The organism is Actinocorallia longicatena (assembly GCF_039534125.1).
GTDB classification, from domain to species: domain Bacteria; phylum Actinomycetota; class Actinomycetes; order Streptosporangiales; family Streptosporangiaceae; genus Actinocorallia; species Actinocorallia longicatena.
Map to the genome: position 1 here is coordinate 55,050 of NZ_BAAAUV010000003.1, position 56,372 is coordinate 111,421.

The 56,372-nt window shown below is 71.0% G+C and carries 53 protein-coding genes and 1 riboswitch (1 of these 54 only partly in view); of the genes, 28 read left to right on the forward strand and 25 right to left on the reverse strand.

Annotated elements, in window-relative coordinates; genetic code table 11:
• The first annotated feature begins 26 nt into the window (after positions 1 to 26).
• Complete coding sequence (locus tag ABD785_RS05945) at positions 27 to 485, forward strand: Lrp/AsnC family transcriptional regulator (protein WP_344823017.1); 459 nt, start codon at positions 27 to 29, stop codon at positions 483 to 485.
• Here the strand turns inward: ABD785_RS05945 and ABD785_RS05950 are convergent, their stop codons facing one another.
• The 4 genes from ABD785_RS05950 to mshB are packed head-to-tail and all read right to left on the reverse strand — an operon-like array spanning position 486 to position 2,991.
• Complete coding sequence (locus ABD785_RS05950; RefSeq protein WP_344823019.1) at positions 486 to 1,220, reverse strand: hypothetical protein; 735 nt, start codon at positions 1,218 to 1,220, stop codon at positions 486 to 488.
• A gap of 11 nt (positions 1,221 to 1,231) precedes the next feature.
• Positions 1,232 to 1,759, reverse strand: coding sequence for a flavin reductase family protein (locus ABD785_RS05955; RefSeq protein WP_344823021.1), 528 nt, complete (start codon positions 1,757 to 1,759; stop codon positions 1,232 to 1,234).
• Positions 1,734 to 2,132 (reverse strand): DUF6113 family protein, encoded by a 399-nt coding sequence (locus tag ABD785_RS05960; protein WP_344823023.1) that lies wholly within the window; start codon positions 2,130 to 2,132, stop codon positions 1,734 to 1,736. The genes ABD785_RS05955 and ABD785_RS05960 overlap by 26 nt, the downstream gene beginning before the upstream one ends.
• A gap of 10 nt (positions 2,133 to 2,142) precedes the next feature.
• Complete coding sequence (mshB, locus tag ABD785_RS05965; RefSeq protein WP_344823025.1) at positions 2,143 to 2,991, reverse strand: N-acetyl-1-D-myo-inositol-2-amino-2-deoxy-alpha-D-glucopyranoside deacetylase; 849 nt, start codon at positions 2,989 to 2,991, stop codon at positions 2,143 to 2,145.
• A 97-nt stretch (positions 2,992 to 3,088) separates the two neighbouring features.
• On the opposite strand from mshB, the gene ABD785_RS05970 reads away from it, so the two are divergent.
• Positions 3,089 to 4,762: an ABC transporter transmembrane domain-containing protein gene (locus ABD785_RS05970; RefSeq protein WP_344823027.1), complete on the forward strand. Its 1,674-nt coding sequence runs from the start codon at positions 3,089 to 3,091 to the stop codon at positions 4,760 to 4,762.
• A gap of 5 nt (positions 4,763 to 4,767) precedes the next feature.
• A complete protein-coding gene (locus tag ABD785_RS05975; protein ID WP_344823029.1) occupies positions 4,768 to 6,468 on the forward strand; it encodes an ABC transporter ATP-binding protein in 1,701 nt (566 codons plus the stop codon).
• 29 nt (positions 6,469 to 6,497) lie between these two features.
• On the opposite strand, the gene ABD785_RS05980 is transcribed toward ABD785_RS05975, so the two are convergent.
• Positions 6,498 to 7,481: a LysR family transcriptional regulator gene (locus tag ABD785_RS05980; RefSeq protein WP_344823031.1), complete on the reverse strand. Its 984-nt coding sequence runs from the start codon at positions 7,479 to 7,481 to the stop codon at positions 6,498 to 6,500.
• 70 nt (positions 7,482 to 7,551) lie between these two features.
• On the opposite strand from ABD785_RS05980, the gene ABD785_RS05985 reads away from it, so the two are divergent.
• Positions 7,552 to 7,947, forward strand: a complete 396-nt coding sequence (locus ABD785_RS05985; protein ID WP_344823033.1) for a Rieske (2Fe-2S) protein — start codon at positions 7,552 to 7,554, stop codon at positions 7,945 to 7,947.
• Between the two features lie 68 nt (positions 7,948 to 8,015).
• On the forward strand, positions 8,016 to 10,085 hold the full coding sequence (locus tag ABD785_RS05990; protein ID WP_344823035.1) for a S9 family peptidase: 2,070 nt from the start codon (positions 8,016 to 8,018) through the stop codon (positions 10,083 to 10,085).
• Here ABD785_RS05990 and ABD785_RS05995 read toward each other — a convergent pair.
• Positions 10,063 to 10,680 carry a TetR/AcrR family transcriptional regulator gene (locus ABD785_RS05995; RefSeq protein WP_344823037.1) on the reverse strand — a complete coding sequence of 206 codons (618 nt, stop codon included), beginning with the start codon at positions 10,678 to 10,680 and terminating at the stop codon, positions 10,063 to 10,065. The two genes, ABD785_RS05990 and ABD785_RS05995, sit on opposite strands and share 23 nt — an antisense overlap.
• Before the next feature lie 68 nt (positions 10,681 to 10,748).
• Here ABD785_RS05995 and ABD785_RS06000 point away from each other — a divergent pair, with 68 nt between their 5' ends.
• Entirely contained in the window at positions 10,749 to 11,324 is a 576-nt protein-coding gene (locus ABD785_RS06000; protein WP_344823039.1) for a peroxiredoxin-like family protein, read from the forward strand.
• 42 nt (positions 11,325 to 11,366) lie between these two features.
• On the opposite strand, the gene ABD785_RS06005 is transcribed toward ABD785_RS06000, so the two are convergent.
• From ABD785_RS06005 to ABD785_RS06015, 3 genes are all read right to left on the reverse strand, one after another.
• Positions 11,367 to 12,005: a DUF4232 domain-containing protein gene (locus ABD785_RS06005; protein ID WP_344823041.1), complete on the reverse strand. Its 639-nt coding sequence runs from the start codon at positions 12,003 to 12,005 to the stop codon at positions 11,367 to 11,369.
• Positions 12,006 to 12,029: 24 nt separating this feature from the next.
• A complete protein-coding gene (locus ABD785_RS06010; protein WP_344823043.1) occupies positions 12,030 to 12,602 on the reverse strand; it encodes a DUF6529 family protein in 573 nt (190 codons plus the stop codon).
• 64 nt (positions 12,603 to 12,666) lie between these two features.
• Positions 12,667 to 13,383: a hypothetical protein gene (locus ABD785_RS06015; protein ID WP_344823045.1), complete on the reverse strand. Its 717-nt coding sequence runs from the start codon at positions 13,381 to 13,383 to the stop codon at positions 12,667 to 12,669.
• A gap of 187 nt (positions 13,384 to 13,570) precedes the next feature.
• Between ABD785_RS06015 and ABD785_RS06020 the strand changes: the two genes are divergently transcribed.
• The 5 genes from ABD785_RS06020 to ABD785_RS06040 all read left to right on the forward strand — a co-directional run bounded on the left by ABD785_RS06020 (position 13,571) and on the right by ABD785_RS06040 (position 18,350).
• Positions 13,571 to 14,260, forward strand: coding sequence for a succinate dehydrogenase cytochrome b subunit (locus tag ABD785_RS06020; protein WP_344823046.1), 690 nt, complete (start codon positions 13,571 to 13,573; stop codon positions 14,258 to 14,260).
• Positions 14,260 to 16,191, forward strand: coding sequence for a fumarate reductase/succinate dehydrogenase flavoprotein subunit (locus ABD785_RS06025; protein WP_344823048.1), 1,932 nt, complete (start codon positions 14,260 to 14,262; stop codon positions 16,189 to 16,191). Before ABD785_RS06020 ends, ABD785_RS06025 begins: the two co-directional genes overlap by 1 nt.
• Before the next feature lie 14 nt (positions 16,192 to 16,205).
• The gene (locus ABD785_RS06030) at positions 16,206 to 16,949 is read left to right on the forward strand and encodes a succinate dehydrogenase/fumarate reductase iron-sulfur subunit (protein WP_344823050.1); all 744 of its coding nucleotides are present in this window, start codon (positions 16,206 to 16,208) and stop codon (positions 16,947 to 16,949) included.
• A 181-nt stretch (positions 16,950 to 17,130) separates the two neighbouring features.
• Positions 17,131 to 17,598 carry a hypothetical protein gene (locus ABD785_RS06035; protein ID WP_344823052.1) on the forward strand — a complete coding sequence of 156 codons (468 nt, stop codon included), beginning with the start codon at positions 17,131 to 17,133 and terminating at the stop codon, positions 17,596 to 17,598.
• 134 nt (positions 17,599 to 17,732) lie between these two features.
• Entirely contained in the window at positions 17,733 to 18,350 is a 618-nt protein-coding gene (locus ABD785_RS06040) for a DUF1707 SHOCT-like domain-containing protein (RefSeq protein ID WP_344823054.1), read from the forward strand.
• 91 nt (positions 18,351 to 18,441) lie between these two features.
• Here ABD785_RS06040 and ABD785_RS06045 read toward each other — a convergent pair whose 3' ends face one another.
• The 3 genes from ABD785_RS06045 to ABD785_RS06055 are packed head-to-tail and all read right to left on the reverse strand — an operon-like array spanning position 18,442 to position 21,910.
• Positions 18,442 to 19,212, reverse strand: a complete 771-nt coding sequence (locus ABD785_RS06045) for a succinate dehydrogenase/fumarate reductase iron-sulfur subunit (protein WP_344823056.1) — start codon at positions 19,210 to 19,212, stop codon at positions 18,442 to 18,444.
• A complete protein-coding gene (locus tag ABD785_RS06050; RefSeq protein WP_344823058.1) occupies positions 19,209 to 21,095 on the reverse strand; it encodes a fumarate reductase/succinate dehydrogenase flavoprotein subunit in 1,887 nt (628 codons plus the stop codon). Before ABD785_RS06050 ends, ABD785_RS06045 begins: the two co-directional genes overlap by 4 nt.
• Before the next feature lie 11 nt (positions 21,096 to 21,106).
• The gene (locus tag ABD785_RS06055) at positions 21,107 to 21,910 is read right to left on the reverse strand and encodes a hypothetical protein (RefSeq protein WP_344823060.1); all 804 of its coding nucleotides are present in this window, start codon (positions 21,908 to 21,910) and stop codon (positions 21,107 to 21,109) included.
• Between the two features lie 414 nt (positions 21,911 to 22,324).
• Here ABD785_RS06055 and ABD785_RS06060 point away from each other — a divergent pair, with 414 nt between their 5' ends.
• The 12 genes from ABD785_RS06060 to ABD785_RS06115 all read left to right on the forward strand — a co-directional run bounded on the left by ABD785_RS06060 (position 22,325) and on the right by ABD785_RS06115 (position 34,957).
• Positions 22,325 to 22,567 (forward strand): hypothetical protein, encoded by a 243-nt coding sequence (locus ABD785_RS06060; protein WP_344823062.1) that lies wholly within the window; start codon positions 22,325 to 22,327, stop codon positions 22,565 to 22,567.
• Positions 22,564 to 24,549, forward strand: coding sequence for a hypothetical protein (locus tag ABD785_RS06065; RefSeq protein WP_344823064.1), 1,986 nt, complete (start codon positions 22,564 to 22,566; stop codon positions 24,547 to 24,549). The genes ABD785_RS06060 and ABD785_RS06065 overlap by 4 nt, the downstream gene beginning before the upstream one ends.
• Positions 24,550 to 24,788: 239 nt before the next feature.
• On the forward strand, positions 24,789 to 25,163 hold the full coding sequence (locus ABD785_RS06070; RefSeq protein WP_344823066.1) for a hypothetical protein: 375 nt from the start codon (positions 24,789 to 24,791) through the stop codon (positions 25,161 to 25,163).
• A 65-nt stretch (positions 25,164 to 25,228) separates the two neighbouring features.
• Positions 25,229 to 25,708, forward strand: coding sequence for a DUF4282 domain-containing protein (locus ABD785_RS06075; RefSeq protein ID WP_344823068.1), 480 nt, complete (start codon positions 25,229 to 25,231; stop codon positions 25,706 to 25,708).
• 3 nt (positions 25,709 to 25,711) lie between these two features.
• Positions 25,712 to 26,485, forward strand: a complete 774-nt coding sequence (locus tag ABD785_RS06080) for a hypothetical protein (protein ID WP_344823070.1) — start codon at positions 25,712 to 25,714, stop codon at positions 26,483 to 26,485.
• Positions 26,486 to 26,507: 22 nt separating this feature from the next.
• A complete protein-coding gene (locus ABD785_RS06085) occupies positions 26,508 to 28,109 on the forward strand; it encodes a serine/threonine-protein kinase (protein WP_344823072.1) in 1,602 nt (533 codons plus the stop codon).
• 40 nt (positions 28,110 to 28,149) lie between these two features.
• Complete coding sequence (locus ABD785_RS06090) at positions 28,150 to 29,310, forward strand: response regulator receiver protein (RefSeq protein ID WP_344823074.1); 1,161 nt, start codon at positions 28,150 to 28,152, stop codon at positions 29,308 to 29,310.
• 25 nt (positions 29,311 to 29,335) lie between these two features.
• Entirely contained in the window at positions 29,336 to 31,123 is a 1,788-nt protein-coding gene (locus tag ABD785_RS06095) for an AAA family ATPase (protein WP_344823076.1), read from the forward strand.
• A gap of 5 nt (positions 31,124 to 31,128) precedes the next feature.
• Positions 31,129 to 31,770, forward strand: a complete 642-nt coding sequence (locus ABD785_RS06100; protein WP_344823078.1) for a 4Fe-4S single cluster domain-containing protein — start codon at positions 31,129 to 31,131, stop codon at positions 31,768 to 31,770.
• A complete protein-coding gene (locus ABD785_RS06105) occupies positions 31,758 to 33,047 on the forward strand; it encodes an FHA domain-containing protein (protein ID WP_344823080.1) in 1,290 nt (429 codons plus the stop codon). Before ABD785_RS06100 ends, ABD785_RS06105 begins: the two co-directional genes overlap by 13 nt.
• Before the next feature lie 178 nt (positions 33,048 to 33,225).
• Positions 33,226 to 34,539, forward strand: a complete 1,314-nt coding sequence (locus ABD785_RS06110; RefSeq protein ID WP_344823082.1) for a hypothetical protein — start codon at positions 33,226 to 33,228, stop codon at positions 34,537 to 34,539.
• Between the two features lie 169 nt (positions 34,540 to 34,708).
• Positions 34,709 to 34,957, forward strand: coding sequence for a DUF397 domain-containing protein (locus tag ABD785_RS06115; protein WP_344823084.1), 249 nt, complete (start codon positions 34,709 to 34,711; stop codon positions 34,955 to 34,957).
• Here ABD785_RS06115 and ABD785_RS06120 read toward each other — a convergent pair.
• Positions 34,902 to 35,876: a helix-turn-helix domain-containing protein gene (locus ABD785_RS06120; protein WP_344823085.1), complete on the reverse strand. Its 975-nt coding sequence runs from the start codon at positions 35,874 to 35,876 to the stop codon at positions 34,902 to 34,904. The two genes, ABD785_RS06115 and ABD785_RS06120, sit on opposite strands and share 56 nt — an antisense overlap.
• Before the next feature lie 452 nt (positions 35,877 to 36,328).
• Here ABD785_RS06120 and ABD785_RS06125 point away from each other — a divergent pair, with 452 nt between their 5' ends.
• Positions 36,329 to 37,219 carry a hypothetical protein gene (locus ABD785_RS06125; protein ID WP_344823087.1) on the forward strand — a complete coding sequence of 297 codons (891 nt, stop codon included), beginning with the start codon at positions 36,329 to 36,331 and terminating at the stop codon, positions 37,217 to 37,219.
• Positions 37,220 to 37,278: 59 nt separating this feature from the next.
• Here the strand turns inward: ABD785_RS06125 and typA are convergent, their stop codons facing one another.
• Entirely contained in the window at positions 37,279 to 39,129 is a 1,851-nt protein-coding gene (typA, locus tag ABD785_RS06130) for a translational GTPase TypA (RefSeq protein WP_344823089.1), read from the reverse strand.
• Between the two features lie 193 nt (positions 39,130 to 39,322).
• Positions 39,323 to 39,466, forward strand: a riboswitch (cyclic di-AMP (ydaO/yuaA leader).
• 2 nt (positions 39,467 to 39,468) lie between these two features.
• Here typA and ABD785_RS06135 point away from each other — a divergent pair.
• The gene (locus tag ABD785_RS06135) at positions 39,469 to 40,374 is read left to right on the forward strand and encodes an NlpC/P60 family protein (RefSeq protein ID WP_344823091.1); all 906 of its coding nucleotides are present in this window, start codon (positions 39,469 to 39,471) and stop codon (positions 40,372 to 40,374) included.
• A gap of 95 nt (positions 40,375 to 40,469) precedes the next feature.
• Here ABD785_RS06135 and ABD785_RS06140 read toward each other — a convergent pair whose 3' ends face one another.
• The 3 genes from ABD785_RS06140 to ABD785_RS06150 form a co-directional block, all read right to left on the reverse strand.
• A complete protein-coding gene (locus ABD785_RS06140; protein ID WP_344823093.1) occupies positions 40,470 to 40,652 on the reverse strand; it encodes a hypothetical protein in 183 nt (60 codons plus the stop codon).
• Positions 40,653 to 40,777: 125 nt separating this feature from the next.
• Positions 40,778 to 41,170 carry a (deoxy)nucleoside triphosphate pyrophosphohydrolase gene (locus ABD785_RS06145; RefSeq protein WP_344823095.1) on the reverse strand — a complete coding sequence of 131 codons (393 nt, stop codon included), beginning with the start codon at positions 41,168 to 41,170 and terminating at the stop codon, positions 40,778 to 40,780.
• A 22-nt stretch (positions 41,171 to 41,192) separates the two neighbouring features.
• Positions 41,193 to 41,963: an SEC-C metal-binding domain-containing protein gene (locus ABD785_RS06150; protein ID WP_344823097.1), complete on the reverse strand. Its 771-nt coding sequence runs from the start codon at positions 41,961 to 41,963 to the stop codon at positions 41,193 to 41,195.
• 86 nt (positions 41,964 to 42,049) lie between these two features.
• Between ABD785_RS06150 and ABD785_RS06155 the strand changes: the two genes are divergently transcribed.
• Positions 42,050 to 42,811 (forward strand): GNAT family N-acetyltransferase, encoded by a 762-nt coding sequence (locus ABD785_RS06155; protein WP_344823099.1) that lies wholly within the window; start codon positions 42,050 to 42,052, stop codon positions 42,809 to 42,811.
• Positions 42,808 to 43,434: a DUF1345 domain-containing protein gene (locus tag ABD785_RS06160; protein ID WP_344823101.1), complete on the forward strand. Its 627-nt coding sequence runs from the start codon at positions 42,808 to 42,810 to the stop codon at positions 43,432 to 43,434. Before ABD785_RS06155 ends, ABD785_RS06160 begins: the two co-directional genes overlap by 4 nt.
• A 24-nt stretch (positions 43,435 to 43,458) precedes the next feature.
• Here ABD785_RS06160 and ABD785_RS06165 read toward each other — a convergent pair whose 3' ends face one another.
• From ABD785_RS06165 to ABD785_RS06195, 7 genes are all read right to left on the reverse strand, one after another.
• Complete coding sequence (locus ABD785_RS06165; protein ID WP_344823103.1) at positions 43,459 to 44,511, reverse strand: C40 family peptidase; 1,053 nt, start codon at positions 44,509 to 44,511, stop codon at positions 43,459 to 43,461.
• On the reverse strand, positions 44,508 to 45,146 hold the full coding sequence (locus tag ABD785_RS06170; RefSeq protein ID WP_344823105.1) for a hypothetical protein: 639 nt from the start codon (positions 45,144 to 45,146) through the stop codon (positions 44,508 to 44,510). The genes ABD785_RS06165 and ABD785_RS06170 overlap by 4 nt, the downstream gene beginning before the upstream one ends.
• Before the next feature lie 3 nt (positions 45,147 to 45,149).
• Complete coding sequence (locus tag ABD785_RS06175) at positions 45,150 to 47,546, reverse strand: type IV secretion system protein (RefSeq protein ID WP_344823107.1); 2,397 nt, start codon at positions 47,544 to 47,546, stop codon at positions 45,150 to 45,152.
• Positions 47,543 to 49,993, reverse strand: coding sequence for an ATP-binding protein (locus ABD785_RS06180; protein WP_344823109.1), 2,451 nt, complete (start codon positions 49,991 to 49,993; stop codon positions 47,543 to 47,545). Before ABD785_RS06180 ends, ABD785_RS06175 begins: the two co-directional genes overlap by 4 nt.
• Positions 49,990 to 53,586: a TcpE family conjugal transfer membrane protein gene (locus ABD785_RS06185; protein ID WP_344823111.1), complete on the reverse strand. Its 3,597-nt coding sequence runs from the start codon at positions 53,584 to 53,586 to the stop codon at positions 49,990 to 49,992. Before ABD785_RS06185 ends, ABD785_RS06180 begins: the two co-directional genes overlap by 4 nt.
• Positions 53,587 to 53,653: 67 nt before the next feature.
• The gene (locus ABD785_RS06190) at positions 53,654 to 53,935 is read right to left on the reverse strand and encodes a hypothetical protein (RefSeq protein WP_344823113.1); all 282 of its coding nucleotides are present in this window, start codon (positions 53,933 to 53,935) and stop codon (positions 53,654 to 53,656) included.
• Positions 53,936 to 53,948: 13 nt separating this feature from the next.
• Positions 53,949 to 54,899: a conjugal transfer protein gene (locus ABD785_RS06195; protein WP_344823115.1), complete on the reverse strand. Its 951-nt coding sequence runs from the start codon at positions 54,897 to 54,899 to the stop codon at positions 53,949 to 53,951.
• Between the two features lie 238 nt (positions 54,900 to 55,137).
• Here ABD785_RS06195 and ABD785_RS06200 point away from each other — a divergent pair, with 238 nt between their 5' ends.
• Entirely contained in the window at positions 55,138 to 56,004 is an 867-nt protein-coding gene (locus ABD785_RS06200; protein WP_344823117.1) for a DMT family transporter, read from the forward strand.
• Here the strand turns inward: ABD785_RS06200 and ABD785_RS06205 are convergent.
• Positions 55,986 to 56,372, reverse strand: partial view of an aminotransferase-like domain-containing protein gene (locus ABD785_RS06205; protein ID WP_344823119.1) — the 3' end only. It continues 975 nt past the right edge of the window; the window shows 387 of its 1,362 coding nt (coding positions 976-1,362); its start codon lies beyond the right edge, outside the window; the stop codon is at positions 55,986 to 55,988. The two genes, ABD785_RS06200 and ABD785_RS06205, sit on opposite strands and share 19 nt — an antisense overlap.

The window sequence follows — 56,372 nt, forward strand, 5'->3', positions numbered from 1 at the left end:
CGTGCATAACGCGAATCCAAACTGAAATGCGCAGCGAGAGGCCCGGTTCATTGCAAATTGACGCCATAGACCAGCAGATCATTGCGTGTCTGCTGGAGAACGCGCGTGCCTCTTTCAGCCAGATCGGCGACAGCGTCGGGCTTTCGGCCCCGGCGGTGAAGCGCCGCGTCGACCGCCTCCGCGCGGACAAGATCATCACCGGTTACCGCGCGGTCGTCTCCCAGGACGCCCTCGGCTGGACGACCGAGGCGTTCATCGAGATCTTCTGCACCGGCGGCACGAGCGCGTCCCAGATCAAGGCCTCGGTCCGCCGCCATCCCGAGGTCGTCGCCTGCTACACCGTCTCCGGCGAGCCGGACGCCCTCGTCCACATGCGGGCCCGCGACATCCACCATCTCGAGGAGGCCCTGGAACGGCTGCGCGGCGACCGGATGATCGTCCAGACCAAGACCTCGATCGTGCTGTCCCGCCTGCTCGAAGCCTAGCTAGCGATAAATGATCTTGAATTGGCCGGCCTCGGAGAGTTCGGGCGGCGACTCCAGGCGGGGCAGCGGGGCGCCGTCCGCGCCGACCAGGGATCTGCCGCCGACCGGCTTCTGGAGCGCGATCCGGTAGAGCACGGGGAGGCGGCTCGCCGGGCAGGGCTCGGTGCGGCCGGTGCGCTTCAGGGCGATCTTCAGGGTCTTCGGCCACTGGAAGACGCGGACGGTGACCGTCCCGCCGCAGGGCGCCCCGGGCTCCACCAGGGACACGACCGTCCCCGACGGGTCCACCCAGACGCTCTCGCGCTCCGGGAGCACCGGCGGCCGGGACGGGCCCGGCACGTAGGGATGCGGCGCCGAGAACACCTTCACGGGGATCGCGTTGGTCCGCTCGTCCGGGCGCTGGTCGAGCCGGACGAGGTCCAGATCGTTGAAGCCCGCGACCCGCCGGGTGCCGAGCGGCCCGCGCAGCGTGATCTTGAAGGTGCGGACGAAGCCGACCGCCTGGCAGTCCTGCTCCGTGCCGTGCCTGGTGATCTCGATCCGGACGGCCACCGCCGTCTCGGTCAGCCGCAGGTCGGCGTCGGTGTCGCAGGCGCTGCCCGTCCCGGAGACCAGGAGGGTGCGCTGGTCGGCGTCCACCCAGACGCGGGCGTCGCGCATCGGGGCCGACCACTCGCCGCTCGCCGAGACCGCGTAGGCGCCGCCGATCAGGATCAGCCCGGAGGCGATCGGCACGGCCGCGCGCCTCACGCGGGCTCGCGCAGGGTCCGGTACGTGCCGTTGAAGTAGATCAGGGGCCCGGCCTCGGCCGGGGTGGTGGCCGCCAGGACCTCGCCGACCACGATCGTGTGGTCGCCCGCGTCGTGGACGGCGTGGGTGCGGCACTCGAGGGCGCCGATGGCCTCGTCGAGGATGGGCGCCCCGGTGCGCGGTCCGCGGTGGATCTTCCAGCCGTCCAGCCCGGCCTCCAGGGGACGGCCGCGGGTCGCGAACCACGAGGAGGCCGCCTCGGAGTGCTCGCCGAGGATGCTGACGGCCCAGGTCGGCTGGGCCAGGACCGTGTCGTGGAAGCGGGCGATCTTCTCGACGCAGAACAGCACGAGCAGGGGGTCGAGCGAGACCGAGGTGAAGGCGTTCATGGTCATCGCGTGGTCCCGGCCGTCGGCGACGGTGGTCACGACGGTGATCCCCGTGGCGAAGCGGCCCGCCACCCGGCGGAACGCGGCGACCGTGAGGTCAGGCCGGGGGTCAGCGGGCTCGGGAGCTGGGGTCATGCGGAAGGCCTGTCAGGAAGGAGCGGGTGGCGGGGGTCAGGTAGATCGCGAGGCCGCCGGCGGCGGCGCCGCCGAGCAGGAACAGGTAGACCTGCCCGGAGATCGTGCTCGGGAAGATGACGTCGCCCTCGCTCTTGGGGAGAGAGAAGATCATGACGGTCGTCAGCCAGGCCAGGGTGGGCACCACGGCGGCGGCCCGGGTGCCGGCGCCCCAGCCCGCCAGGCGGAACAGGACCAGGTTGCCCACGCTCAGCGCGAAGGTCACGGCCAGGGAGTGGCTGTAGGTGAACGAGCCGATCAGGCCCCAGAGCACGCCGAAGAGGCCCAGTGCGAGGTACAGGGCAGCGTTGAGAGGTGAGTCCAACCTGTTCACGCCGATCAGATTACAGACCGCCGAAGAGATCGGACTCGCGTCCGTCCGGGCCGACGGGGCCCTTCGGCCCGGCCAGGAGCGTGTAGTACTCGACGCCGAAGGCCTGCTGGCCGACGTTGTCCGAGAGCGCGAAGTGCGCCCCGTCCACGGTGACCTGGGTGCGGTGGGCGGCCAGCGCCGCGAGCTTCTGCGGCAGGTAGGGACGGGCGTCGACGGCCGTCGTGACCTGGTCGTCGGGGACGCCGTAGGCCACCTCGTCGACGCTGCCGGGAGCCCGGAACGGCCCGCCCGCCTGCAGGACGGCCACCGAACGCGCGATCACCGAGCGCGGCATCGCGGTCGCGTAGAACTTGGCGACCTCGTGGCCGGTGCCCTGGGTCCGCTCGAACGCCCGCCACGCCACCCGGTGCGCCTGGATGTGGTCGGGATGGCCGTAGTAGCCGTTGTCGTCGTAGGTGACGATCACCTGGGGCCCGACGTCCTTGATGATCTCTTCGAGCCGGGCGGCGGCGTCCTCGACGTCGGCCTGCCAGAAGGCCTCGGTCCGCTCGTTGGAGGCCACCCCGGCCATCCCGGAGTCCCGCCAGTGGCCGGGTCCGCCGAGGAACCGCTGGTCGGTGACGCCCAGAGCCGCGCAGGCGGCGTCCAGCTCGTCGATCCGGAACGAGCCCAGCTCGTCCTTCTGGTCGGCGGCGAGCTCGGCCAGGTCGGCCGGGATGATCTCGCCTTCCTCGCCCAGCGTGCAGGTGACGAGCGTGACGTGCGCGCCCTCCGCCGCGTACCGCGCCATCGTCGCCCCGGTCCCGATCGACTCGTCGTCGGGGTGGGCGTGGACGAACAGAATGCGGCGGTCACTCATGACCAGCAGGGTAACCAGTGACCGGAGCGGCCGGGCGGGCGGGGACCCGCTGGAAAATGATTGGCGCTGTTACCTGCGTGTTTCCTACCTTGATGTGATGCGCTCGCTGCCCGTCTCGGATCCCGGGACTCCCGACAACCGTGGGCCGTGGCGGTACCTGGGGTGGATCGCGCGGTGCCAGCTGCACGCGATCATCCCCGGGACCCTGCTGGGCGTCGCGTGGATGGGCTCGCAGGCCCTCATGCCCTATGTCCTCGGCCAGGCCATCGACCACGGGATCAAGGCCAAGGACGCCACCTCCCTGACCGAGTGGTCACTGGTGCTGCTCGGCCTGGGCCTCCTCCAGGCGCTGAGCGGCGTGTTCCGGCACCGGTTCGCCGTCTTCAACTGGCTCGCCGCCGCCTACCGGACCATCCAGGTGATCGTCCGGCAGGCCACCCGGCTGGGCCCGACCCTGCCGAAGCGGCTGACGACCGGAGAGGTCGTCTCGGTCGGCATCGCGGACGTCTCCAGGATCGGCGACGCCATGGACATCACCGCCCGCGGCGCCGGCTCGGTCGTCTCGATCATCGTGGTGACGGTCATCCTGCTCGGCTCGATGTGGCAGATGGGCCTGGTCGTGCTGATCGGCATCCCGCTGATCCTGGCCCTGACCGCGCCGATCATGAGGCCGCTGCACCGCAGGCAGACCCGGCAGCGGGAGCTGACCGGCGACCTGACGACCCGGGCGGCCGACATCGTCGGCGGGCTGCGGGTGCTGCGCGGGATCGGCGGGGAGCAGCTGTTCTCCCGGCGGTTCAAGGACGAGTCGCAGTCCGTCCGGGCGGCGGGGGTGCGGACGGCCTCGGTCGAGTCGGTCCTGGACGGCATCGGCCTGCTGCTGCCGGGACTGCTCCTGGTCGTGGTCACCTGGATGGGCGCGCACTACGCCGCCGCGGGGGAGATCACCGTCGGCCAGCTCGTCGCCTTCTACGGCTACGCGGCCTTCCTGGTCGACCCGCTGTGGACCATCGCCGAGGCCGCCGACCGGATCACCAAGGCCCATGTGGCGTCCAAGCGGATCGTCCGGATCCTCCAGCTCGACCCGGAACACCCCGATCTGGGCACCCGCGAACCCGAGGGAACCCGGCTCACCGACTCCCGGCTCACCGACTCCGTGACCGGCCTGACGGTCCGGGGCGGCGGGCTGACGGCCGTCGTCGCGGGGACGGCCGCGCCCGAACTGGCCGACCGGCTCGGCGGCTACGCCGACGGCGGCTCCTACGGCGGGATCCCCCTGGCGGAGCTGAAGGAGCTGCGCCGCCGGATCCTGGTCTCGATCAACGAGGACCGCCTGTTCACCGGGACGGTCCGCGGCGAGCTCGCGGCCCCCGACGACGATCTGGCGCGCGAGGCCGTCTGGGCGGCCTGCGCCGAGGACGTCGTCGACGCCGTCGGGCTGGACGGTCCCGTGGCCGAAGGTGGCCGGGAGTTCTCCGGCGGCCAGCAGCAGCGGCTGCGGCTGGCCAGGGCCCTCGCCGCCGAGCCCGACGTCATGATCCTCGTCGAGCCGACCAGCGCCGTCGACGCCCACACCGAGGCGCGGATCGCCGACCGGCTCGGCAAGCACCGCGGCGGGCGGACCACGGTCCTGTTCACCGGCAGCCCGCTGATGCTGGACCGCGCCGACCATGTGATCTTCGTCGAGAACGGCGCCGTGGCCGCCGAGGGCGAGCACGCCGACCTTGTGAAGAGCTGTCCCGCCTACCGCGCGGCAGTCGTACGGGAGTAGGGGAAATGAGCGAGCGACTGCCCGTCGCGTCCCGCGAGGACGTGCGGAGCTATGCGCGGCGGCTGGTCCTGCGGCATCCGCGGGAACTGGCACTCGCGCTGGGCCTGCACGGCCTCGCCGCGATCACCGGCCTGGTGACGCCGTGGCTGTTCGGCCGCCTGGTGGAGAACCCGGGCGAGCACATCGATCTGATCGCGGGCGGTATCGCCCTGTTCGTCGTCATCCAGGCGGCGCTGACCCGGCAGGCGTTCTTCGCCTCCGCCCGGCTCGGCGAGAAGGCCCTGGCCGAGCTCCGCGAGGAGTTCATCGACCAGGTCCTGCGGCTGCCCCTGTCGACCGTCGAGCGGGCCGGGACCGGCGACCTGCTGGCCCGCACCACCCGCGACGTCGACCAGCTCAGCGGCTCGGTCAGGCACGCCGCCCCGCAGGTCCTGATCGCCCTGGTCACCGGGCTGTTCACGGTGGTCGCGCTGGGGCTGACCAGCCCGCTCCTGCTGCTGCCGGTGCTGCTGGTCGTCCCGCTGCTGTTCCTGTCGACCCGCTGGTACCTCCAGCGCGCCCGCGACGCCTACCTGCGCGAGCACGCCGCCTGGGCCGAGATGACCGACGGCCTGGCCGAGACCGTCACCGGGGCGCGGACCGTCACGGCGCTGCGCCGGGAGACCGGGCGGCACGAGCGGACCGACGCCGACATCACCGAGAGCTGGGCGGCCGAGCGGTACTCGCTGAAGCTGCGGATGATCTGGTACCCGTCGCTGGAGATCGGTTACGTGGTCCCGGTGGTCGCCACGCTGCTGTTCGGCGGCCTGTTCTACATCCACGGGCACCTCTCGCTCGCCCAGGTCACGGCCGCGACCCTGTACGTCCAGCAGCTCTCCAGGCCGCTGGACATGCTCCTCACACAGCTCGACGAGCTCCAGCTGGGCGGCGCCTCGCTGGCCCGGCTGCTGGGCGTCTCCGCCGTGCCGTCCGACCGGGAGCCGTCCGGGGAGCGTCCGGCGGGGACCGAGATCTCGGCGAAGGACGTCCGGTACGCCTACGCCGAGCGCGACGTCCTGCACGGCGTCTCCCTCGACCTGGCCCCCGGTGAGCGCCTGGCGATCGTCGGGCCGTCCGGCGCGGGCAAGTCGACCCTCGGCCGCCTCCTCGCGGGCATCCACGCCCCGCGCGAGGGCGCCGTGACCCTGGGCGAGGTCCCCCTGACCGATCTGCCTTTGGACGACCTCCGCCACCAGGTCGCCCTGGTCACCCAGGAGCACCATGTCTTCCGCGGCACGCTGCGCGACAACCTGGCCCTGGTCAGGCCGTCCTCCGACGACGACCTGCGCGCCGCGCTGGAGGCCGTCGCCTGGACGGGCCCCGGCCTGGACGAGGTCGTCGGCTCCGGCGGCACCACCCTGACCCCCGCCCAGGCCCAGCAGCTCGCCCTGGCCCGCCTGGTCCTCGCCGACCCGCACACCCTGGTCCTCGACGAGGCCACCTCCCTCATCGACCCGAGGGCCGCCCGCGACCTGGAGCGCTCCCTCGGCGCCGTCCTGGAGGGCCGCACCGTCATCGCCATCGCCCACCGCCTCCACACCGCCCACGACGCCGACCGCGTGGCCGTCGTCGAGGACGGCCTCATCTCCGAACTCGGCACCCACGACGAACTGGTGGCCCGCTCCGGCTCCTACGCCGCCCTGTGGACCACCTGGCACTCCACCTGACCCGGGCACTCCACCCGGCAGGCTGAGGCTCAGCCCGCGGAGCCGCCCCGGAGGTGGTGGACGCCCGTGGGAAGGGCGCCGTCGGCGGCGGCTTCGGTGAGGTAGGTCTCGAGGGTGGTGTGGAAGGCCTTGGCCGCGTGGGTGAGGGAGACGTCCTTGCGGTGGGCGATCGCGATGGTGCGCTGGAGGCCGGGGGGCGGGGGGAGGTCGCGGCGGACCGGGAAGGGCAGGGGGTCGGAGGCCGTCAGGGCGATGCCGCGCAGGCCCGGACGGCCCGCCAGGACCATGGACGGCACGACCGCGAGGCCGAGACCCGCCTCGACGAAGCGCAGGACGGCGTCCATCTCGCCGCCCTCCACCGCGAAGCGGGGTTCGAAGCCGGCGGTGCGGCAGGCGGTGATCGTGGCCTCGCGCAGGTCGTAGCCGGAGCGGAACATGACCAGGTCGCGGCCCTGGAGGTCCTCGATGGTCATGGGGCTGCGCCGGGGACGGTGGTCGGCGGGCATCGCCACGACCAGGTTCTCGCGCAGGATCGGGGTCGTGACCAGGGGCGTGTCGTCGGCCAGGGGCAGGATCACCAGGGCCAGGTCGAGATGGCCGCGGGTCAGGTCGCGGACCAGGTCGCGGGAGCCGCCCTCCTCGACGATCAGCCGGATGCCGGGGTAGGCGTCGTGGAAGCGGCGCAGCGCGTCGGCCAGCAGCCCCGCGCAGAGCGAGGGGGTCGCGCCCAGCCGGACCCGGCCCCTGACCAGGCCCGCCAGCTCCTGGACCTCGACCCTCGCGGTGTCCACGTCGGCGAGGATGCGCTTGGCCAGGGGAAGGAGGGCCTCCCCCGCGGGAGTGAGGGTGATGTTGCCGCGGGCGCGGGAGAAGAGGGCGGCGCCCAGCTCGGATTCGAGCGTGCGGATCTGCTTCGAGAGCGAGGGCTGGGCGATGCCCAGGGACTCGGCGGCCTGGGTGAAGTGGCGGATCTCGGCGACCGCCACGAAATAGGCCAGCTGCTGCAGTTGCACGCCGTCATTGTTTCGCATCCGGTATCTGGGATCGGGGACGGGCCTGCCGGGCGGGTGAGAACCTCGTCGCATGGAGACCGAGAGGCGGGCCGTGCTCGCGGCCGGAGTGGTCGGTGCCGTCGGCGCGGCGAGCGGGTGCGCCGTCTACGGCAAGAAGACGGCGGCCACGGCCGAGACCGTCCTGGGCAAGGTCGCCGACGTGCCGGTGGGCGGGTCGAAGATCTTCACCAAGGAGAAGGTGATCGTCTCCCAGCCGACGGCGGGGACCTTCACGGCGTTGTCGGCGATCTGCACCCATCAGGGCTGCCCGGTCGACAAGATCGAGGGCACCAAGGTGACGTGCCCGTGCCACGGCAGCGCGTTCAACCTCGCCGACGGCTCGGTCGCCCGGTCCCCCGCGACGGCGCCCCTGGCCCCCGCGAAGGTGAAGGTCTCGGGCGAGGATCTGATCCTTCTGCCGGACTGAACGTCCTTTCGCCGGGCCGGACGGCCTGTTCCCGGAGCTGGGGCCGTGGTCGCCTACCCTTGAGGACCATGACCCTTAGCTTTCCCCGGCAGAGCGCCCGCACCCGACGCTTCACCCTCGGTGCCCCCCGCGGCGTGACGATCTCCCCGGACGGCGCCTACGCGCTGTTCCTGCGCAGCCGGGGCGGCACGGACCCGGTCACCTGCCTGTGGAAGCTCGACCTCTCCTCGGGCGAGGAGTCGCTGCTCGCCGACCCGCTCGCCCTGGGCGTCGACGAGGCGAACCTGCCCGCCGAGGAGCGGGCCCGCCGCGAACGCGCCCGCGAGGCCGCCGGCGGCGTCGTCACCTACGCCACCGACTCCGCCGTCTCCCGCGCGGTGTTCGCCCTGGCCGGGCAGCTGTTCACCGTCAAGATCGACGACGGCTCGGTGCAGCGGCTCGACTCCGCGACCCCGGCCTTCGACCCGCGCCTCGACCCGCGCGGACGCCGCGTCGCCTATGTCGCCGACCGGGCGTTGCACGTGATCGACCTGGCCTCGGGCGAGGACCGGATCGCCGCCCGTCCCGAGACCGAGCAGATCTCCTACGGGCTGGCCGAGTTCATCGCCGCCGAGGAGATGGACCGGATGCGCGGCTACTGGTGGTCCCCCGACGGCCAGTCGCTGCTGGTCGCCCGCGTCGACGAGACGCCCGTCCAGCGCTGGCACATCGCCGACCCGGCCAACCCCGACCGTCCGGCCCAGGAGATCGCCTACCCGGCCGCCGGGACGCCCAACGCGATCGTCTCGCTGATCATCATCTCGGCGGAGCAGGGCGACAAGCGCGCGGCCGTCGCCTGGGACCGCGGCATGTACCCCTACCTGGCCACGGCCTCCTGGGACGACCGCGGCCCCGTGATCGTCATCCAGACCCGCGACCAGCGCACCCAGCGCGTCCTGCGCGTCGACGCCCTCAACGGCGAGACCACCGTGGAGAAGGCCGACCACGACCCGATCTGGCTCGAGATCGTCCCCGGGCTGCCCGCCAGGACCTCCTCCGGCGCCCTCGTCTGGACCACCGACGCCGACGACACCCGGCGCCTGACCGTCGGCGACGTCCCCGTGACCCCGCCCGGCCTCCAGGTCCGCTCGGTGCTGGGCGTCAAGGGCGACTCCGTGCTGTTCACGGCCTCGGAGGAGCCCACCGAGACGCACGTCTGGTCCTTCTCCCCCGACGGCCTCGTCCGGCTCACCGAGGGGCGCGGCGTCTACACCGGCACCCGCGACGGCGGTGTCACGGTCCTGGCCGGGAGCGATCTGGAGTCGGCCCGCTCGCGCACCTGGGTGCACGGCACGTCGATCGAGATCGAGAACCTCGCCGAGACCCCGGTGATCACCCCGGTGGTGACCTTCTTCGGCGCGGGCGAGCGCGAGATCCGCACGGCCGTGGTCCTGCCGACCGGCTTCGACCCGGCCTCCGGCGAGAAGCTGCCCGTCCTCATGGACCCCTACGGCGGCCCGCACGCCCAGCGCGTCGTGGCGGCGCTGCGCGCCTACTGCGAGCCGCAGTGGCTCGCCGACCAGGGCTTCGCCGTCGTCATCGCCGACGGCCGCGGCACCCCCGCCCGGGGCCCGAAGTTCGAGCGCGCCATCTCCGGCGACTTCTGCGACGTGGTCCTGGAGGACCAGGTGGCCGCGCTGGAGGCCGCCGCCGAGCGTCATCCCCTCGACCTGACCAGGGTCGCGATCCGCGGCTGGTCGTTCGGCGGGTTCCTGTCGGCGCTGGCCGTCCTGCGCCGCCCCGACGTCTTCCACGCCGGGATCGCGGGCGCGCCCGTCACCGACTGGCGCCTGTACGACACCCACTACACCGAGCGCTACCTGGGCGACCCCGAGGAGGACCCGGACGTCTACGAGGCCAACTCCCTCATCGCGGACGCCCCGAAGCTCACCCGCCCGCTGATGATCATCCATGGTCTCGCCGACGACAACGTCGTGGCCGCCCACACCCTGCGCCTGTCCTCGGCCCTGCTGGCCGCCGGACGCCCGCACACGGTCCTGCCGCTGTCGGGCGTCACCCACATGACCCCGCAGGAGATCGTCGCCGAGAACCTCCTCCACCTCCAGGTCTCCTTCCTCAAGGAGTCGCTGGCCCGTTGAGGCCCAGGCCGTCCAGGAGGGCGGCCAGGCCGTGGGCGAACTCCCGCTCGTCCGGGGTGCTCCTGACCGCGCGGGCCGTCTCGGCGAGCAGGGGCGAGTCGCGGAGCGCGGCGAGGGCGTCGGTGCCGGGGCCGGACAGCGACGCCTGGTCCTCCAGGTGCAGGCCGCCGATCAGGTAGGCGATGATCGCGCGGAAGGCCAGGCCGCGCTCGGCGCCCGTCAGGCCCGCCTCGGTGAGGGCGCCGAGGACGGCCTCGCCCCAGCGCTGGGTGGCGGCGGACCGCTGACGGTGCCTGACCGTCAGCGGGATGGTCGCCGGATGGGCCGCGACGGCCGCCCGCTGCCGCTCGACCAGCGCGAGCACCCGGGCCCGCGGGCTCCCCTCGGCCGCCAGCGGCACCGAGCCGAGGACCAGATCGACGGCGAGCGCCTCCAGCTCGTCCCGGTCGGCGACATAGCGGTACAGGGACATCGTCCCCATCCCGAGCTCGGTCGCGACGGCTCGCATCGAGAACGACGGGAGGCCGTCCCGGTCGAGGACGGCCAGCGCCGCGGCGGCGATCTGGCCCTGGGTGAGGGAACGTGGTCTCGGCATGACCCTTGACAGGGTACGGCATACGCTTATGGTTGTTAGCGTATGCCGTACGCCTACAGGAGGCCGTCATGTCCCGTCTCGTCCCCGGCACGCCCGTCACGACCCGCACGCTCACCGACGTCACCGGCCGGGAGGTCGCGCTGACCGGCGACGGCCTGGTCCACCTCCAGTTCCGCCGGTTCGCCGGCTGCCCGGTCTGCAACCTGCACCTGCGCTCGATCGTGGTCAGGCACGAGGAGATCCGGGCGGCCGGCATCCGCGAGGTCGTCGTGTTCCACTCCCCCGGCTCCGAGCTCCGCGAGTACGCCGACGGCCTGCCGTTCCCGCTGGTCGGCGACCCCGCCAGGCGGCTCTACCGGGAGTTCGGCGTCGAGCGCGGCCGCCGTGCCCTGCTGAACCCCCGCGCCTGGCCGGTCATCGCCCGCGCCATCGGCCGCAGCGTCGTGGCGGTCGCGCGCCGCCGCGAGAACCTTCCCGCGTCCCGCCAGGAGAACGGCCGTCTCGGCCTGCCCGCCGACTTCCTCATCGCCCCGGACGGCCGGATCCTCGCCGCCCACTACGGCGAGCACGCCGCCGACCAGTGGCCGGTCGACGCGCTCCTCGCGACCTCACGGCCGTTCGCCGACACCGCCGGTCGTGCCTGACCCGAGCCAACATCTCGTAGGAGATGACGACCGCGGGCTTTGTCACATCGTCTTCGACGGCGGGTAGATCGCCGAGACCTCGACGGGGCTGCCGCAGCTCGTCAGCTCGAACTCCGCGGCGGGGGCGGCGGCCCAGGTCGTGCGGGGCGGGGCGGTGAACAGCAGGCCGTCGGCCTTCCTGCAGGCGGCGTCGCCGACGGGGGCGGTGCCGTAGACGACGAAGAACACGGCCGTGCCGGTGCCGGGAGCCAGGGTGGTGGCGGGAGGCGTCCCACCGAAGTTGGCGTCGTCGGCGGCGATCCGCGCGGTCTTGACGCCCTCCACGCGCGCGGGCGGGTTCCCCTTGTACGGCCGGACGTCGGGGTGGCCGTAGAGGGTGCACGCGGCCGTGCCCTTGTTGGTGACCACGAACCGCGTGTAGATCGTCCCGGCGGCGCCCTGCGAGTCGCCCGCCTCGACCCTCAGGTCCTTGTTCGCGCACTCGTTCCCCGTCGGCTTCGCCGAGCCGGACGCGTTCGGCGCGACGGAAGGCGACGAGGGCGCCGCCGAGGAGGAGGGCGGAGCGGAGGCCGAGGCCGTCGCGGACGGCGACGCCGAACCCGGGGCCGCCTTCGGCTCGTCGTTCGAGGAGCACGCGGCGGCGCAGGCCGCCAGGATCAGGAGCGTGACGGTCCGCTTCACAAGTTCCCCTAGGTCGTCAGTCCGTTATGTCGTCAGTCCGTTGCTGTTGAAGAACCATACGGACGACAGCAGCCACACCGCGACCAGAAGGACGAACACCACACCGCCCAGGACGGGCAGCGCCCAGCCCGGCAGCCGGTCGCTGCGCAGGCAGAGCATCTTCACCGTGAACGCCCCGAAGAACAGGCAGCCGAGCAGCGAATGCATCAGCACCCGGCCGTCGGTCGCCTGGAAGCCCAGCGCGTACAGGCAGTGGACGGCGACCGGCACCGCGACGAGGAACGCCGCCCGTCCCGACCACCGGTGCACGGGCCCGGCCCAGGAGGGGGTCCGCCCGAGCCTGCCGTACAGCGACAGCGCCGAGACGACCTGGACGACGCCGAGGGCCGTCGCGACCGTCGTCATCCACGCCTTGGCGGCGACCGCGGTCGAGAACCCGGCCAGGAGCACGCCGATCCCGGTGCCGTCGTGCGCCTTCCCGTACACCCCGAGGGCGAGCGCCACCAGGCCGCCGGCGAGGGCGGGCACGAGCAGCGCTGCGGCCGTCCGGGGCGCCGCGGGCGCGGTCTCGGGCATCGTCGATTCCGAACTGCTCATCGGGGCTCCGTCCTCGGCTCGGCCGGGCGGCGGCCCGCCGGCTCTTCGGTGATCGGCCCCGGCATCAGGGGGCCGCGTTCGGGTCGGCGGGCTCGGCGGTCACCGGGGTGCCGCCGACGGTCGCGGTGAGGTTCGCGAGGTCGAGCGGAGGGGCGGGCTTCGAGCCGTCCGGGCCGGTCGACAGCCCGGTCTGGCGCCCGTCCGCCTGGACGATCCACCCGGTGACGGCCCCGCGCGTCGTCTCGGTCGCCCGGTAGAGGCCGCTCGGCGGCTTCGCCACGACGATCTTGTAGGGGTAGGTGCCGCCACCGGCCGTGACCTTGCCGGAGATGGACTTCCCGTCCGCGGCGACCACCCCGGTGAGGACGGCCCCGTTCTTCCCCTTCAGGTCGAGCCCCGTGCCCGAGGCGGAGCCCCGGAACCACGACTCGAGGGACGTCCCGTCGCAGAGGTAGGCGATGGCCCGGTTCCCCACGACCGTGACGGCCAGCGGCACGGGCCCGCCCTTGACGGTCGCGTTCCCCGCGAAGCTGACCGGCTTCTCGCTGATCACCGCGGGCGGGGTCGGCCTGGCCGGATCGGGGCCGGGTGAGGCGGTGCCGGGAGAGCCGGACGCGGGACCCGGTGCGGGGGTTCCGGGAGGCGCCGCTACGGTGGCTTCAGGTGCCCCGTAGGGGGCGGGTTCGGCGTTTCCCGAGCTCTGCGCCATGTCGATGCCGAGCACAGCCCCGCCGAGGACGAGCCCGGCGAGCAGGGTGATCAGGGGCGTGGGCCGCTTCATGGGCCGAGTCTGAATCGCCCAGGTCACGACCGCCAGTGGTTCCCGGTGACGATGTGAAGTCGATCACGGGACAGGTATGGACCAGGAAGCCGCAGGCCCTGCTGGAGACCGTGCATAGCCTGAGGCTATCGAAATCAGACGGACCATGACTTGGACCGCTTCAGTGCCCGCTTTGTACCGTTCGCGCGTGGCTATTGCGACGATCCCCGCTCTCTACCGGTCCACGGTGGGCAAGAAGGCGATCATGGCCGTCTCCGGCGGCCTGATGTTCCTCTTCATCATCGGACACATGATCGGCAACCTGAAGATCTTCTTCGGGCAGGAAGAATTCAACGCGTACGCGGCGTGGCTGCGCACCATCGGCAGCCCCGCCCTGCACCACGAGTGGTTCCTGTGGATCCAGCGAGCAGGCCTGTTGCTCATCGTGGTCCTGCACTTCGGCTCGGCGGCCGAGCTGACCGTCCGGGCGAAGAAGGCGCGGCCGGTGAAGTACCAGCACCGGCAGCCGGTGAAGGGCTCCTACGCGGCCCGCACCATGCGCTGGGGCGGCGTGATCATCCTGCTGTTCATCGTCTGGCACATCCTCGACCTGACCGTCGGCACGGTGAACCCCGGCTACGTGCACGGCGACCCGTACCGCAACGTCGTGGCCGACTTCCAGCCCGACCGCTGGTACATCACCCTCTTCTACGCGGCGGCCGTCATCGCCCTCGGCTTCCATCTGCGCCACGGCCTGGTCAGCGCGGTGCAGTCCCTCGGACGCAAGAACCCCAAGCACGAGAAGCCGCTGAACCTGACCGCGACCGCCTTCGCCGTGCTGATCACCATTGGCTTCCTGGCCGTTCCGTTCTCCGTGACCGTGGGGTTGATCGACTGATGAACGATTTCTACCGTTCCGGCGAACCGATCGCCGACACCAAGGCTCCGTCCGGCCCGATCGAGGACCGCTGGACCCAGCGCAAGTTCGACGTGAAGCTGGTCAACCCGGCCAACAAGCGCAAGAAGCACGTCATCATCGTCGGCACGGGCCTCGGCGGCGGCGCCGCCGGCGCGACCCTCGGCGAGCTCGGCTACCAGGTCACCCAGTTCTGCTTCCAGGACTCCCCGCGGCGCGCGCACTCCATCGCCGCCCAGGGCGGGATCAACGCCGCGAAGAACTACCGCAACGACGGCGACTCGGTGCACCGGCTGTTCTACGACACCGTCAAGGGCGGCGACTTCCGCGCCCGCGAGTCCAACGTGCACCGCCTCGCCGAGATCTCCACCCAGATCATCGACCAGTGCGTCGCGCAGGGCGTCCCGTTCGCCCGCGAGTACGGCGGCCTGCTCGACAACCGCTCCTTCGGCGGCGCCCAGGTCTCCCGGACGTTCTACGCCCGCGGCCAGACGGGCCAGCAGCTCCTGCTCGGCGCCTACCAGGCCCTCATGCGCCAGGTGGACCTCGGCAACGTCGAGCTGCACGCCCGGCACGAGATGCTCGACCTGATCATGCACGAGGGCAAGGCGCGCGGCGTGGTCGTCCGTGACCTGATCTCCGGCGAGATCAAGTCCTACACCGCCGACACCGTCATCCTCGCGACCGGCGGCTACGGCAACGTCTACTTCCTGTCGACCAACGCGATGGGCTCGAACGTCACGGCGGCGTGGCGCGCGCACAAGCACGGGGCGCTGTTCGCCAACCCCTGCTACACGCAGATCCACCCGACCTGCATCCCGGTCTCCGGCGACCACCAGTCGAAGCTGACCCTGATGTCGGAGTCGCTGCGCAACGACGGCCGCGTCTGGGTGCCGAAGAAGCTGAAGGACGAGCGCAGGGCCGCCGACATCCCCGAGGACGAGCGCGACTACTACCTCGAGCGCATCTACCCGGCCTTCGGCAACCTGGTCCCGCGCGACATCGCCTCGCGCGCCGCCAAGAACGTCTGCGACGAGGGCCGCGGTGTCGGTCCCGGCGGGCTGGGCGTCTACCTGGACTTCAAGGACGCCATCACCCGCCTGGGCCGTGACGCCGTCGCCGCCAAGTACGACAACCTCTTCCAGATGTACGAGCGCATCACCGGCGAGAACCCCTACGAGCAGCCGATGCGCATCTACCCGGCCGTCCACTACACGATGGGCGGGCTCTGGGTGGACTACGACCTCGAGTCGTCGATCCCGGGCATGTTCGTGCTCGGCGAGGCCAACTTCTCCGACCACGGCGCCAACCGGCTCGGCGCGTCCGCGCTGATGCAGGGCCTGGCGGACGGCTACTTCGTCATCCCGCAGACCGTCGGCGACTACCTGGCCAAGAACCCGGTGACGCCGGTGCCGTCCGAGACGGTCGACGCGGCCGTCGCGGGCGTCCGGGCGCAGGTGGAGCGGTTCCTGTCGATCGACGGCGACCGCACGGTCGACTCCTTCCACCGCGAGCTCGGCACCATCATGTGGGAGTACTGCGGCATGGAGCGGACGGACGAGGGCCTGCGCAAGGCCATCTCGCTCATCCGCGAGCTGAAGGACGAGTTCTGGACCCGGGTCAAGGTCCCCGGCTCCGGCGCCGACCTCAACCAGTCCCTGGAGAAGGCCGGCCGCGTCGCCGACTTCCTGGAGCTGGGCGAGCTCATGTGCATCGACGCCCTGCACCGCACCGAGTCCTGCGGCGGCCACTTCCGCGCCGAGTCCCAGGACGAGGACGGCGAGGCCAAGCGCGACGACGCCAACTTCTCCTACGCCGCGGCGTGGGAGTGGAACGGCGGCCAGGCTCCGATCCTGCACAAGGAAGAGCTGACCTTCGAATACGTCAAGCCGAGCACCCGCTCGTACAAGTAAGAGGCCTGAGTTAAGTGAAGCTGAAGCTGCGCATCTGGCGTCAGAAGAACGCCGCTGACAAGGGCCGCATGGTCACCTACGACGTCGACGGCATCTCCGAGGACGCCTCGTTCCTGGAGATGCTCGACGTCCTGAACGAGAAGCTCGCGCTCGAGAACGAAGAGCCGATCGCGTTCGACCACGACTGCCGCGAGGGCATCTGCGGCATGTGCTCCCTGGTCATCAACGGCCAGCCGCACGGCCCCGAGAAGAACACCACGACCTGCCAGCTCCACATGCGCAAGTTCTCCGACGGCGAGACGATCGACGTCGAGCCGTGGCGCGCGAAGGCCTTCCCGGTCGTCAAGGACCTGGTCGTGGACCGTTCGGCCTTCGACAAGATCATCACCGCGGGCGGTTACATCAGCACCCCGGCGGGCGCCGCTCCCGACGCCCACGCCACCCCGGTGCCGAAGGCCGACGCCGACAAGGCGTTCGTCGCGGCCGAGTGCATCGGCTGCGGCGCGTGCGTCGCGGCCTGCCCGAACGGCTCGGGCTCGCTGTTCCTGTCCGCGAAGATCTCCCACCTGGGCCTGCTGCCGCAGGGCCAGCCGGAGCGCGACAGCCGCGTCCTCAACATGGTGCAGGCCCACGAGGACCTCGACTTCGGCGGCTGCACCAACACCGGCGAGTGCACGGTGGCGTGCCCGAAGGGCATCCCGCTGGAGTTCATCGGCCGGATGAACAAGGACTGGCTGCACGCCGCGGGCCAGAAGTAGGCGTTTTTTGTCATGGGCGCTCTGGTTTTCCAGAGCGCCCTTTGCATGCGCAACGTCCACTTCTGTCCGGCCTGTCCAATAGGTGGAAATGCTTCACGTTCCTCACTAGGCTTGACTCCGCTCGCTCGCGAGGGGTCCGAGCCCTCCCTCGCCCCTCACCCCCACCGCCCGAGGAGTCCCCTTGCGCAAGCCCGCGCTGATCGCCGCCACCCTGGCCCTGGCCATCACCCCCGCCCTGACCGCGGTGGCCCCGGCCCACGCCGCCCCGCGCGTCCCGCTCGCGGCCGCCGAGGAGCTCAGCCTGGTCGAGCAGATCCTCGCCGCCTTCCCCGAGCCGATGGCCGCCGCCGCCCGCCTGGTGCTGGCCGGCCAGTTCGACCAGATCTTCGTCCTGTTCGGTGAGGCCCTCAAGCTGACCCCCACCCAGATCACGACGATCATCGCCACCCTCCAGGCCCTCCTGGGCCAGTTCGGCGGCGAGGTCCCCCCGACCACGGAGACGCCCACCACCGACGTCCCCACCACCACGGCCGTCCAGAACAAGAAGGTCGCCTGGACCGTCGACTCCCTCCTCAAGAACTCCTCCGGCAAGAAGTCCGGCCCGGTCCTCGGCAACGTCCTCCTCAACGCCGTCCTCGCCGCCAAGTAGCCGCCTTCGAAGGCCCCGTCGCAGGTGCGACGGGGCTTTCCGCGTTCTCGGCCCCGGCGGTCCGCCCGGTATCCCGGGCGAGGAGGACAGGGTGGGTCTTGACGGCGGGCGGGGTCGCGCCTTAAGCACGGGCTATGGCGGGTGACGTGGAGCCGGATCGGTCGGAGGCGCGGGCTTCGGACGAGGACCGGGATCGGGTGGTCGGGAAGCTGAGGGATGCCGTCGGTGACGGCAGGCTCGAGCTGGCGGAGCTGGAGGAACGGCTGGAGCTGGCGCTGTCGGCTCGGACCATGGGGCAGCTCGCGTCCCTGGTCGCCGATCTGCGGGAGGCCCCCGGCGGGGCCCCGGTCCGCGCGAAGGATCTCGTGCGCATCCAGGTCAAGGGCAGCAACGCGGTCCGGGAGGGGGCGTGGATCGTGCCGCGGGCCCTGGAGATCTCGGCGGACATGGGCAGCGTCACGCTCGATCTGACCTCGGCGGTGCTCAGCCATCCCACCCTGCGCATCGCCGCCGACGTCCGGCTCGGCAATCTGACGATCATCACCAGGCCCGGGATCGAGGTCGACGCGGACGCGGTGAGCATCGCCTTCGGATCGGTCGACCTCCACGACGAGTCCACAGATGGCACGAGCGGGACCGTCCTCCGCGTGGAGGTGACCGGCAAGCTGGCGCACGGCAAACTCCGCGCCCGCCCGCCCCGTCCACCCCGCCGTGGCCTCCTCGCCCGGCTTCTCCGCCGCCCCCGTTCCTAGACCGGGCCGGGCCTTCAACGCGAGAAGGCGGTGCCGGCTCGCCCATGACTTCCGGGCGAGCCGGCACCGCCCTCGGCGGTCCTGCTGAGGATCAGGCGCTGGGGGTGTCCTGGCCCTTCTTGACGATGCCGAGCTTGGATCCCAGCCAGACGACCGGGTCGTACTTCTTGCCGGCGACGCGCTCCTTCATCGGGATGAGCGCGTTGTCAGTGATCTTGATGTGCTCGGGGCAGACCTCGGTGCAGCACTTGGTGATGTTGCAGTAGCCGAGGCCGTGGTCGGTCTGGGCGATCTCGCGCCGGTCCTTGACGTCCGCCGGGTGCATCTCCAGCTCGGCGATCCGCATGAGGAAGCGGGGGCCGGCGAAGTGCTCCTTGTTCTCCTCGTGGTCGCGGATCACGTGGCAGACGTTGTTGCACAGGAAGCACTCGATGCACTTGCGGAACTCCTGCGAGCGCTCCACGTCGACCTGCTGCATCCGGAACTCGCCGGGCTTGACGTCGCCGCCGTCGAAGCTCGGGATCTGCCGGGCCTTCTCGTAGTTGTACGAGACGTCCGTGACGAGGTCGCGGATCACCGGGAACGTGCGCACCGGCGTGACCGTGATGGTCTCGTCCTCGGTGAAGGTCGACATCCGGCACATGCACATCAGCTTCGGCATGCCGTTGACCTCGGCCGAGCAGGAGCCGCACTTGCCGGCCTTGCAGTTCCACCGGACCGCGAGGTCGGGGGTCTGCGTGGCCTGGAGCCGGTGGATGACGTCGAGGACGACCTCACCCTCGTTGACCTCGACCTCGAAGTCCTGCAGCGCCCCTTCGCCGCTGTCTCCGCGCCACACGCGGAACTTCGCCAGGTAGCTCATGACGGGACTTCCTCCTCGGTGAGGTACTTCTTCAGTTCGGAGTTCTCGAAGAGGGCGAGCAGGTCCTCGCGCATGGACTCGATCGGCTGGCGCTTCAGCGTGACCTGCTGGTCGTCCGTCAGCTTGCAGACCAGGTTGATCTTCCGCCACTCGGCGGACATGCCCGGGTGGTCGTCGCGGGTGTGCCCGCCGCGCGACTCCTCGCGCTCCAGCGCCGCCCGCGCCACGCACTCCGACACCAGCAGCATGTTGCGCAGGTCGAGGGCGAGGTGCCAGCCCGGGTGGTAGCCGCGTCCGCCGGGGCCCGCGTCGACGACGCCGACGCCCGCGACCCGCTCGCGGAGCTTGACCAGGGACTCCAGGGCCGCGGCCAGCTCCTTCTCGGTGCGGATGATGCCCACGAGCTCGTTCATGGTGGTCTGGAGCTCGGAGTGCACCGTGTAGGGGTTCTCCCCCTCGGGACGGCTGAACGGCGCGAGGGCCTCGGCAGTCGCGGCCTCGATCTCGGCCTCCGGCACCTCGGGACGCGCGTCGAGCGCCTCCAGGTAGTCGACCGCGCCCGTGCCCGCGCGCTTGCCGAAGACCAGCAGGTCGGTGAGGGAGTTGCCGCCCAGGCGGTTCGAGCCGTGCATGCCGCCGGAGCACTCGCCCGCGGCGAACAGGCCCGGCACCAGGGCCGCGCCGGTGTCGGCGTCGACCTCGACGCCGCCCATCACGTAGTGGCAGGTCGGCCCGACCTGCATCGGCTCGGCCGTGATGTCGACGTCGGCCAGCTCCTTGAACTGGTGGTGCATCGACGGCAGCCGCTTGATGATCTCCTCGGCGGGCAGCCGCGAGGAGACGTCCAGGAAGACGCCGCCCTGGGGCGATCCCCGTCCGGCCTTGACCTCGGAGTTGATCGCGCGGGCGACCTCGTCACGGGGCAGGAGCTCCGGCGGGCGCCGGTTGTTGTCGGCGTCGGCGTACCAGCGGTCCGCCTCCTCCTCGGTGGTGGCGTACTGCTCCTTGAACACGTCCGGGATGTAGTCGAACATGAACCGCTTGCCCTCGGAGTTCGTCAGGACCCCGCCGTCACCGCGGACGGACTCGGTGACGAGGATGCCCTTCACCGACGGCGGCCAGACCATGCCCGTCGGGTGGAACTGGATGAACTCCATGTTGAGCAGCGACGCCCCGGCCAGCAGCGCGAGCGCGTGACCGTCCCCGGTGTACTCCCAGGAGTTGGACGTGACCTTGAACGCCTTGCCGATGCCGCCGGTCGCCAGGATGACGGTCGGCGCCTCGAACACCACGAACTTGCCCGTCTCGCGGACGTAGGCGAACGCCCCGCAGATCCGGTCGCCGTTCTTGAGGAGACGGGTGACGGTCGTCTCCGCCCAGACGCGGATGCGGGCCTCGTAGTCGCCGAACTCGGCGTGGTCCTCCTGCTGGAGGGAGACGATCTTCTGCTGCGTCGTGCGGATGAGCTCCAGGCCCGTCCGGTCGCCGACGTGCGCGAGCCGCGGGTAGGAGTGCCCGCCGAAGTTGCGCTGGGAGATCTTGCCGTCCTTGGTGCGGTCGAACAGCGCACCCCAGGCCTCGAGCTCCCAGACCCGCTCCGGGGCCTCCTTGGCGTGCAGCTCGGCCATCCGCACGTTGTTCAGGAACTTGCCGCCGCGCATCGTGTCGCGGAAGTGGACCTGCCAGTTGTCCTTGTCGTTGACGTTGCCCATCGCCGCGGCCGCGCCGCCCTCGGCCATGACGGTGTGCGCCTTGCCGAACAGCGACTTGGAGATCACCGCGACGCGCTTGCCGCGCAGCCGGGCCTCGATCGCCGCGCGCAGACCCGCGCCGCCCGCGCCGATGACGACGACGTCGTACTGGTGTCGTTCTACTTCAGTCATGGGGGCTTTCCCTAGTTGAAGATGCGGAGGTCGCTGATCGTGTCGCTCGCGACGAGCATCACGTAGAAGTCGGCGACGACCAGCGATCCGAGAGTGATGAGGGCATAGGTCCCGTGCCGGGTGTTCAGCTTCGAGACGAGCGTCCAGGCCTTGTACCGGACGGGGTGCTTGGAGAAGTGCTTCATCCGCCCGCCGACCGCGTGCCGGCAGGAGTGGCAGGACAGCGTGTACAGCCACAGCAGGATGACGTTCGCCCACAGGATGATCGTGCCGAGGCCGATGCCGAAGCCGCCGTCCTCACCGTGGAAGGCGCGGACCGCGTCCCAGGTGTTGAGCAGCGAGATGAGGCCGGCCGCGATCCAGAAGTAGCGGTGCAGGTTCTGGCCGATCAGCGGGAAGCGCGTCTCGCCGGTGTACTTGCCGTGCGGCTCGCGCACGGCGCAGGCCTGCGGGGACGCCCAGAACGACCGGTAGTAGGCCTTGCGGTAGTAGTAGCACGTGAGCCGGAAGCCGAGCAGGAACGGCAGCGAGATCAGCGCGTAGGGGATGAAGAACGGGGCGCTCGCCGGCACGAAGGTGCCGAACTCGCCCGCGGGCCCGCAGGCGTCGTTGACGCACGGCGAGTAGAACGGCGTCAGGTAGTGGTACTGCTCCACATAGAAAGCGCTGCCCCACATCGCCCGGACGGTCGCATAGGCGACCCAAGCCGTGAAGATGACGAACGTGACGTAGGGATACTGACGCCAGTTGTCGGTTCTGAAAGTGCGTTCCTTGATCTGCGCACGCGTTTTCGCGGGCGCGTCAACCGTCGCCATCGCCGGCCTCCTTTAGGGACTCCAAACCGCGGAAGGCGACCCTACGCCTGTCTTTCTGCCGTGTGACACACATAACAGAGAGACACTGCCCTGTGATGCTCATCACACGCCCATTTGGGCGAGTCGATAGCCGCAGGCTATGGACAGAACGCGTCACTGGAATCGGATTCGGACGGGCCGTTAATGCCCGTCAATGCTCCGTAACCCGGCGAAGAGCATGTATTAGACGATCTCGGCCGCGTGTGTTCGCCTCGTCCGCCGGCCGGGGATCCGGAGTATGCCACTAGGTCGTGACATCGCCCCCTGACCTGGGTCTCAGTCCCGTCTCGACCCGCCGGAGCCGGGTTGGCGGAGGGGCTCGCTGGTTACGTTGAGGGGCGTCCGGACGGTGCGGAAGCGACTCAGGAGGCTCTCGTGGCGGTCACCGATCTGCAGCTGGCCCTGCTCCGGAACGAGCTCCGCGCCCTGGAGGAGTCGCATCGGGACCTGCTGCTGGCGCCGTCACGGCTGATGGACGCCGACGTCTGGGTCGGGCCGTCCGCCCGCCGGTTCGAGCGGGAGGTCGAGGGCCACCACCGCGCCCTCCGCTCCGCGCTGAGCAGGGCCGTGGCCGAACTCCAGGCCGTCGGCCCGCTGCTCCCGAGCGCGGCCCCGTGAGCGCGGACGGCTGGCTGGACCCGGGCACCTGCGGGATCAGGCTGGAGGCGTTCCACCGGCTGACCGGCCTGGTCGGACGCTCCGCCTCCGACCTCGACACCCTGGCGTCCCGCCTCTACACGATCCTCTCGACGGCCGGCGCCGACGTGTCCCCCGCCCTGGAGATCCGCCGCACGGCCCGGTGGGCGGCGGCCGCCTCCGCCGACCTCAGGCGCCGCGACCGCCTGGCCCACGCCCTGGACTCCCGGCACCCGGCCCTGGCCCGCTGCGTCCCCGCCGGGAACTACCTCCGGATGCCCGACCGCCTCACCGACCAGCTCGCCACCGTCAACGGCCACGAGGCCGCCGCCCTCCTGACCCGCGCCACCACCGGCGACCGCGCCGCCCTGGCCGCCCTGCTCGACCACGAACAGGACGCCACCGACCCCTACTTCGCCGCGGCCCTCCTCGGCAGCCTGGGCCCGTCCGCCCTGCTCAACGCCCCCTTCGCCCTGGCCCACCTGCTCCACCGGGCCGAGCCCGCCATCGCTCCTCCCGACGCCCGCAGAACCCTCGCCCTCCTGTCCACGGCCCTGGCCACCGCCACCACCCCCGGCTCCCCCGCCTCCCTGGGCGACGCCTACCTGACGTCCCTGGCCGCGACGGCGTCCACCGGCTTCCCGGCGGGCGTCGCCCACCCCCACCACGTCGGCCACCAGGCCCTCGCCACCCTCCTCACCCACACCACCCGGACGTTCTCCGACCCCTTCTTCCGCACCGTCGGCCAGAGCATGATCGCCTACACCCGCCACGCTCCCGCCTGGAAACCCCTCCCCGACGTCACCGCCCTCTACGGCCTCACCCACCTCCTGACCCCACCGAACACCCCACCCCCCGCCGACATCCTCCAGCCCCTCCTGACCGCCGCCTCCGCCACCACCACCGGCGCCCAGATCCTCCTCGAACACCCCCTCACCGAACCCACGAGCAACCTCCACTACCTCCTCCACACCCGCCGCCCCCTCTGGGCCGCCACCGACAAGGGCCAGGCCCTCGCCCGAACCCTCACCACCGCCCTCTCCACCCCCACCCCCCTCTCCCGATCCCTCTTCACCGAGTTCCTCGACATCCAAGGCACCCAGACCCTCCCCCACATCACCTACAAGGAAGGCCACCACCTCAAAATCGACGAATCCCACCTGAACGACCTCTCCGCCCTCCGCGCGACCACCGCCGACCTCCTCATCACCCACCTGGACGACGTCATCAACGAGATCGACGCGGCCCCGGCCTCCTCCGACGAGGGCTACGAGCGCATGCGCCTCTACCTGGCCCTCCTCGCGGACGCCAGCCTCGACGACCACGTCTTCGACCACCTGGTCAAAGCCCACGTGGAAGCCCTCCACCACTCCGTCGAGGACTACACCCGCACCGGCCGCCACGGCCACGTCATCAGTTACACGGACGCGCTGAGCCGCCTCTTCGCCCTCCGGACCGAGATGTCCGCCGCGCTCGGCGACAACGTCCGGGCCTCGAACGAAGACCTCAAGAGGTGGATCGACTTGGGGGTGGGCTGGGTCAGCCCCTCCGGCTATCTGGAGAAGATCGGCGTTCGCCCGGAGGCCGCGAGCGTGATCGATGGGGAGATGCAGGAGAAGGTCAGCGCCTTCCTCTTCGGCCAGGTGTCCGACCACAGCCAGGACAAGAACACCGAGCGGGAGCGCACCCGGCAGGCGGCTCTTCTCAATCGCATGGTCGAGCGCCTGATGGTCGCCGCCCATGCCGGTCAGCTCACGTACGAACCCAGCATGGAGGGCTACAGCTTCACCGACGGTCACGCGATCGCCGAACTGCCATGGAGCGATGAGCAGCTTCGAGAGTTCGACCGATGGTCCAGGAACGACAACAACACCTTCGTCGACCTGAAACAGGACCTCGGCGCCTCCATCAACAGCGGGCACAGCAAGGCCATCGACCCCTTCTCCTTCGGTGAGGGCAAGTGAGCAGATCGATCCTGGCTCTCGCGATGGCGACGGCTCTCGCCTTGACCGCCTGCGCCCCGCGGCCGGGCGAGCCGAGTCCTCCCTCGGGAGAGGCTTCACTTTCGCTCGTCGGCCCTCCCCCTTACTGGTGCGACCTCCTCCCACGACCGGCCGTGGCCAGATTCACCGGCGTCCCCGAAGCCCTCCGCGTCCGTGAAGACCGGAGCAGGCTGTTCCGCACGGATCAGGGAACGTGCAGTGTGGACGATGGAAGCCGCACAGGGCTGGCGAGCGTCTCCTGGGGAGCCGGGGCCGCACCCGGCTATGTGAAAGAGCAGTCGGAGCGCATACGAGATCTCGGTGGGACAACGCAGCAAACCCTGCCGAAGGAACTCGGCGACGGCTTCTCCACCTATATCGACTACCGCGACAAGACAGCCGCGATAGCCGCGCCGTTCTTCGCCGTGGCGGTGTTCTCCTGCGGATCCCTCAAGCCTTGGCTGAACTTCGACCTCGCGAAGCGTCAACCCGGTGGCAGCGCCCATGACGACCTGGCCGAGTTGATGCGCGGCGCGCAGAAGAGGTTCGGGGTGGTGCACGGGTGCTCGCCCGGGCCGCTGCCCGGGCGGCGGTGAAGGGGGCGCTGTGCGGGCGGGATTTCGCGCTTCTTCGGTGGGGGGTTGAGTCTTAGGGTGAGGGTATGACGACGCCGGAGCAGCCGCCTCGCTTCAATCCTCAGCAGTACGGGTACGGGCAGCAGGGCGGGCCGCCGCAGCAGGCGCCTCGGCCGGCGCAGCAGCCGCAGTGGCAGAGCGGGGCGCATCAGGTGCCGGGGCAGCAGGGGCCGGGGGCGCAGGGGGCGCCGGTGCGGCGCAAGGGGCTGGTCGGGGCGCTGCTGGACACGAAGTTCGACGCGATGGTGACGCCGATGCTGGTGCGGGCGTTCTACATGCTCGCGCTGACCGTCATCTCGCTGCAGTGCGCGTTCTTCCTCATCCTCGGCCTGGTCGTCGTGGAGAAGGACTGGGGGTGGGTGTGGGGGCTGCTGATGATCGGGGTCTCGCCGCTGGTGTGGCTGGTCGAGGCGCTCGGGACGCGGATGGCGCTGGAGTTCGTGATCAACCAGTTCAAGATCACTGAGGAGCTGCAGAAGATCCGGCGGTCCACCGGGGGGGCCTGAGGGGTGCCGCGGAACGTCTCGCTGTACCTCGCGGCCGAGGTCGCTCCGGGGGACGTGGCGGCGCTCGCCGGGGACGGCCTCGAGGTGCACACCTCCGGACGGCTCGCCGCCGGAACTCCCGGAATCGACGAGGCCGCGGCCGTCCTCGGGACGATGCCGCTCACCCGGGTGCGGGTCGAGCTGCTGCGGGCGCGGGGGTATGAGTGGCGGCTCGCGGAGTTCGTGCTCGCCGCCGCGCAGCGGTGGACCCTGGTCGTGCGGGACGCCGCCGAGCGGGTCGTCAGCGTCGCGGAGTTCGAGCGGCGCCTGGCCGGACGCCACTCGGACTTCTTCGTGCCCGACGACTGGCTGAGCCCCGACCCGTCGACCCGGCGGGAGGCGTCCTCGACGACGGTCGACGTGCTGTTCCCCGCCTCGTTCGACGAGGCCGCGGCCCTGGACGTCGCACGGTCCCTGGGGGCGCGCATCCGGCCCGACGACGTCACCGAGGCCGAGCTGAGCCGATCGGGACGCTACGTCTGGCTGTACCTGCGCGAGGCCAGGCTCCAGACCGACGTCTACAAGGTCGCCGAGTACCGCTCCGCCCTCGGCGAACCGCCGTACCGGTCGGTCCGGATGCAGGTGCTGGAGGGATCGGCGGAACTCGCCGTCGCGTTCGTCGAGGCGCTGGGCGCGCGCACGGCGCTGCTCGTCCAGGGCCCGTGGGGGCAGCTGATGACGCTCGGCGACCTCCGGCTGCGCGTCTCCAACGGCGCGCATGATCCCTTCTGTCCGTGAGCCCTCGCGGTAGGCTCGTGCGGTGAGCGAGCCGCAGTGGACGCGCAGGGATCCCGGGACGACGAGCCGGGACGTGCCGGGGCCCCGTCCCGAGTCGCTGATGCGCCTGCCGGGCGCCCTCGCCGGACGCTTCGAGGTCGACGGCGAGCTGCCCGTCCAAGGCGCCGAGTCCGATCTGCTGCTGGTCCACGATCAGGCCGGGCAGTACGTGGTGAAGATGTACCGGCGCGGCTACAGCGCCGACCGCGAGGTGTGGGCGACACTGCCGCGGCTGACCTCGCCGCACGTCGTCAAGGTGCTCGAGACGGGCCACTCCGACGGCCGCGACTACGAGATCATCGAGTATCTGCCCGAGGGGAACCTGCGCGACCTGTCCGGGCACCGGCGCATCGACGTCGCGACGGCCGTCGGCCAGCTCGGCGACGGGCTGCGCACCCTGCACGCCGCCGGGATCGTCCACCGCGACCTCAAGCCGGAGAACGTGCTGGTGCGCGGGGCCGAGCTCGTCATCACCGACTTCGGGCTGAGCAAGGTGCTGGAGCAGAGCGTCGTGTTCGCCTCGTCCTCGCGCACCCTGGCCTATGCCGCCCCCGAGTCGCTGTCCGGGCAGGTCTCGCCCGCCCGCGACTGGTGGTCCCTCGGCATGATCGCGCGGGAGCTCGCCACCGGCCGCCGCCCGTTCGAGGGCATGAGCGAGACGGTCGTCGTCGACCACCTGGCCACCCGCCCGATCTCCAACGACGACATCACCGACCCGCGCCTGCGGATGCTCTGCCGCGGCCTGCTCACCCGCGACCCCCGCCACCGCTGGGCCCACCCCCAGGTCTCCGCCTGGCTGCGCGGCGAGTCCCCGCCCGTCCACCTCGATCCGCCCGAACCGGCCCGCCCCGCGCCCACCCGTCCCGCGCCCGCCCGTCCCTCTACCGCCCGTCCCGCGCCCGTCCCGGCGGGCCGCGACGAGGGCATCGGCGACGCGGTCGCGGCCGAGGTGCGGGAACAGGAGGCCGCCTACCGGGCGCAGGCGCGCCAGGAACTCTGGGACGAGCGGGAGCGCACCCGCAGGGCCGGCGCCGGCCGCGCACGGGTCCGGGCGGTCCTGTGGTCGCTGGGCTTCCTCGCCTTCTGGGCCGCCGGAGCCTTCGCCATCGCCTCGATGTTCAGCGGGACGACCGGCGGGACGACAGGCGTCGGCGGCGTGCAGCGCGCGTCCGCGGTGCCCCTCGGCCTCCTGCTGCTGATCGCCGGCGCCGCCTGGCTGGTGTCCTGCGCGACCGAGGTCCTCGTCGCCTCCCGGCAGGGCGCCGACTATCTGCGGGAGGGCCCGTGGGCGGCGTTCGCCACCGCGGGACGCCTGCTGAGCGGCGGCCTGTCGAAGACGTCGCGGGCGATGTCGGGGACCGCGCGGCGGACCGGGCCGCGCGGCTGCGGCGTCGCCCTGGTCGCGGCGACCATCCCGTTGCTGATGCTGCTCCTTCTGGTGTCGGTGCTGAGCGCGCTGGCCTGGATGCTGTGGTTCCTGCTGGTCGTGGCGGGAACGGCCGGGCATGTGATCGCCGCGGGGGTGCGCACCCACCACTGGAACAAGGACCTCGCGGCGAGACGCGCGGAAGCCTTCGAGAACTGAGGGACGTCCCGGAGCGTCCACACAAGCAGAAGGGGGCGACATGAGCAGCGGCGTCGAAGCCGAAATCGCACTGGACGCGGCGGTCATCGCGAGCCTGGGGATGAACCGTCTCCTCGGCGCGGGTGCCGGAGCCGGGGCGAGCGCCGCCGCGGCGTTCGCGCGGCTCGCGGACAAGAAGGCGGGGGCGCGCGCCGAGGAGCTCGCCGAGATGCAGCGCTACGAGCGCGCGCTGCGGGAGGTCGTCGACCGCAACGCCCGCATCCGCGCGCTGGACGCCGTCCAGGCCCGTTCCGGCACGCACGCCCCGCTGCCCGAGCCGCTCGCGCTCGACGCCCAGCCCTTCGACGCGCTCGTCACCTGGTGCGCCGCCGTCGACACCGCCCTGACGGCCGCCGAGCAGGCCATCGCCCTGGAGCTGGCGCACCACCTCACCGACGAGCTGTCCCCCGTCTCCGAGCCCGACGACGCCGTCTACGGCACCCGCCGCGACACCGCGGAACGGCAGGAGCACCGCGCGGCCACCGAGACGGTCCGTGCGGCCGTCCCGGCGCCGAGGCCGGGCGGCGAACGCCGCGCGGACGTCGTCCGGGTGCTCGGCAGGCTTCTGCCCGACGCCTCCCCCGACGACCTGTCCATCGTGCGGGCCGCCGCCGGACACGTCGTCGGCGCCGCGACGGACGCCGAGGCCGAGGGCCTGCTCAGCGAGGTCAGGCTGCGCGTCCAGGAGGCCAACTCCCGCACCAAGGCGGAGCGCGGACGCGTCGAGGCCCTCCGCGCGGAGGAGCAGCGCCGGGCGCAGGCCGAGGCCGAACGCGAGTACATCCTGGCCGGGGTGACCGCCGCGTTCGAGGAGCTCGGCTACGAGGTCGACGCCGGATTCGAGACCGTCACCCCGATGACCCTGACCCGCACGGACTGGCCGGACCAGGTCGTCCTGATGGGGCTCGACGAGGGCACGCTGCGCGCCAAGATGATGCGCACGCGCCCGCTCGCCACGGAGGAGGAGCGCCGCCGCGACGCCGAACGCGAACGCGAATGGTGCGAGGCCTTCGAGGCCGCCAGGGCGAAGCTCGAACGCGACGGCCTCGGCCTGGCCGTGACCTGGCGGCTGGAGCCGGGTGCGGAGTCGCTGCCCGTCGGGGCAGAATCGAGCAGGAGCCGCAAGAAGCAGAAACCGAGGGAACGCAACGTTGAGCACTGACCAACCGACTCTCGGAGGCCGCCTGATGGGCTGGCCTCCGTTCATCCGGGAGCTCGACGCCACGCTGTCGGTGCACTCGCAGTACGTGCTGTCCGGGAACCTCTACGACAGCCACCTGTTCCCCAACGGCGACGGCATGGCCCTGCTGCCGCTCCGCGACATGCTGTGGGAGGCGCTGAACGCCAGCGGCATCTCCTGCCTGCTCATCTACGATCCCGTGGACGGCCTGCGCGTCTTCCCCGAGGGCGACGAGGAGGCCGAGGCCGCCGCGAAGAAGCTGCTCGGCAAGTTCGACGCCAAGCCGTCGCTCGAGGGGCTCACGAGGCACCTCGCCGCGATCGCCCGCCCGGCCGAGCAGGTCAGGGCCGCCTTCCTCATCGAAGGCGCGTCCCGGATCTCCGCTTCCGGCAGCGACCTCGAACCCGCCGAGCGCGAGTTCTTCCGGTTCTGCGAGAAGCTCGCCCGCACCGCGCGTCCGGTCCGGGCCCCCGGGATCCGGCCCAAGCCCTTCTACAACCCGATCCTGTGGCTGGTGGAGCGCCCCGGCGACCTGCCGTCCTGGATGTCCACGGAGAACGACTCGGTCCGTGAGCTCTTCGTGCCCCGCCCGCACCTGGGCGACCGGCAGACCACGGCCCGGCTGCTGGCCCGCGCCTTCGCCGTGGACCCCGACACCGACCAGGCCGCCTCCGACGCCTGCGACGCCTTCGCCGCGCAGGCCGACGGGCTCACCCTCCAGTCGATGATCGAGGTCACCCGGCTGGCGAAGGAGCGGAACGTCGATCTGGCGGACCTGCCCGACGCGGTCCGGACCTACAAGCTGGGCGTGCTGGACAATCCGTGGTCCCGAGGGCACCTGCGCAAGCGCGTCCTGGACGGCGAGAAGCGCGTCCCCGAGCGGGTCCTGGGCCAGCCGCAGGCCGTCACGAAGACCCTCGACATCCTCAAGCGGGCCGTCCTCGGGCTGTCCGGCGCGCAGGCCACCAAGGCGGGGTCGCGGCCGCGCGGCGTCCTGTTCTTCGCGGGCCCGACCGGCACAGGCAAGACCGAGCTGGCCAAGGCCATCACCTCGCTGGTGTTCGGCGACGACTCGGCCTACCTGCGCTTCGACATGTCGGAGTACTCGGCCGAGCAGCAGGGCGAGCGGCTCATCGGGTCCCCGCCGGGGTACCGCGACTCCGAGGCCGGCGGGCAGCTCACCGGCGCGGTCCGCGAGGACCCCTTCCGGGTCATCCTCTTCGACGAGATCGAGAAGGCCCACCCGAGCATCCTCGACAAGTTCCTCCAGATCCTGGAGGACGGGCGGCTGACCGACGGGCGCGGGCACACCGCCCACTTCTCCGAGTCGATCCTGATCTTCACTTCGAACCTCGGCTCGTCCAAGGTCATTCCGGGGCTGGGGTACGCGGAGATCGAGCACCGGATCAAGGCGTCGGTGACCGACCACTTCTACTCCGTCCTCAACCGGCCCGAACTGCTCAACCGGCTCGGCGACAACGTGATCGTCTTCAATTTCATCGGCCAGGAGGCCGCTTCGAAGATCTTCGATCTCCAGCTCGAGAACATCTGCAAGCGGGTCACCGACGAGCACCGTCTCACCCTGACGATCAAATCGGAGGTGATGGGGACCCTGCGCGAGTGGTGCACGGCCGAGCTCGACAAGGGCGGCCGGGGCATCGGCATGGCGCTCGAGGCCCACTTCGTCAACCCGCTGGCCAGGGCCCTGTTCGACCGGGAGCTGAAGCCGGGTGCGGAACTGACCGTGTCCGGCATCACCCGGGAGGGCAGCATCGTGGAACTCGATCTGTCTTGACGACCATGCTGCTGGCCAAGGCCCACCACCCCGTGACCACGCTCGGTCACGGGGTGCGGGCCGGGGTCTGGTTCCAGGGCTGCACGATCGGCTGCCCCGGTTGCCTTTCCCGGGACACCTGGGCCGCCGACTCGTCACATTCGGTGACCGTTGACTCGGTCCTCGACTGGCTGGCAGGACTACCGCCGGTCGACGGCGTCACGCTGTCGGGCGGGGAGCCGTTCCAGCAGCCCGGAGCGTTGCGTACGCTGCTGGAGGGCATCATCGAGTGGCGCGGGCCACGCGAGTTGGACATCCTTGTTTATTCCGGATATGTAATCTCCAGGCTCTCGCGGAAACCCGAGTCGCGGGACATCCTGAAACTGTGTGATGCTGTTGTCGCCGGTCCGTACGTGGAGCGGCTGTCCGACGACTCCCCCCTCAGGGGATCGTCGAACCAACAGATCGTGCCGCTGACCCCACTCGGGCAGCAGCGGTACGGAACGGTCGGGCAAGAAACTCGGCGCATACAGGTGTGCGTCGAAGACGGTGCGGAAGGACGGCGGGTGTACTACATCGGCATCCCGCGCCGAGGCGACATGGATCGCTTGAGCGCGGTGCTGGACGGGGCTGGAGTACGAGCCGGGGAGGCGTCATGGAGACTCTGACCTGCGAGGTCTGCCAGACCCCGCACAACCCGGGCGACCTCATCTGCCTGACCTGCGGGAACAATCTGACCCGCGGCCGTCGTCGGCGTCCGCAGCCTCAGGAGGCGGGCTACCCCCAGGGCCAGCAGCCCCAGCAGGGCGGCGGCTACGGGCAGCCCCCGGCGGGCGGCCAGGACCCCTACGCCCAGCCCGGATACGGCCAGCAGCCCCAGGGCGGCCAGCCCGGTTACGGCCAGCAGCCCCAGCAGGGTTACGGCCAGCAGCCCGCGCAGGACCCCTACGGGCAGCCGCAGCAGGGACAGGCCGGATACGGCCAGCCCGCCGGACAGGACGCCTACGGCCAGCCGCAGGGCGGCCAGCCCGGTTACGGCGGCCAGGCTCCGGCCCAGGACCCCTACGGGCAGCCGCAGGGCGGCGGCCAGCAGGGCTACGGCCAGGCACCCGCTCAGGACCCGTACGGCCAGCCGCAGGGCGGTCAGCAGGGTGGCGGCTACGGCCAGGACGCCTACGGGCAGCCGCAGGGCGGCCAGCCCGGCTACGGCGGCCAGGCACCCGCCCAGGACCCCTACGGCCAGCCCCAGGGCGGCCAGCAGAACTACGGGCAGCAGAACTACGGCCAGCCGCAGGGCGGCCAGCAGGGCTACGGCCAGGACGCCTACGGGCAGCCCCAGGGCGGCCAGCCCGGCTACGGCCAGGCTCCGGCGCAGGACCCCTACGGCCAGCCGCAGGGCGGTCAGCAGGGCTTCGGGCAGCAGGGCTACGGCCAGGACCCCTACGGCCAGCCGCGCCGCCCCAACCCGCCGCTCGACCCGCCGCCCGCGCGCGACGGCACCCTGATCCCGCCGGAGCACCGGCAGGGTCCCCCGCACGACAGCACGGCCGCGATGTGCCCGCACTGCGAGCACGTCCTCGACCACCCCGGCCAGGCCCAGTGCAACGTCTGCCTGAAGCCGCTGCGGTCGGCCCCGGGCCAGCCGACCCTGCGCCTCCAGTTCCCCACGGGAGAGCTGAAGGTCACCATGGGCCAGCACCTGATCCTGGGCCGGGACGCGGGCCAGTCGCCCGCCGCCGCGACCTTCACCCAGTACGACAACGTCTCGCGCAAGCACGCGACGGTCTGGCTCGACCCGTCCGGGGTGGCCAAGGTCCGCGACGAGCGGTCCACCAACGGCACCTTCGTCAACGGTGAGCGCCTGTCCCCCGGCGTCGAGGCCTTCCTCCAGGACGGCGACTCGCTGCGCCTGGCGGCCGACGTCACGGGCACCGTCCACCTCTGACCCGCTCCACCGCAAGGGCCGTCCTCCGGGGCGGCCCTTTTTCATCACGAACGATGAACCTTTGCAGGTGTTTTGTCATCCAAGTCTCCATCGGAGCGAGATGATCGCCTCTGGTAGCGGGTGGTCTAGACCGCTAGCATCAACCGAAATGCCATGAACACCCCATAAAGGCTTGCGTATGCGTCGTGGACTCTCCCTGCTGGCCGCCCTGGTGGTCACGGGCGCCGTGCTTCCCGCTCCCCCCGCCTCGGCGGCACCGGTCACCGCGGTGGCCTACACGCTGACGGCCGAGCGGCCGACGATCGACGCGGCGCATCCGAGCGTCAAGATCTCGGGCAAGCTGACGGTCAAGGGCAAGACGACGCCGATCGTGGGCCAGCGGGTCGCCCTCAAGACCGACGACGATCCCCGGGCCCAGTTCACGGCGGACACCACCGACGACGACGGCGCCTTCACCGTCACCTACACCGCGAGCGGCTCCGCCAAGGCCGAGGTCTTCGTGATCGGCGGGCCGCCGCCCGGGATGCCGGACGTCAACGACACCGACTCCGACGGGGTGACCCTGGCGGTGGAGACCGTCCCGACGGCCCTGACGGTCGCGGCGGACAGGACCGCGGTCGACCTGAACCAGCCGTTCACCCTGGCCGGCCGCCTCTCCGCGGGCGCCAAGGGCATCGCCAGGACGGACGTCAGGCTCGCCGGGCACGGCATCGGCGCCTGCGCCCCCGACCCGGTGACCGCGACCACGGACGCCGACGGCGCCTACAAGGCGTCCTTCCGCCCGAGCTGCAAGATCGACAAGATCGTGGCCTCGGCGCTCCCCGGCGGCCTCCAGGAGCCGGCGACGGCCGAGACCGGGCCCCTGACGGTCCGCGACACTCCCGCGATCGGCCTCACCGCCAAGATCGGCGTCACCGGCTGGGTCCGCCTGGCCGGCGCGATCGTCCCCGGCTCCCGCGTGACGATCGGCCTCGAGTTCTCCCCCGACAAGAAGAAGTGGAAGAAGATCAGGACCGTCCGTGCGGCGTCCGACGGTTCCTTCGCCCTGGCCTTCACCTACAAGCACGGCGGCTACTGGCGCGCCCGCAACGGCTCCATCACCAGCCCCGCCGCCAGGGCCTTCCGCGCGGAGACGCGGGTCACCACGTTCAAGCTGAGCCCCTCCCGAACCCGCTACAAGCGCAAGACCACCCTCAGCGGCCTGCTCCAGCACAAGGTCGGCAAGAAGTGGAAGGGCTACGCCAAGCGCACCCTGTCCATCTACTTCACCTGCAAGGACACCCGCAACAAGACCGTCTACCTCGAGTACCGCACCGTCAGAACCAACTCCAGAGGCCGCTTCTCCAAGCGCGTCCCGGCCTACTGCACCGGCCGCGTCTACGTCACCTTCAACGGCAACACCGACTCCTTCAAGACCACCTCGAAGAAGCTCACCTTCACCGTCTCCGGAGCCCCCAAGGTCGTCGACCCCAAGCACCATCGTCATCGCTGACCACAGAAATCACATCCGTCTCAGACATATGTGTAAATACCAGAGGCGATGATCTTGATCCACTGCCATGCTTCGTTCTTTGAGATCACGATTGCTAGTAGGGTAACGGCCCAGTGACTGTCTGTAGTCACAGGCCGTCACGGCTTGCATATGCTCGTTGGAGGAACGTGTGGCAGTAACGCGGAAGGCGGGGTCCGCGCTGCGGAGGCAGGGGGCACTCCTCGTCGCCGGTGTTCCCCAGGCAGCGGTATGGCGCAAGGCCTCCGCCAGCAGCAGTGGAGGCTGTGTTGAGCTCGCCTCAGCGAGCGGCATCGTCTATGTCCAGGACAGCAAGGGCCCCGACTGCGCCACCACCCTCAGCCTCACTGCTGAGGCCTGGGACGGCCTTCTGCGGGGGATTCGCGCGCGGCACGGCTGACCCTGCGGCCTCCCGTCGAAGAGCGCGGAGACGGCGCCCGCCCCATCGAACCCATGATCTGTTCGATGAAGCCCGCCGTCTCACTCGCCGGAAGCACGAGATTCCGCAGATTCGCGTAAGCGAGCTTGTAATCGGTGATGCGTGAATCACGGTCGGTCGCGATGACGTCCGCTGACCTCGCGTTCTCAAGGAAGAGGATGTCTCCGAGCCTGGAGTCGGCGAATTCCAGAACCGTGAAATCGCCCATCATGCCGAAATGCGCACCCATCGTGAACGGAATGACCTCGATAGTGATGTTCGGGCGTTCGAGCATTTCAACAAGGTGGCGCAGCTGTCGCGCCATGATGGCCATGTCGGTCTGGCCCCCGACCTGCCTGTGAAGCGCGGCCTCGTCGAGGATGGCGAACAGCTCGGGCGGATCCGCCCTTTCCAGGATCTGCTCCCTGCGCTCCATCCTGACCTCGACGATCACTTCGAGTTCTGCCGAACTCTCCGCGAACTCAGTGCTCAGCGCCTTGGCATAGTCTTCGATCTGAAGCAGACCGGGAATCATCTGGGCGCCATAGTGGCGAATGATGGAAGCCCCCGCCTCATAGCCGATGAAATCGTAGTAGGCCTGATTCAACTCGTTTCGGTAAAGCGACCACCAACCGCGCTGACGACCTTCCCTGGCCAGCAGCGTCAGCTTGGCCACCGCGGGGTCGTTTTCGGACATCCCATAGAAGCGCACGAGGGCACGCAAATCGGTGGTCGAGATGCCGACCGCCCCACCCTCGATGCGGATCAGCTTCGACAGCGACCAGTCGAGCGCGTTCGCCGCCTGACTTTGCGTGGACCCGTTCTCCAGCCGGAGGCGAAGCAGCTCCGAGGTCAGAATCGCACGTTGGACCGTGGGTCCCGGCCCGGAAGGCATCCCCATGCCGTCTCCTTACTGCGACAGTAAAGATCGAATTAACCCGTGAGCGGGCGGGAACTTCGCTGTTGGCCGCCTTCCGAGATGCCTTGATTACAACAGCTAACTGGCAGTGTGCCAAGACCGTGTATCCCTGAGCGGACTGCTACGGGGACATGCGTCGAGTGTCGATCTGCCATCTCGCAGATCGCTCGCCGCCCATAGGCCACTGCCTCAACAGGCATCCTGCGGGCGAGCACTGTGCCACATGTCTACTTGAAAGGTAAAGGACAGCTACGCGCTGATCTGCGCAGCGGCAGATCAGTCATCGGCAATCAGCCCTCGCCAGGCTCGCCTCGGCCGGCGGGTGATAATGGCTTCGGTGGACGTATGGTCCCGCATGGAAAAAGGTGGGGCCCCTGCTGTAACAGGAACCCCACCCGCAGATCGATCGAATACGGAAAGGACTCGATCTGTCCATGAGCATACGACTCCGATATCGACGGGCGCCAGCACCGTCGATACCCGGCCGTTTCGCCGCCCTGCTGGCCGTCGACATCGTCGCCTTCGGGGCCCCGCACCGCGACGAATGGGCGCAATGGCGGTTGCGGCATTCGATGTACTCGGCTCTGCAGGAGTCGTTCCGGCGGGCCGCGCTGCCCTGGCGGTCCTGCCACCGGGAGGATCGCGGTGACGGCGCCCTCGTCGTGTTCCCCTCCCGCTGCCACCCCGGTCCGCTGCTCGGGCTGTTCCCGCAGCACCTGGCCGCCGTCCTGGCCGCCGAGAACGAGGGGCTCGGCGGACCGTCGCGGCTCAGGCTGCGCCTCGCCCTCCACGCGGGAAACGTCTACAGCGACCGCTACGGGGTGGGCGGGCATGCCGTGAACTTCCTCTTCCGGCTGTTGGAAGCCGACGCCTACCGATCCGCCATCACGGGAGCATCGTCGGATCTGAGCCTCCTGATCTCCGCCCCGCTGCTCGACAGCACTCCCCCCGGCGGGCTCCGCTGCACGCCGCTCGCCATCGAGAACAAGGAGACCCGCACCACCGCGTGGCTGGCCTTCCCTCGCGGCCCGGGCGCGGCCCTGCCGTCCCGCGAGAACGTCCCCGCGCTCAGGTTGGTCCGGGCGGGCGGGCTCTTGCTCCCGCGCGAACCCGTCCCGCCGTATGAGGCGACGCCCCCGCGCGGCGTCCGGGCGGGCGGGTTCTCGCCCGCGCTCGAGTCGGTCCTGGCGTGGGAGGCCGCCCCCTCGTACCGGTCCAGCCTGGCCTGCGGGCCCGGACCCCGACGGAGGCCCGCCCCCGCACGCAGGTCCGTTCCGGCGCGGGAGGCCGAGGCGGGGGCCGATCTTCCCGTGCCCGTGGGCTGAGGGGCGGAACGCCGAAGACCCGGCGCCCTGGGGAGGGGCCGGGCCTTCGGTCGTGGGTGCTAGGCGCGCTTGGCCCGGGCGGCGGTGCGTTCGCGTTCCTTGCTGTCGAGGACGACCTTGCGGAGGCGGACGGCGGTGGGGGTGATCTCGACGCACTCGTCTTCGCGGATGAACTCGAGGGCGGCTTCCATCGAGAGCTTCTTCGGGGGGGTGAGGCGGTCGAACTCCTCCGCCGTGGAGGAGCGGATGTTGGTCTTCTGCTTCTCCTTGGTGATGTTGATGTTCATGTCGTCGGCGCGGGAGTTCTCGCCGACGATCATGCCCTCGTACACCTCGGTGGCGGGGTCGACGAACAGGGTGCCGCGCTCCTGGAGGTTGAACATCGCGTAGGTGGTGGCGACGCCGACCCGGTCGGAGACCAGGGAGCCGGTCGGGCGGGTGCGCAGCTCGCCGAACCAGGGCTCGTACTTCTCGAAGACCTGGTGGGCGATGCCGGTGCCGCGGGTCTCGGTGAGGAACTCGGTGCGGAAGCCGATCAGGCCGCGGGCCGGGACCAGGAACTCCATGCGGATCCAGCCGGTGCCGTGGTTGCTCATCTGCTCCATGCGGCCCTTGCGGACGGCCAGCAGCTGGGTGAGCGCGCCGAGGTACTCCTCGGGGGCGTCGATCGTCAGGCGCTCGACCGGCTCGTGCAGCTTGCCGTTGACCTCCTTGGTGACGACCTGGGGCTTGCCGAGGATCAGCTCGTAGCCCTCCCGGCGCATGGTCTCGACCAGGATCGCCAGGGCGAGCTCGCCGCGGCCCTGGACCTCCCAGGCGTCGGGACGCTCGGTCGGCAGGATCCGGATCGAGACGTTGCCGACCAGCTCGCGGTCGAGGCGGTCCTTGACCAGGCGGGCCGTGACCTTGGTGCCCTTCTCACGGCCGGCCATCGGGCCCGTGTTGGTGCCGAGCCGCATCGAGATCGCGGGCTCGTCGACGGTGATCAGCGGCAGCGCGATCGGGTTCTCGGGGTCGGCGAGCGTCTCACCGATCATGATGTCGGAGATGCCCGCGATGGCGATGATGTCGCCGGGGCCGGCCGACTCGGCGGGCTTGCGCTCGAGAGCCTCGGTCATGAGCAGCTCAGTGATCTTGACGCGCTGCTGGGTGCCGTCGGTCTTGCACCAGACGACCTGCTGGCCCTTCTTGATCGTCCCGTTGTGGACGCGGCACAGGGCGATACGGCCGAGGAACGGCGAGGCGTCCAGGTTGGTGACGTGCGCCTGGAGCGGGGCGTCCGGGTCGTAGGACGGCGCCGGGATCGTCTCGTTGATGATCTTGAACAGCGGCTCGAGGTCCGGGCTGTCCGGCATCTCGCCGTTCTCGGGCTTGTTCAGCGACGCGCGGCCGGCCCGGGAGGAGGCGTAGACGATCGGGAAGTCGATCTGCTCCTCGTTGGCGTCGAGGTCGAGGAAGAGGGCGTAGACCTCGTCGATGACCTCGTCGATGCGGGAGTCCGGGCGGTCGACCTTGTTGATCACCAGGATGACCGGGAGGTTCGAGGCGAAGGCCTTGCGGAGCACGAACCGGGTCTGGGGCAGCGGCCCCTCGGAGGCGTCCACCAGCAGCACGACGCCGTCGACCATGGACAGGCCGCGCTCGACCTCACCGCCGAAGTCGGCGTGGCCGGGCGTGTCGATGATGTTGAGGAGCATTCCGTTGTGACGGACCGCGGTGTTCTTCGCGAGAATGGTGATGCCCTTCTCGCGCTCGAGGTCGTTGGAGTCCATGACGCGGTCGTCGACCGACTGGTTGTCTCGGAAGGCGCCCGACTGCCAGAGCATGGCGTCGACGAGGGTCGTCTTTCCGTGGTCGACGTGGGCGACGATCGCGACATTGCGCAGGTCATCACGGGTGGCGATGGGCATGAAAGTCCGGCTTCCGTTTCGTGTCGGATTCCGCCGCGCCTCGTGATCTCCGATACGGATACGGACCTTGGCGGCGTGAAAAGAGCGTGTGTACACCCGATTCTAGTCGGTCGGGGGCATGGCCACTGACCACAGGCTCAGTTTGGCATCTCTTGACCAGTTGCATACGTTTCGTCCCGTTCCGGTCGCTGCGTGACCGGGATCGCCGAGTCCCCGCACGGTGCGGGGAGCCGGGGAACCACTTCCCCCCGGGGTGAATCCGCTGGTCCGCCGGCGGTAGGGCGACTCTTCGGCCCGAACCCGTCAGCTAACCCGGTAGGCGTCGATGAGAGGAAACCCGTGAAGGGTGCCCGTTTCATGCTGGCCGCCTCCGTGGCGGCCGGCCTCAGCCTGACGGCCATGAATCCCGCGGCCCATGCCGCCGCGGCCCCCACCTCCGAGAGCCTGCAGAAGCAGCTCGACGATCTGACGGCGCAGGCGGAAAGCCTGGCCGAACTCCTGAAGAAGAACGAGGCGGACGCCGCCTCCGCCCAGCAGGACGCCTCCCTCAGCACGATCGGCCTCACCGGCCTCCGCAGCCAGGTCAGCGCCCTGGAACCGCAGGTCAAGGCGGCCAAGGACCGGATCTCGACCCTGGACAAGATCTCCGGCTGGTTCGGCGGGAACTCCGACACCGAGCGGGCCGACGAGCTCTCCGGCGAGCTCGACGACGTCAGGGCCCAGACCGCGACGGCCGAGACCGAGGCCGCCGCCGCGACCCGCAGGGCCGCTGACGCCGCGACGGCCGTCACCACGGTGAGGACCGAGGCCGCGACCGTCAGCACGAAGATCACGACGGTGAAGACCCGGCTCAAGCGGTTCTACACGGTCGGCGGAGTGACGATCTTCGGCGACGGCGTCGCCGCCAAGGCCACCCGCGAGGCCCTCCGCCAGCTCGGCAAGCCCTACGTGTGGGGCGCCGCGGGACCCTCCTCCTTCGACTGCTCCGGCCTCGCCGTCTGGTCCTACGCCAAGGCGGGCAAGCCGGGCCTCGACCACTACACGGGAGCCCTCTGGGACGCCGGGAAGAAGGTCGGCGCCGCCGACCTCCAGCCGGGCGACCTGGTCTTCTTCCATCCCGACCACCACCACATGGGCCTGTACATCGGCGACGGGAAGTTCGTCCACGCGCCGAGCTCCGGCGACGTGGTGAAAATCACCAAGCTCTCCGAGCGCGACGACTACAGCGGCGCCGTGCGCCTGTAAGCGACACGGCCCCCTCCGGAAGGTCTCCGGAGGGGGCCGTTGCGGTTCACCGCTTAGGGCGATGGTCACCCTGTGTCAGCGGTTCGGGTCGATGATCAGCGCCCGATGTAGGTGTTGGCTGCCGGGAGAACGGTGCCGAACGCACCACCGGCCGCGAGCAGTGCCGCGGCGAGATCGCGCTGGCTGAGGTAGGTGAGAGCGGCCACGGTGACGGCGGCCATGAAGGCCGTCAGGAAGATCACCGCTGCACGCAGTGGCACCAGAGTCTGCTCGTTCATGAGAGACACCTCCTTGATCACGTAACGCTTGGTGATCAGAGTGCACCCAACGCGGCCGATATCTAAGCGTGACGCGGTAACGATTTCGGCACATGCCGTAACCAATGCGGACCGTCCCGTTTCAACTACTGAGAGTAACGAGACAGATAAGGGCGAACGGCTTCGACCACGGGCAGATCGCCCGGAAGCCAGGCGACGTCCAGCAACGCGCCGTCATCGAGCCAGCGGAGCTCGGAGTGTTCCAGTGCGCGTGGCGCGCCCTCGACCAGCCGGGCCGTCCACACGCGCAGCACGCTGTTCTCCGACAGCGGCCAGTCGCCGCCGATCCGGTCGAGGAGCTTGACCGTCACGTCGAGCTCCTCACGGCACTCGCGCACGAGCGCGGCCTCGTCGGACTCGCCCGGGTCGACCTTGCCGCCCGGCAGCTCCCAGCCCCCGGCCAGCGAAGCGGGCAGTGCCCGCTGGGCGGCGAGCAGCCGCCCGCCGTCGATGATCGCCGCGCCCACCACTATGACCATGCCGCCCCCTTCTCCTCGGGCCCTACACCCCGGGCCGTCCGCAACACTTCTTGTACTTGGTACCCGACCCGCACCAGCAGGTGCCGTTGCGCTCGGGCGGCCAGGGGACGTGGTGGCCCTCCGGCGAGACGATCCGCGCCGACTGGTCGCCGCGCATCGCCCGCTCGATCTCCAGCCGGTCCGTACCCGGATAGACGTAGCGGGGGCCCTGCGGGAGCCGTCCGTGCTCCACGACCGGCCGGGACGGTCCCAGGTAGGTCTCCACGGCCAGCTCCAGCTCCTCGTCGAGCCCGCCGAGCCGGCGCAGGTGCCCGTTGTGGATGCGGATGAGGTCGGGGTCCCAGGCCTCGGCCAGCCCGCGCAGGAGATCGTCGCGCAGCCACTGGACGGCCAGCTTCTCGTCCTTCAGCTCGTTCGCCATGACGAGGGTGTTCATCAGCCCCTGGAGCGGGTCGCTCTGGCCCCTGAGCTGGACCAGGAGGTCGCGGGCCTGGAGCGCGTCGCCGTTGAGGGCGTGCAGGTGGGCGATGGCGCCGAGTTCCTCCTCGCGCGCCGACTCGTCGATGTCGATCAGGCGGTAGGTCGCCTCGATGGCCTCGGGATAGCGTTCGAGCTTGGCGAGCTGGTCGATCAGCTCGTCGAGGTACTCGGGCACGGCCTCGTCGCCGAGGGAGCGCGGATCGTCGAGGGCCTCCTGGAGCAGCGCGATCGCGGCCGGCGGGCCGCCGCGCTCGAACTCCTGCTCAAGGGCGTCGTCGAGGTCGAGCGGGTTGAACAGATCGTCAGACAGCACGTTCAACCATACTGCGGCGCGGCCGATGCGGGTGAGCGCGGACGGACCTCGAGCCCCCCGGCCGCCTTTTCTGCCAGGCTCTCCCCATGATCGCGAGAGCTGTACGGGGAGTGCGGGGACTGCACCGGCAGACGGGCTGCGGACCGTTCGGCGACATCACGGCCGATTTCGAGCCCGCCGCGGAGTTCGCCTTCGTCAACAGGGCGTCCGAAGCGGAGGTCCCCGCCGCCTACGCGGAGTTCGCCGGGCTGCGGTTCCGGGCGGAGATGGCCGGGATCGCGGCGCGGGCCGTGCTGGTCGGCGGGCGGTTCCACGAGGTGGACTCCTCCCGGCGGGGCTGCGAGCTCGCGGTGCGGGCGGCGGTCCGGAGGCTGCGGGCCGACCTGGGGCTGCCGCGCGTCGCGGTGCCGGGCGACGTGCCGGAGCTGGTGCGGCTGCGGCGCGTCCTGCTCACGGCCATGAACGGCGGCCCCATCACCTCGGGCTGGGAGAGCGCCTACGCGGCGGTGCTGGAGCGGCGGATCGGCACGGAAGGCTTCGTGGCGTTCGTCCTGGACGGCGCCCAGGGCCTGGCCGCCGCCGGAATCGGGACGATCACCGAGGGCCTGCCCTCGCCTTCGAACCCGGCCGGGATCAACGGCACCCTGCTCGGGATGGCGACCGACCCACGCGAACGACGTCGGGGACACGCCCGGCGGATCGTCGAGGCGCTGATGGTCTGGTTCCGGGCCGAGGGGGCCGCCCGGATCGATCTGAACGCCACCACCGAGGGCGAAGGGCTCTACCGGTCGTTCGGGTTCACGCCGCCGCCGTTCCCCGCGTTGACCTGGCGGAGGGTGACCTCGTGAGCGGCGGAGCGACTCGGTGGGTCGCCTATGCGGCCTCGCGGCTGGCCGAGGTTCTGCTGGTGGGGCTCGGGCTCTTCTTCGTGGTCGCCGACGAGGAGCAGAGCCTCGACGTGCTGTTCTTCTGGGACCTGCTGGCCCTGCTCTATCTGGCGGTCGGGTTCGCGGCGCTGCGGCGCTCACGGCTGGCGGCCTCGCCCGGCCATCTCCTCCGGCCGCCGCGCGGCTTTCCCGGCAGGCGGTTCAACTTCTGCTTCTCGGCCGTCGCGAGCCTGGTCGGGGCGCTGGCGGCCGTCATCTCCGTCCTGTACAAGGACGACGAGTACGTGCAGCTGTGCGGCGCCGTGGCCATGTTCTGCTCGTGGATGCTGCTGCACGCCGGCTACGGGCGGATGTACTCCGGCTTCGACCCCGCCCACGGCGGGCTGGCCTTCCCCGGCGGCGAGGAGCCCGACCGGGTCGACTACATGTACTTCTCCTACACGATCGGCGCGACGTTCGCCTCGTCGGACGTCGCGGTGACGACCCGGCGGATGCGCTGGCACGTGATGGTCCACAGCGTCCTGTCGTTCTTCTTCAACGCCCTGGTCATCGCGATCGCGATCGGGGTGATCAAGGACGGCTGACGTCCTGGTGCCCGGCGGGGGCGCTCAGGCCAGGGTCTTGAGCTGGTTGATGACCGCCGGATTCATCATCGGCCTGGTGAAACCGATCATCTTGGGCGTCATGTAGGGGAACACGCCGATCGCGGGACGGCACAGCGCGCACCGGGCGACGATCATCTTGTTCTTGCCGATGACCATGCCGACGTGCCCGGGGTGGCCCGGCCTGGTGTTCGGGCCCGAGTCGAAGAAGACCAGGTCGCCCGGCTGCTCCTGGCCCTTGGGGATCTTGATCCCGAACGGCCACTGGTCGAAGGTGACCCGCGGGATCGTCAGCCCGGCCGCGCGGTAGGCGGCCTGCATCAGTCCCGAGCAGTCGAAGGAGTCGGGGCCGGTCGCGCCCCAGACGTAGGGCTTGCCGCGCTGGGCCATCGCGAAGGCGATGATGCGGGTGACGACGTCGTCGGCGTAGGCCGGGAGGCCGTCGGTGTCCGTGCAGGGCGGCGCCGCGGCGTTGGCGATCTTGAAGTCGCCGGAGGCGTACTTGGCCGCCCAGCTCAGCACCAGGTCGACGTAGTCCCAGCTGTGGTTGTAGCGGAAGATCGCACCGCGCATCTTCTCGGGCGCGTGGTTGTGCTTGAGGTAGGCGGCGGCCGTCGGGATGGCGTCGACGGGGTCGTAGCGGTCCTTGTCGCCGTCCTTGTCGCCGTCGACCGCGAAGGCGTCCCAGGTGGCCTTCAGGAACTGCATGGGCCCTCCGGCGCCCGCGTAGTTCTCGCCGGAGCTCACCCCGGGCAGCTTGCTGGTGCCGTGCGACGTCTCGACCTTGCCGATGCCCGCCAGGACGTTCCACGGGATGCCGGAGGACTCGCCCGCCTTCTTGTACAGCGCCAGGTAGTTCTCGGGGATCGAGCGGGCGTCGGCGGCCTCGGCGGGCTGCGCCCCGGCCTGGGCGGGATCGGCGCAGCCGCCGTTGGTGGCGCCGCCTCCCCCGCCGAACATGAACTGCGACGCCCCGAAGAAGGTCGGCACGACCAGCAGCAGGAAGAACACGCAGGCGAAGGTGCTGACCGCGGCGATCGCGATCAGGCGCCGCCTCACGGCTGGCCCTGCCCGAAGTCGCCCTTGTCGGCGGGGGCGAAGGAGTACACCTTCCACGAGCCGCCGTTGAACTGGACGGTCACCGCGAGCGGATTGGTGTCCTGCGCCGCGACGCCGTTCTCGGTGATCTGCTGGCGCCCCTCGACCTCGAAGGTGATCGAGGTGTCACCGAACTCGCGGACCCGGCTCAGCGAGGCGCTCCCCACCGCGACGGTCTTCTTGGCGTTGCGGTCCTCGATCATGGCCGGCGAGGGGAGCCCCGCCCTGAGGTCGCGCAGCACCTGCTCGCCTGCGTAGGGGGCGAACCGGCCGAGGTAGGTGTCGGGGGCCTCGTCGTAGCGGTAGGTGCCGTAGACGGCGGTGAACTGCTGGGCGACGCTCGCGGCCGTCGCGAACTCCTTCTTGTTGAAGGGCAGCAGCCGGTAGATGTCGAAGCTGTCCGGGGCGACGGAGGCGGTGATCCCCGGGATCGGGGAGGCCGGACCCGTCGCCGCCGCCGGGAGGGACGGCAGCGCGTCCTTCGGCCGCGGGGTGGTGTCGGGGCGCGGCCAGACCAGCCACAGCCCCAGCACCACGAGTGCCGCAGCGATGCCCGCGAACAGCAGTTTGCGCTGGCGGTCGTTGGTCAGGTCCATGGGCTAGCCGTCCGAGTCGTCCACCGGCTTCGCCCAGAACGGAGCGGGTGGTTCGGTGTCGGACACGCGCTTGGCCCACAGCGGGGGCGCCTGGTCGCGGGAGGGCGGAGCGGGCCGCGGCTTCGGCACGCTGCCGCCCGCGGGCTTGCTGCTCTCGCCGTCGCCCCAGCTCAGCGGCCTGCGCCCGGACGAACCGCCGGACTGGCCCTTCGAGCCGCCCGAGGTGTCCTTCGCCCCGGCCGGAGCGCTCTTGGAACCGCCGGACGAGCCGCGCCCGCCACCGGAACCGCCCGAACCCGATCCGCCCGAGCCGGAACCTCCCGAGCCGGAACCTCCCGAGGCGCCGCGGGTGCGTTCGCCGAGGCCCGGAGGGGAGGAGTCCTTGCCGCCGGAGCCGCCGGACCTGCCGCGGCCGCCGCCTCCCGCGGGCACTCCCCCGCCTCCCGAAGGCGTCTTCGGGGCGGACGGGGTTCCTCCGGAGGCCGCGCGCCCGCCGCCCGAAGACGATCCGCTTCTGCCGCCCAGGCCCGGCGCGGACGTGCCGCCGCCTCCGCCCGTCACGGCGCCGCGGCCGCTCAGGGACGGGGCCCCGGTGGTGCGGCCCGCTCCGCCCGCGACGTTGCGCGGCGAGTGCGCCGCGGCGCCCAGCGACTTGCCGCTCGCGGTGCCGGCCGAGGCCGGGCCGCCCCTGCGGGTGGGCAGGTTGAGCGGCGGTGCGGTGCCCTCACGGCCCGATCCGGCCTCGGTGCTGCGGCCGCCCTTGGGGTTGAGCGAGGCGCCGGCCGCCGATCCGGTCTGCGCCTGGTCGTCGCCGCCGATCCCGGCGAGCGCGGGCGCGCCCTCCCTGCGGACGAGCCGCGAGAGCGCGGTGCCGGGCGTCTGCGCGACGGTCAGCGAGTTCTTCCGGACGGTCGCGATCGACTTCTCCAGCTCCGCCCCGGACTTCTCCCGGTTGACAGCCGAGTACCCGACCGCCGCGAACAGGTGCTGGAACGGCTTGCGGTAGACGAACGCCGCCCCCGTCACCAGCGCGATCAGCATGATCTGGAGCCCCCAGGGCAGGCCCTCGCCGAGGATCAGCCCGTACGCCCAGAGCAGCATCGACAGCACGCCTATGAGCGCCGCCTGTTTCAGCAGCATCGACAGCAGCAGTTCCAGCCATCTGATCGCGATCACCCGGCCGATGCCCGGATGGATGCCGATGCCCAGGAAGATCGGGCCCGCCACCAGGAGCAGCAGGAACGAGATCTTCACGATGATGAGCGTCACGGAGATGATCAGGATGAGCAGGCCCGCGACGAGCGCGGCGAACAGCCCGCCGAACGCCACGGCCAGCCGCGACGTCCACTGTTTGCCCTGGAAGACGGGGTAGACGCCCGGATAGTTGTCCTTGATGTCCTTGGCGACGGCCTTGTAGGCGTCCGACTTGGCACCCAGGTCGATCTTGGTCGTCCCGAAGGTCTCCGGCAGGTCGACCGCCTGGGCGTACAGGAGCTTGTCGGCGTTGTCCTTGACGACCTGGGCCTCGGGGTCGGTCGTGCCGAACTCGCCCATCAGCCACGGCTTGCAGACCAGGGCGACCCACAGGCCGTTGGCGTTGCGGGTGGTCGGGTCGAGTTTGGACATGTCGACCGTCGGCTGGCCCTCGGGGGTCGGCACGCAGGTCGTCCCGGCCGAGCTCTGCGGCAGCGCGGCGTTGAACGCGGTGCTGGTGGCGCTGGAGACGGTCGTGCCGAGCGTGGTGAAGTCGCCCGGACGCGAGATCAGCCAGATCAGGCCGACCATCGCCGCCACCATCCAGATCGTCCCCTCGGCGACCTTCGAGGTCCGGCGCCGGACCAGGCCCCACCAGGCGAGGGTGATCGCGCCGAGGATGACGACCGGGGTCCAGTAGCGGGCGTTGAAGGTCTTGCCCATGCTCCGGATGACGTCGTCGACGGTGTCCTTGAGCCAGCCGAGCAGCGACTCCGACGCCGCCGCCTGGTAGACCGCGATCGTGGTCCGGTCGATGGCGCGCACCAGGGTGAAGACGGTGTTGGCGACCGAGTTGCCCATCATGGACATCGCGTCGCCGCAGCCCATGTCGACGGCGTACCAGGTCTGGCCCGCCGTGCCGTAGCGGTCGTAGTAGGTGAGCTGGTTGCCGGCCGTCTTCTTCTGCTGCTCGGTCGGGTAGTCCGGCGGCTTGATCAGGCCGTCGCTGCCCGAGCCGTACCCCTCGGGCGCGGGCGAGTCGGCGGGGGCGCAGGCGTCGGGACCGAACGGACCCGCGCTGGCCGGGGCGAGCGGCGTCATCATGAACGCCGCCATCACGAGCAGCAGGACGACCGACCGGCGGCGGACCCGGCCCGTGCCGCGCGTCCGGGCGAACACGCGCTTCCGCCCGAAGATGGGCCTCATCCAGAACTCTCCTCTGACTCAGCCCCCGTCTTGGACAGGACCGGCCGCTGCCGGGTCGGGTTCGTGTCGAGCCAGCGCTGTAGTTCCTCGGAGATCAGATCGACGCCGATCCGCCCCGCGCGGCCGTCCAGGTCCCGGAAGATGCACTCGCCGTTGCCAAGGTTGCGGAGCACCGCCATGTGCTCCTCGGAGGTCTCCACGCCGAGCAGTGCCATCACGTGGCCCACCTCGACCCGCTCGGACGAGCGGAACGAGAAGACCGACGAAAGACAGTTCGTCACCTGCTCATTCAACAGGTCTCCGGCGTTCTGCGAAACCAAGATCAACGCAGTGTTGCGAGAACGCCCCATCCGCGACACTTCCGGCACCAGCTTGGCGCCCTCGGGTGTCGATGTGATGGCCCAGGCCTCGTCCAGGAAGATGGCCTTGGGCAGGCGCCGGTCGAGCCCGTGCATGAGACGGCGCGCGAACTGCGAGACCAGGTACATCAGGGCGACGGAGAGCCGTTGCTCGTAGGAGTAGTCCTCTCGCCCGATGGTGACATCCGGGAGGGTCAGGCCGCCGAGCGTGAAGACGGTCGTCCAGCCCTCGGTGTCGATCCGGTCGCCGCCGGAGGGGTCGAAGCACAGGGACGCCAGGCGCATCTCCGACATCGAGCGGAGCACCGCGCCGAGGTTCTTGGACGCCGGGTCCTCCGCGGCCTCCAGGTAGTCGACGACCCTGCCGAGGGACGGGCGCTCGCCGTTCGCGACCGCGCCGACCGCCTGGATCATCGCCGACTCCCGCTCCTCGGACATGCGCGGCAGCAGCAGGCGGAGCGTCTCGGTGGCCATCGTCTTCTTGGCGGCCAGGTCGTCGCCGAAGCTGAACGGGTCGAGCAGCCCGGGGGCCGCCGTGCCGAGGGGCAGGGTCCTGGCCTTGCGCCCGCGGGCCTTCAGCAGCTCCACGAGCGCCTCGGCGTCGCCCTTCGGATCGATCGCGGCGACCGTGACGCCGCGCAGCGCCATCTGGTAGAGCAGCAGCAGCGCCAGGGTGGTCTTGCCGCCGCCGGGCTCGCCGGTGATGGCCACGGCCGTCGGGCGGTTGCGGGCCGCGGCGACCAGCGGGTCGAAGTGGACGATGCTCCGCGCCCGGCCGAGCGTCTCCCCGACGTAGGGGCCGGTCCAGCCGCCGCCGTTGTCGTCGACCCGGTCGCCCAGGTCGACGGTCGCGACCGGCATCCCGCCCGCGATCGTGCGCAGCGGCTGGCGCTGGGCGTAGGCGTTGAGCCGCAGCCGGTCGCCGGGCAGGGACTCGCTGAACAGCGAGAACTGGTCGCCCGTGGAGTTGACGACGTCGATGCCGATGTCGCGGTAGTGCTCGACGACGGCGTCGACGCGCTGGAGCAGCAGCTCGTCGGTGTGGGCCGTCACGATCAGCCGGTGCCAGCCGTACACGAACGGCAGGCGCTCCTTGGTGATGCCGTGCTCCAGCATCCGGGCGGCGTCGATCTGCTCGGCGAGCGCGATGGGCGCCTCGGCTCCGGCCTCGCGGATGTGGGCGTCCATGTCGCGGGCGTGCGCGAGCTTGCGGGACACGTCCTTGGACGCCATCGCCGGCGGGATCAGCCGCATCCGGCTGGAGATCTCGACCGGGAACGGCAGCGAGTCGGCGTAGTGCAGCCAGGGCTCGCCGTCGGGGAACGGCATGAGGTCGGGGAAGCGCGCGAACGACAGGTAGGCGGTGAAGGAGTCGCCGCCCGGCTGCTCCATCCGCAGCAGCGAACGGCCGTTGTGGATGGCGCCCTCGATGAGCGCCTCGATCTCGCCCGCGCCCCAGCGGCGCTTGGCGACCGCGCTCGGCGGCGGGTCGGCGAGCGCGCCCGTCACGGCGTGCTGGAACAGCCAGGCGACCTCGACGGACGTGGCGTGGCGGGCGCGCAGCGCGCCGCCGGACAGAGCGCGGCCGAGCCGTTCGGCCTGCTCGGTCCAGCGCTTGACCTCGCCCTCCTTGATCGCGTCGTCCTCGAGGCCGAGGGCCGTCTCGGACTTGCGGTAGAAGCCGAGCAGCGTGCCGAGCGACCCCTGGAGCTGGACGCCCCGCTTGCCGAGCCGGACCCCGAGGTAGACCTCCTTGGACCAGAAGTCCTTCGACCAGACGTGCGCGTACATCTCCTCGAGGTAGCCGCGCCAGCCGCGACCGTTGTCGCTGGTCCGGTCGAGCTTGAGCGCCCACTCCGCCGCCGGGTAGGTGCGGTGGGCGATGCGCAGGTGCACCTCGGCGTCCTGCATGCGGATCGCCGCGAGCGCGATCGTGATGTTGGTGGCGAGCGCCTCGCGCTCCTCGTTGGTCGTGAACTCGTAGCTGACGGTCGGCAGCCGGAAGTACGCCCAGGCCGAGTGGTCGGACAGCAGGATGCGATCGTCGAAGTACCGGACGGCCAAGCGAGATGTCTTGGTACGGCTCACTGGGCCCGCTCCTGTTCCTGGTAGCGCTCGGGGAGAGTGGTGAAGCCGCCCGCCACGACCGCGGTGAGCGCGAGGTAGGCGCGCCTCGTCGGCTGGCGGAGTGATTTGAGCTCGTTGCGCGGTGAACGATCCATGCTGAGGTGATCGTCCCACGGAATGCGCACGAGGGCCCGGCACTGGCCCCTGGCGACCTGCTCGGCCTGCTCGACGTCGGCCATGCTGCGGCGGCTCACGCCGTTGATGACCGTCACGGCGCGCTGGCGCAGGTCGGTGTAGCCGTGGCCGTCGAGCCACTCGTAGGTCATCGCGACGGCGCGGGGGGCGTCGGCGCTGGCCGGTGCGACGAGCACGAGCTGGTCGGCGTGCGGCAGGACCCGGCTGACGACCGCGGCCGCCGCGTCGAGCATCGTGACGCTGTAGAAGCGGTCGAGGGTGCGGATGGCCTGGGCGTAGTCGCGGTCGTCGAGGGCCTGGAGGGGGTTCTTGCCCGCGGCGACGACGTCGAGGCCCGACTTGGCGCGGCTGGTGTAGCGGCGGATCGCGCCCAGGCTGCCGATCTGGTCGGCGTGGGCGATGAGGGACGTCAGGGTCTCATGGCTGTCGATCTTGGTGCGGCGGGCGAGGGCGCCGGGGCCCGGGTTGACGTCGAGCGCGACGATCGGCTCCCCGCAGTACTGCGCGAAGGTGTGCCCGAGCATCAGCGCGGTGACGGTCTGGCCCGCGCCGCCGGTGCAGCCGAGCACGACGATGTGCCGGGTGCCCTGGAAGGGCCGCTGGAGCCGCTCCACGTAGTCCTGGTCGACGGGGTTGCCGCGGCTGAGGAGCCTGCGGATGCCGCCGGGCTCCTCCAGCTGCTGGTCCGGCGGGGTGATCGCCTGAACGCGCTCGACCGGCGCCGCGGGGATCACGGTGGGCGTGGGCCTCGGGCGCACCGGCGAAGCGGGGCCGCTGCGGACCTCGCGCGGCGGGGGCGGAAGCTGCTCGCGCCGCTCGGGGACGATCTGCGGCGGCTCCGGCTTGACGGCCTCGCCGCGCACGCGCTCGGGCAGCCGCTCCCGCTCCGGCGCGCCCGGCCACACGGCGCGCCCGCGGTTCTCGCCGGTCCCGCGCGGACGCTCTCCGAAGCTTCCCGGCCGGGCGGGCACCTGGCCCGCGCCCCGGTCGGTGCCCACGGGCCACCCGACGCTCGGGCCTCCGGGCGCCCGCTCCTCCTCGACCTCGACCCCAAGCACCTTCCGCCCGTCCTCCTCATCTGTCCCGGCCTCGTCCGGCCGGTCGGCCGGGGCCTCCGTCGCGGCGATCTCCGCCGGCTGCGGATCGTCCGAGGGGGTGTCTTCGGGGAGGTCTTCGGGGGGCGCGACGGTCTCGGCGTACCAGGGCCGGTCCTGCGGGAGGCTCTCGCCGGCGGGGGGTTCCTCCGGCGCGGCCGGAGGCTCGGGAAGCGGGTCGGGACGGTCTTCGGGGGCGGGGGGCCGGCCGGTCGCCTCGGCGGGCTCGGGGCGGTCGGTGGCGGGCTTCTGGGTGAGCGCTTCGATCGGGAGGTCGACGCGGGTGGGCGGCGGGGCGTCCTGGCCGGTGAGGTCGGCGAGCGGGACGTCGGTGCGGGTAGGGCGCGCGTCCTCGGGGGCGTCCGTGCCGGAGGCGGCCCGCGGCTCGGCGATCTCCTCGGCCGCGAGGGGCCGCTCCTCCGGAGCCGGTCCGGCGTGGGCGGCGGGCTCCCGCTCCGCCTGCTCCTTGAGGGCGTCCATGTCGGGCAGGCTGAAGGTGCGCGAATGCGTCGGGTCGATCGGGCCCCGCCGCTGGACCGGGATGTCGGGGACGGTCGTGGGCGGCGCGATCCCGCTCCGCCCGTCCGCCGCACGCTGCGGGAGGGGCGGCCAGACCTGCACGTCCGGCAGGTCGTTCACGGCGTCCAGGGGTTCCGTCGTCGCTCCGGTCTCCTGCTCGCCCGCACCACCGGCGGCCTCGGGACGCGGCTCGGGACGCGGCTCGGGACGCGGCTCGTCATCGGGGACGTCCTTCTCGCCCGGCACCACGGGCCGGGGCATGTCGGGCGGCGTGTCCTGGGCCCTGACCGGCCAGGCCCCGCGCCCGCCGGCGCCGGGACGCTCGCCCGCACCGCTCTCCGGGCCCGTCTCCTCCCCCGCGGGCCGCCGCGTCCGCGCGGACCCGAACGACCCGGGCACCTGGGGAATGTCGGGAATCGTCGGCAACGGCGGAGCCACCGCGGGCCGCTCCGCCGGAACCCCGGCGTCCTCGATCTCCCGGACCAGCGCCTCCCGCCGCGACCGGGGCACCTGCGGCCCCGCTGAACCGGGCGCGCCTTCCGGGCGTACCCCCCTCGACGACACGGACGGAGCGCCCTCCTGCTGACCCGCATCCGGCGCCTCGGGCTGCCGCGTACCCTCGGCTCGCCCGCCCTGGGAGGGCGCGGGCCGCGCGCCGCCCCGGCCCGCGTCCGGAGCGGCGGGCCGCTGCGCCCCTTCGGCCTGCACGTTCTGGGCGGGCAAGGACGGAGCACCGCCACGGGCGCGCTGCCGGCCCTCCGCGGACTGCGGGGCGCCCTCGGAGCGCACGTTCCGGGAAGGCACGGAGGGAGCGCCGCCACGGGCACGCTGCTGGTCCGCGGACTGCGGAGGGCCCTCGGAGCGCACGTTCTCGGAGGGCACGGACGGAGCGCCCCCACGGGCGCGCTGCTGGTCCGGGCCCGGCGCCGCGGACTGCGGAGGTCCCTCGGCACGGACGTTCTGGGAGGGCGCCGAGGGCGGGCCGCTGCGGCCGCGCTGCGGGCTCGGTCCTTCTGCGCGCGGGCCCTGGGCGGGGGCCGGGCGGGCGGTGCCGTGGGAAGGCCGCTGGGGGGCGTCCGGGGCGGGCGGGTGGAACTCGACCTGTTCGCCCGGGCGGCGGACGCCGGAGATGAGGGCGCGCTTGGGGCGGACGGGGGTCCAGTCGGTGGCCTCGAGGGTCGGGGTGACGGGGAGGGGGGCGGGTTCCTCGGGGGCGGGGCCGGAGAAGACGACCGGGGTCTCCGGGGAGCGCTGCGGGAGGGGGACGTGCTGGGCCGTCAGCGCGGCGCGGGTGCGGGCGACGGCGGTGTGGTGGGCGGCGGCGTACTCGGCCGCGTATTCGGAGAGCGGCTGCGGGGCGGCGGCCGTGGCCGGGCGCGGGGCGGGGATCGACGGCGAGACCGGGGTGTGGACCTCGAGGAGGGACGGCGCGATCTGACCGGCGCTGCGCCAGACGCGGGCCACGACTATGACCTCACGCGGCTCGCGGATCGGGGTCAGCCGGCACCAGGTGCGTGGCTCGGCCAGATAGCGGGCCTGCGACTGGAGCAGCTCGTTGAGGCGCTTGCCCTCGATGACCGGACGCGTCGCCAGCCACGCGACGAGCCCCGGCGGCACCAGGTAGAGGACGTGCCACGGCACCGCGAACGGGACGCCGATGAACTGGAGGAACACGATCCAGGGGACGAAGGAACCCGCGTACACGCCGATCGTCACCAGCGGCAAGGGCATGGGAAGCCGCAGGTCGTACAGCTTGTACAACCTCTTCTCGATACGCCAGACATTGGTGTACGTGGGCAGATCCATCGCCACTCCCCCTAGCCGTCAGCCCGGGCCGCGAACCGGCGGGGCTCCGTCCCGCCGGCAGGCCTGCTCAGTTGAGTTCAACGCCCAGGGCGGCCGCGATGGCCTTCGCCGTGACTTCGATGATGTTCGGCACGTAGAAGATGATCCCGATGCCGATGGCCAGCAGGATGAACTGGGCGAACCGGGTGATCTCCCTGGTGAACAGGAAGAACAGCGCGACGATCGACACGATGACGAGGAACAGCGGACCGAACAGGTTGCGCAGCCACGTCGCCAGGTCGTCCGTCTTGAGCTCGTTGTTCTCGGGAGCCGCCAGGACGAGGACGTCCGACAGGTGATGGAGGATCACAAATACCTACTTTCTAGGACCCGGCCTGGACGCCGCGGATCGAGGTGACGTTCCACGTGTCGCCCTTTTTCACCACGGTGAGCTCGTAGGCCTGCGTGACCATGCTCTCCGAGCCTCTTGGCTGGGTCGGGGGGACGATCCATTGAACGGTAGCGGTGACGACGCGCTCCTCCGACGCGCCCTTGGGCGCGTTGACGTCACCGAGTGAACCGAAGTTGACCGCCGAGCCGAGCCCCTGGATCGAGGGGTTGTCGCCGGTGTACCGCTTCAGGATGACACCGTCGCTCTTGGCGTAGGCCGTGAAGAAGCCGGTCAGCAGGTTGTCCTTCAGGTAGGTCTCGAGCGCGGTGTCGTGCTCGATGCCCGGCCTGTTCGGGACCTGCGCGGTCGGCGGGACCTCCAGCAGCGCGGGCGGACCCGAGATCACGTAAGAGCCGTCCTTGGTGTAGACGGGCACGGCCAGCTGGACCCACCGGGTCCCGAGCTGGGCGACGATGTTGACGAGGGCGTTGTTGGGATCCTTGACGTCGACCGTCGAGACCTCGATCGAGCCGGCGGAGAGCTGGCCCAGGCCGTTCCAGCCGAACTGGTCGTCGGCGTCGGCGGGCAGGAAGCGGCTCAGCTGCTCGGCGCGGGTCTGCGCGGAGCCCTGGTCGTAGTGGAGGTAGATCTGGGTGAACTGGAGCGCGAAGGTCGACGCCGCGCTCACGGGGAACTGGTCACCGGTGGGCGTGCTGGAGACCGTCGTCGTGGCGCCGTCCTTGGCGGTGAACCGCTCGAACGGGGCCCGGATGCCGTTGACGATGACGACGAGCACGAACGTCCACAGCAGGATCCGTCCCACCCAGATCCACCAGCGTCCGCCCCCGCCGCCCCAGCCCTTCTTACGGGACTGCGGCTTGGGGACGTCCCAGGACTCTTCGAGCGCAGTTGGGCCGTCATCCACAGCCGACCTGCGAGCCATCGCGCCTCCGCCTTATGCGCCTCGCCCCCGGTCGGCGCGCGTCGTCCAGTCTTCACGTGGCACCAAGCGTAGCCACGATGGGCAATTGTTCCAGTGACTCACGAAGATGACGAGTCTCGGCGCGCGGTTGTGCATGTCGCAGTGCTCACTCCCTTCACATGCGTGCGCTCCGGGCGCAGGAGATTGGCCCCTTGATTGGCCGTTCACCTCAAAGCGGAACGAGGAGAGCATCTCGGGCATGCGAATTCCGCTCATGTACACGCTGGTCACCGTGATCTGGGGGACCAACTGGATCGCCATCAAGGCGGCGGCCGTCGACCTCGGACCCCTGCTGGCGTCGGGGCTGCGGTTCCTCGTGGCGGTCCCGGTGCTGGTGACACTCTGCCTGGTTCTGCGGGTGCCGCTGGTGTTCCCGCGCGGGCTGGGATGGTTCGGGGCGTTCGCCACCGTCGGCTATTTCGGCGTTCCGTTCCTCCTGCTCAACCTGGCCGAAACCGGGATCTCCTCCGGGCTCGCGGCCCTGTGCTTCGCGATGGAGTCCGTCATCATCGTTTTTCTGAGCAAACCCATGCTCGGCACCGCATTGCGACCCGTTCAGATCATCGGCGTGTTGACCGCCTGCGCGGCGCTCCTGCTCCTCGTCTCGGACGTCTCGGCGTCGAGCTGGTGGGCGGTGACCGCGGCGCTCGGAGCGGCGTCGATGCACGCCTTCGCGTACGTGGTCGTCAAGAAGCACGGGGCGTCGGTGCATCCGCTGACGCTCAACACCCTGCCGATGCTCGTCGCGGGGGCGTGCCTGACGCTGCTCGGGGCGTTCACCGAGACGCCGGACCTCACGCCGCGGGCGGTCGTCGCGACCGTCCATCTGGGGCTGGTCGCCTCGGTGCTGGGGCTGGTCGGCTACTTCTGGCTGCTCCAGCGCGTGACGGCCGTCGCGGCGTCGTTCGTGTTCGTGCTGTTCCCGCTGGTCGCCCAGATCGTCGCGGTCAGGGTCGAGCACGTCCCGTTCGGCCTCCGCGAACTGACGCTCACGCTCGTCATCGCGCTCGCCTTCACCCTCACCCAGCTCGCGGGGCGGCGTCCGCTTCAGCTCAGCGCGCGGTGACGGGCCGCCAGGCGGGCGACGGCCTCGGCGAGGACCTCGGGCGGGTGGACGAAGGGGAGGCGGAGATGGCGGGCGTCGGCGGAGGAGACCCGGAACTCCTCGGCGGGCAGCAGCGCGACACCGTCCCGCAGCGCGTGCTGGAGCAGGGCCGGAGCGACGGGATCGGGGAGCTCGGCCCACAGGGACAGCCCGCCTCCGGGGAGCCGCCAGCGCCAGTCCGGCGCGTGGCCGGTGAGGGCGGCGGCCAGGGCGTCGCGGCGGGCGCGGAGCTCGGGCAGGCGGTGGGCCAGCGCCTCCTCCTGGTGCTCCAGCAGCCAGGCGGCCTGCACCTGGGCGTCGACGGACGCGCCGAGGTCCATGACGCCGCG

Excerpts from the sequence above, each read along its gene's own strand:
- ABD785_RS05945 (WP_344823017.1), top strand. The coding sequence starts at position 27 with ATGCGCAGCGAGAGGCCCGGTTCATTGCAAATTGACGCCATAGACCAG.
- ABD785_RS05955 (WP_344823021.1), bottom strand. The coding sequence starts at position 1,759 with ATGACCCCAGCTCCCGAGCCCGCTGACCCCCGGCCTGACCTCACGGTC.
- mshB (WP_344823025.1), bottom strand. The coding sequence starts at position 2,991 with ATGAGTGACCGCCGCATTCTGTTCGTCCACGCCCACCCCGACGACGAG.
- ABD785_RS05970 (WP_344823027.1), top strand. The coding sequence starts at position 3,089 with ATGCGCTCGCTGCCCGTCTCGGATCCCGGGACTCCCGACAACCGTGGG.
- ABD785_RS05975 (WP_344823029.1), top strand. The coding sequence starts at position 4,768 with ATGAGCGAGCGACTGCCCGTCGCGTCCCGCGAGGACGTGCGGAGCTAT.
- ABD785_RS05985 (WP_344823033.1), top strand. The coding sequence starts at position 7,552 with ATGGAGACCGAGAGGCGGGCCGTGCTCGCGGCCGGAGTGGTCGGTGCC.
- ABD785_RS05990 (WP_344823035.1), top strand. The coding sequence starts at position 8,016 with ATGACCCTTAGCTTTCCCCGGCAGAGCGCCCGCACCCGACGCTTCACC.
- ABD785_RS05995 (WP_344823037.1), bottom strand. The coding sequence starts at position 10,680 with ATGCCGAGACCACGTTCCCTCACCCAGGGCCAGATCGCCGCCGCGGCG.
- ABD785_RS06000 (WP_344823039.1), top strand. The coding sequence starts at position 10,749 with ATGTCCCGTCTCGTCCCCGGCACGCCCGTCACGACCCGCACGCTCACC.
- ABD785_RS06010 (WP_344823043.1), bottom strand. The coding sequence starts at position 12,602 with ATGAGCAGTTCGGAATCGACGATGCCCGAGACCGCGCCCGCGGCGCCC.
- ABD785_RS06015 (WP_344823045.1), bottom strand. The coding sequence starts at position 13,383 with ATGAAGCGGCCCACGCCCCTGATCACCCTGCTCGCCGGGCTCGTCCTC.
- ABD785_RS06025 (WP_344823048.1), top strand. The coding sequence starts at position 14,260 with ATGAACGATTTCTACCGTTCCGGCGAACCGATCGCCGACACCAAGGCT.
- ABD785_RS06040 (WP_344823054.1), top strand. The coding sequence starts at position 17,733 with ATGGCGGGTGACGTGGAGCCGGATCGGTCGGAGGCGCGGGCTTCGGAC.
- ABD785_RS06045 (WP_344823056.1), bottom strand. The coding sequence starts at position 19,212 with ATGAGCTACCTGGCGAAGTTCCGCGTGTGGCGCGGAGACAGCGGCGAA.
- ABD785_RS06050 (WP_344823058.1), bottom strand. The coding sequence starts at position 21,095 with ATGACTGAAGTAGAACGACACCAGTACGACGTCGTCGTCATCGGCGCG.
- ABD785_RS06055 (WP_344823060.1), bottom strand. The coding sequence starts at position 21,910 with ATGGCGACGGTTGACGCGCCCGCGAAAACGCGTGCGCAGATCAAGGAA.
- ABD785_RS06075 (WP_344823068.1), top strand. The coding sequence starts at position 25,229 with ATGACGACGCCGGAGCAGCCGCCTCGCTTCAATCCTCAGCAGTACGGG.
- ABD785_RS06090 (WP_344823074.1), top strand. The coding sequence starts at position 28,150 with ATGAGCAGCGGCGTCGAAGCCGAAATCGCACTGGACGCGGCGGTCATC.
- ABD785_RS06095 (WP_344823076.1), top strand. The coding sequence starts at position 29,336 with ATGGGCTGGCCTCCGTTCATCCGGGAGCTCGACGCCACGCTGTCGGTG.
- ABD785_RS06100 (WP_344823078.1), top strand. The coding sequence starts at position 31,129 with ATGCTGCTGGCCAAGGCCCACCACCCCGTGACCACGCTCGGTCACGGG.
- ABD785_RS06105 (WP_344823080.1), top strand. The coding sequence starts at position 31,758 with ATGGAGACTCTGACCTGCGAGGTCTGCCAGACCCCGCACAACCCGGGC.
- ABD785_RS06110 (WP_344823082.1), top strand. The coding sequence starts at position 33,226 with ATGCGTCGTGGACTCTCCCTGCTGGCCGCCCTGGTGGTCACGGGCGCC.
- ABD785_RS06120 (WP_344823085.1), bottom strand. The coding sequence starts at position 35,876 with ATGGGGATGCCTTCCGGGCCGGGACCCACGGTCCAACGTGCGATTCTG.
- ABD785_RS06125 (WP_344823087.1), top strand. The coding sequence starts at position 36,329 with ATGAGCATACGACTCCGATATCGACGGGCGCCAGCACCGTCGATACCC.
- typA (WP_344823089.1), bottom strand. The coding sequence starts at position 39,129 with ATGCCCATCGCCACCCGTGATGACCTGCGCAATGTCGCGATCGTCGCC.
- ABD785_RS06140 (WP_344823093.1), bottom strand. The coding sequence starts at position 40,652 with ATGAACGAGCAGACTCTGGTGCCACTGCGTGCAGCGGTGATCTTCCTG.
- ABD785_RS06145 (WP_344823095.1), bottom strand. The coding sequence starts at position 41,170 with ATGGTCATAGTGGTGGGCGCGGCGATCATCGACGGCGGGCGGCTGCTC.
- ABD785_RS06155 (WP_344823099.1), top strand. The coding sequence starts at position 42,050 with ATGATCGCGAGAGCTGTACGGGGAGTGCGGGGACTGCACCGGCAGACG.
- ABD785_RS06170 (WP_344823105.1), bottom strand. The coding sequence starts at position 45,146 with ATGGACCTGACCAACGACCGCCAGCGCAAACTGCTGTTCGCGGGCATC.
- ABD785_RS06175 (WP_344823107.1), bottom strand. The coding sequence starts at position 47,546 with ATGAGGCCCATCTTCGGGCGGAAGCGCGTGTTCGCCCGGACGCGCGGC.
- ABD785_RS06185 (WP_344823111.1), bottom strand. The coding sequence starts at position 53,586 with ATGGATCTGCCCACGTACACCAATGTCTGGCGTATCGAGAAGAGGTTG.
- ABD785_RS06195 (WP_344823115.1), bottom strand. The coding sequence starts at position 54,899 with ATGGCTCGCAGGTCGGCTGTGGATGACGGCCCAACTGCGCTCGAAGAG.
- ABD785_RS06200 (WP_344823117.1), top strand. The coding sequence starts at position 55,138 with ATGCGAATTCCGCTCATGTACACGCTGGTCACCGTGATCTGGGGGACC.